This window comes from Chitinophaga tropicalis, assembly GCF_009758205.1.
Lineage (GTDB): Bacteria > Bacteroidota > Bacteroidia > Chitinophagales > Chitinophagaceae > Chitinophaga > Chitinophaga tropicalis.
On the sequence record NZ_WRXN01000016.1, the window covers coordinates 1 to 57,671 of the forward strand.

The following is a 57,671-nucleotide window of genomic DNA, read 5'->3' on the forward strand; positions in this document are numbered from 1 at the left end:
CGGTCTGGCTATCCTGCATATAATAAGGCATGGAAGAACGAGCCACTTCACCACTGATGAATGTGTGAGCCCCTAATTGCATGCGCCCTTCCAGGGCTATGCCCATCAGGCGGTAATCAGGTTGTTTTGTACTGTCGCCCGTATTCTGGTTAAATACCTGCTTCTTGCCGAAGTAGTAAGTGAAGATGAGGTTATTCCCCTCTTTCATGCCTATCCCGGCCCTGAAAAGTGATAAGTATTGTCCCGTACGATTGCTGTTCACGACGTAATTCCTGAAACGGTAATCGACCGCCCCGGTAGCAATAGCAACATAATAGGAAGGATTATATTCTGCCTGTACTCCCTGTATGCTGATATCTTTCGCTGTCAGCTCTGAATAATTCACCAGGGTACGGCCTATACCAAAAGAACGGACTGCGAGCAAGGTTTTGTATCCTTTAGGCAATACCGTATCCGGCAGATTGGATGCTTCAAGCGCTTTTGCCAGCTCCCTGTTATTACGGCTGCGGGCTATCTTTTCCACCAGGTCGGTCCCTTCGCTTCCAAATACAGCCTGTTGTTCCCGGTAGGAGGCATCCATAGCACTCAATTCCTTCTGAAGGGAATCCAGTTGCTTTTCTTTTGCTTTGTACTGATCTTCAAAACTGGCGTTAACGGAATCAACGGCAGATGGTGTTTTTGTTCCAGTCCAATTGCCTTTCCAGCGAAGAAGTGTATTTACATTCAATGCAGAAAGATCCGGTAAGGAATCTGCCACATTGCCTGCAGGCAGCGGGGTTCCATACTGCTTCCTCTCCCGTTCTTCTACCAGCTTCTGTACCTGAGCAGAGGAATTTAACCAGCTCCTTAGTTTATAGACCTCCATGGCTTTGCTGTCCAGCTTTGTTCTGTAAGCATTTAGTCCCGACCGTTGTTTTAAACGGTTTTCATCCCAGCCCTGTAACTTCTCCAGCAACATATTCCTGAAATCACGGTTAGTGTACTGGAGATTGACGCCGGTAATGTTCCTGAACAATGCAGCATTGCCCTGGGTTGTTGAGAAGTTTATACGAAGCGGATACCGGTCTCTGACCATAACATCCATATATACTTGTACCGTATGCTGGTATACATCTTTCTGCTGATAGGGCGTATCTACGGCTGACTGGTAATAGAAATCATACATTACATTACCATGCATCGTTAACAGAGGGTTTCTTTTTCTGACAGATTTAACTAGCGGGGAAGTATAATTGATCGTATCACGCTCAAAAGGTATTAACGCCATTACACCGCTGGTATCTATTGTTACCAGGTAGTACACATCTCCCGACATGTGCCGCATTCCACGGGGGAATATTTGTAACAATCCTTTCCCTGATTCACCCGCAATGTTATTGCTACGGAGAAACTGAGCATAAGAATTTACAATCCCTGCAGACAGGAACAATAGTATAGAGACTAATATCTTCACGTACCCTATGATATTTAGACAGTTATGCGGAATGTAACAATGTATTACAAGCCACCCGGGGTTCAATATTTTAATTTGGAAACCGGTAAAGGTTCAGTTCACATCATTCACATAACATTAAATTAATGGTATAGGCGACTATGGTGGTCAACAATAAATCAAGTGGTTAAAATAGCTTCATTCTTTTACGAACAATGGAATAAAAGTATGAACAATATTTTTCATTTTCATGATTACCTGCAGATTTTTTTAATCATTAAAAATCTACCACTTACACAAAGTCTATATAATACTATAACGTAAAAAGCCGTCTCATTTATTTATGAGACGGCTTTTACTATACAAAGCTATATGCTATGAGATTACTGAAAATCCCACCATACGCGTCCGGTTACGTCATTTGCTTCACCGTAAGCGCCTTCCGCCTTCATTGCAGCAATAGCTGCATTGTAGTTAGGAATGTTATCCTGCGCATTAGTAGGCACAGGCAGAACCCAACGGCGGGGAATGGTATTCTTAACCCCGGAAGTGAAGAATGGCTCCAACGGCAGGATAGTTGAACCTTCTTTAGGATAACCTGTGCGTTTCCAGCTACCCCATGCCTCATGAGGAGCTTTGAACAGGTTTACAAAGTTCTGAACAGCTATCTTCTCCAGTTTCTCTTCCTGGGTACCAGTGTAAGCAATATCAGCAGCAGACAGGTAAGCAGTGATCTCAGCTGGAGCTACTGCTGTATAGTCAAGCACCTGTGCCAGGTTACCCATAGCATCATAAGCCTGGATAGAAGCAGTTACACCCTTGTTATACCAATCAGCAGCATCACCGCTGGTTATACCACGCTCAACCAGTTCTGCCATCATAAAGCATACTTCAGCATAAGTGATGATAGGCTGAGTGTATTTAGCGCCATTCTGAGCGCCGGCAGCCTGATCAAGATCAAACAACCTGGTCTGTACACGGGATACTGTATCAACTGTTACAGTAGAAGCCTTACCACCAATAGTGATATTATATGTCTTAGCTCTGAACAGCTGTGCATAGGCAGCGTTATTTCTCGCATCCTGGCTTGAAGGAGCTCCCACATAGCGGCGGGGATTGTACGTAGTACCGGCAGACAACCCTCCACCAGTTACCAGGCTATCAATTAAAGTTTGCCTGTAAGAGTTTTCCTGGTAGAATATACGGATACGGGGATCGCTGTTCTCATACATGAAATCAACCATGTTTTTTGGAGCAACGAAACCGCTACCGTTATCAGGATTCCAGTTACCGCCACGCGCAAAAGTTGTAGAAGCAGAAATAAATTTCCATTCTTCAGCATTGCTTGTAAACAGTCCTGCAGGGCTTGCAAGTACATCAGTCACAATTTCTGATGTTTTGGCAGGAGTTCTCTTATATTGCCGCATCGCCATTTTCAGACGCAGTGCATTACCGGCTTTTGCCCATTTTGCAGCATCACCGCTGTAGAATATGTCGGAAGTACCATAACTTACCTGGTTTGCAGCATTCGCAGCAAGGGTAGCCACAGCAGCCTTCACTTCAGCATCCCATACACCAAATAATTCAGACTGGGAATCATATTTCGGAGTAAAGGTACCGCCTGTACGTGCGCTTAATGCTTCTGTATAAGGAATGCTACCATTGTTGTCAGACATTCTCCAGGCAGTATATGCCTGCAGGATCTTTGCAATAGCTACTACATTTTGATACTTTGCCTTCTCTGTTTCAGGTAATTCACCCACAACAGCTTGTATCTGCGAAGTATAACGGCCTACATTAACATAGAAGTCCCTGTACAGATAGTTAGAGTTAGTGGGAACAACGAAGATAGCAGGGTAAGTACCGGTAGGATTGGACGACACAAACTGCATCCATCTCATGATGTATGTATAGTTGTCGTAGAACCATTCGAAATCCCTATCTACTATTTTGTATTCGGCAGAAACGATCAGGTCTTTCGGATCTGCACTCGGGCTCACCGAAGGATTCGTATTTAATTCTTCAAAGTTTTTGGTACAGGATGACAGCATTAAAGAGACTGCAGCCACACCTATTCCCAATTTATTTATAATTCTCATGTTTGCTAACAATTTTATGATTTAACTGCATCAATTAGAATCCTACCTGTACTGTAACAGCCATGTTACGAGTATAAGGAGTACCACCATATTCAGAGAAAGCTGAAGTGCTGTTGTTACGCAATGCTTCCGGATTAATACCATTAGGCATGTTGTTGTACAACAGACCTAGATTACGGCCAATCAGGTTAACACGAACGCTGTTCAGTTTAACTCTTTCCAGGATGCTTGCAGGCAGAGAGTAACCTATAGATACCTCACGCAGTGAAACATAGCTCGCATCAAATACAGAGTACTCACGGATACCTGCACCCCAATCGCCCAGCATACCATAATATTGGAATGGAGTAAGCGGAGTTACATTACCAGCGTCGTAAGCCTGTTTGTAAGTCTGACCGCTCAGGTCAACTTCAGCACCGTTTACAACAACTTTGTAACCATCAGCAAATACACCATCAGGAATCATACCGTCATCACGGGTACGACCGGTTGCATCAGTCCAGGTAATACCGCCACTTGCAGCATCACGGCCAGGCAGAGTGTTTGCAGTTGTACCACGACCAGTACCATACTGGTGAGAAGCAGAGAACATATCACCACCTATACGGGCCTGTACCAGGAAGCTCAGGTTCCAGTTCTTGTAAGTGAAGTTGTTGCTGAGACCCAGGTTCAGATCAGGAGTGATATTACCTATGTTAGTATTGTCTTTCTGAACATAAGCAACTCCGAATGAAGCATCCTTATTAAATACTTTCTGACCCTGTGCGTTACGGGTATAACCTCTTGTCGTAGCCAGCTGACCATATGCTTTGCCAGCTACTGCAATCACTCTAACACCCTGGTCTTCGTTCAGCTGGATCTCGCTTACTTCAGGAGTCAGTGAAATGATCTTGTTCGTGTTGTGGCTACCATTCAAAGTAACATCCCAGGTGAAGTTTTTCTTCTGGATTGGAGTACCATTGATGGCAAACTCTATACCAGTGTTCTGCATGTTACCGGCATTGATATAACGCTTTTCAACACCAGATTCAATTGTTGTTGGCAACTGAATGATCTGGTTTTTAATATTGGTTTTATACCAGGCAACATCAAAACCTAAACGGTTATTAAAGAAACGAACGTCACCACCAAATTCTAAGCTGCGGGAAATAGAAGGCTTCAGATCAGGGTTCAACAGAATATCTCCATTGTATATTTCCAGGCGGGGCAGGTTACCGTTAGTATTAGCGCCGGTGAAGAAATTCTGTGTACGATAACCACTGCTGGTCTGATAAGGACTCAGGTCACCACCTACCATTGCATAAGATGCACGCAGTTTACCGAAGCTGATCACCTTAGGCAGTTTGCCTTTCAGGCTTTCTGTGAATTCCCACGCACCGCTGAAGGAAGGATAGAAATAGGAGTTGTTGCTATTTCCAGTCAGATAAGTCAATGCAGTAGACCAGTCATTACGTCCTGTTACGTCCAGGAAGAAAGCATTTTTATATGCCAGGCTGGCCGCAAAGAATACAGAATTGATACGTTTGCGGTCAAGCGGCTGATTGTCGATCTGAGCTATACCAGCACTGTTGGAAATGCTGTACAGACCAGGCAAACGCAGACCACCATTTGTTCTGTTCAGGAACTGATTGCCTATACCACTGTTCCAGGTTTCAGCACCAAGGTTCAGAGAACCTTCCAGGTCTTTTCCTAATTTAGGAGTGATCATAGCTATACCAGTAAAGGTATGCTGCAGTCTGTCCATACCATACTCAGAGTAATATCCTGCACCACCAGAGTAGTTTGGTCCCTGACCAGCTTCTTTACGCTCCTCATAAGCGTTTTCCTTACTAAAGTTACCTTTCAGTACAAATTTCAACCAATCAGTAGCAGTTGCATTCAGGTTTAAATAACCAGTTGTCAGTGATTCCTTACGGGTCCAGGTATTGTATTTCAAAGTGAACCAGTAGTCTGCACCTGAGTATTGACCTGTAGGACGCAGAGATTTGTCATCCGGGTTCTGGAAGTTTTCTGGTCTGCTCCAGTAAGCAGGATCATAGTTACGTGGGAATACATAAACATATTTACGTCCCAGGTTGTAGTTGCTATAATCACCACCCTGACGGTCAGGGTTGTCTGTCGTACTCTGAGAGTAAGTTACACCCGCATCAACAGTCAGGTATTTAGAGATAGCCTGAGTAGCTTTCAGAGAGAAGTTATTTCTTTTAAATTCGTTATTAGGAACAATACCCAGGTTATTCAGGTGAGAGAAAGATGCACGGAAAGTACCTTTCTCGCTACCGCCTTCCATAGCTACGTTTGTATTGTAGTACTGACCGGTACGGTACATATCTTTATAGTTATCAGGTTTAGCTGCGTAAGGCTGAACATCGCCGTTGGGCAGCTCTGCCATCTGACCCTGCATTTTAGGACCAAAACTATAACCACCAGCCCAGTCAATCAGGTCAGGATTGGTAGTAGTACCAATGATACCGTCACGACCTGCGCCATAAGTATTCTGCAATTCAATTGGAGTCTTATATATCTGTTCCAGCTGCACGGTCTGACTAACAGTTACGCCTATACCCTTGCGTACAGTACCTTTTTTAGTCGTGATCAATACAGCACCGTTCAGAGCACGGGAACCATAAAGAGCAGTAGCAGCAGCACCTTTCAGTACAGTTACTGATTCGTAGTCGTCAGGGTTCAGGTTTTTCAGTACGTTACCGAAGTTTACCGCATTATCACTGGTAGCATTTTCAAAGATCACTCCATCTACTACGAAGATCGGCTGGTCTTTGTCATTCAACGATTTAGCACCACGCAGTACGATACGGTTAGCAGCCTGCGGACCTCCGGAAGCACCGGAGATGTCCACACCAGCTACTTTACCCTGTAATGCAGCTACCGGGTTGATAGCGTTTGTTTTGGTGATCTGGTCGCCTTTCAGCTCAGTGATAGCGTAACCCAGTTTACGTTGCTCACGTTTCATACCCAACGCAGTCACCACCACCTCATTCAGATTTTTATTGTCTTCCGCCAATGAGACATTAAGGTCTCCGCTGGCAGGAACTTCCCGGGTCACATAACCCATGTAGGAGATCACAAGCGTTCCGTTAGGATTTACGGAAAGTCTGAATCCTCCCTCAGCGTTAGTCATAGTTCCGTTCGTTGTGCCTTTTTCCTTTACAGTAACACCCGGCAGATACCCACCGTTGCTATCTTTAATGGTTCCGGACACTACCTTTTTATCCTGTGCAAACGCCGAGATGCAACAGCATAAGAAGAGCAATGTGCATACAAGAAATGATCTTCGCATAGCTTTCTTTAAATTTTGATTATTACTAGTTGTTTAGTCCTTGATGAGCATAGGTTTCCCCTGCCGCTCTTTAAGCAGCCATGGGTTTAACTTTGTTGTTGATTTCGTTTACGCAGATGTAAAAAGCAGATTTAGTTAATACCGCTAAGCACAGTCCCTTTTAAGTTTTGATTTTTTTAATTCTACAGTTTCCGTCATCTTCTTCATTCCGCCTGAAGAAATATACAAAGGCATAGGCGTTTTCCTATCAGCACAAAAATTAATAAAAAAAATTTAAAATATAACGTCCCAGGTTGTCTCAGTTATCGTCCGCACATATTAAACTTAATTCCTATTTCTAATAACGCTGCCAAGCTAAAGAAATATTAACAGAAGAACAAGAAACATTTAACAGTTTTTTGTCTTTTCGGTAACAATATGTTCAAAACGAGAAGATTACACAAAGAATTAATAAAATAACATTACACCTCAGGCTTTCAAAACCTTTCTTTTTTTAACGAAACTGTTTCATCCCCTTTCTGATAAGGTAGATATAACATTACTAATGTGAGCATTTCATCGGTCGATTTCATATCGCCGTTAGAGTAGATCAATTGAGGAGGACTGGAAGGATTGGCCGGGTTATCAGCCGTATTATCATAAGTACCTTCAATGGTTATAATAGTTCCTTTCGGTATTTTCAGCAATTTAGGGAACCAGTACACTTCCTGCCATTTAAAATCCCAGTTGGAAATAGACACCAGCCTGATAGTATCTTTTTCCGGCGTTACCCCATACGCTTTGAATATCTTACCCACATAGTGCATATGCGGCCAGACAAAAAGCAGGGACTGGTCTTCCGGTGTAGAAACCTTTACCTTAAAGGTTTTCACCGCACCGGCAGGAATATAAAAATAAGGATCTATCTCTTTCTCCCCTATTCCGCCAGAACCCAGGCTGATAGCCCTGACATGACGTTGCACAGGCTTTTTGGTAAAAAACAACTGTATCCCGCTGATGTTCTCTTCGTCTTTTCCCAATGGCGCATAATGCAGGGTCAGCAATATCACTCCCCGCTTAGGCATCACCCAGCCTATATTCTCAGGATAAGATTCATACGAAGTACCGGGAATCCAGCCGCCATAATAGATCATATGCTTGCGGAACGGAATATACTGGTCATATTTGAAACGGGAGTCTTCTGTAAGATTGATGTAATCATCTGTATTGTAGATATCCAGATCAGGTACCGCATCTATTTCATAGTTGACATGATGTATCACTCTATGATTATTGGTAGTGAATTCTATTCCTTCTACAAACGCAGAATCAGGAAGTTCAAACGGGATCTTATAAACAATGAACCTTTCCATATTATCCCCTTTAATATGAAAAGCCTTATTCATTTTGAGTACCAGGTCAGGCTTGCGCTCATAGGCAGTACCTTCTATCAGGGTTGCTTCTTCTTTCTTCTCTGACTCTTTACCCTTCGGCATGTTATTATCAGCCCATTCAGCTATCATAGCTATCTCTTCATCAGTCAGCTTTCTTTCATTGACAAATTTCGGGGAATGTACATCCGGCTTCCATGGCGGCATATACCGGTTCTGAGTAACTTTTTTAATAAATGCAGCTCTCTTGGCTACATCCTCGTAGGTGACCAGCGGGAAAGGTGCTGCATCTCCTTCCCTGTGGCATGGCGTGCAATTAGTATGTATCAGTGGAGCTATATGCTGATTCCAGGTAACACGCTGAGCTTCTGCCCGGTGTAAACTGGTTGTAAGGAACAGGAAAATAATAACGGCAACTCTGCATTGCATACTCGCACCCATAAAATGATAATGATCAATAATTGCTGATCAGACAGCCAATAGGTTTGGTTGAAGAAACCAGTTCATTTCCGGCAAAAAGATTGTTGATGGCCAGTTCAAGATATTTCCTGGTAGGCCTGGTCCGTTTAGTACCAAGACCAGTCACCCAGTCATCTATCAGCCCCCTGTAATATTCTTTACCATTCTTTCCTATCAGCAACACCTCAGGCGTAACAGTAGCCCTCAGGTACTCCGCTACTCTCTTGTCAGTGTCCATCAATACAGGAAATGAGATACTGTAGTCCTTTACGTAAGCCGCTACTTCATCTTTCAGGAACGTCCTCCCACTGATAATACCATAAAACTGCACATCCTGGTATTTCTCCTTCATAGCCTGCAGTATAGGGGCATAATTCTTACACAGCGGGCATTCCGGAGAAAGGAACACATATACCACGGCCTTTCCCATTGGCTTGAGTGTATAGGCTTTCCCATTCACATCTTTCAGCTTTACAACAGAAGATGTTACCGCACTGGCAATCAATTGGGCATTAAGTGTCTGAGTAAATAAGATCCCTGCCAGCAGGGCACAATAAAATAGTCTCGACATAACGTAAAAGTTTTCTCACAACAATAAATTCAAATGGCCCCTAATATCTCTGTCTGATCTGGTTGATACTTTTTTAGCAGATATTACTGCTTGTTTCTCATAATCCGGGGTGTAATATACAAACTCTACATTTACAAAAAAAACTCCATGCGTATAGAAGGTGACCTGGTTCTAACCAAACCAGGTCACCACCTTTATAATGTCTATTTCTTATCCCACCAGATACGGCCAAACACATCTGAAGCGCCTTCACCAAAATCAGGGTTGGTGGCCATTTCGGCCAGTGCAGCCTGATTATTGGCACGGTTCAGGTTTGTTTCGTCCGCAACATTGATAGCAGCCCTTCTCGGAATTACCTGCACCACACCGCTGGATTTCATTACTTCCAGCGCCAGAGGCGTTGTAGCATTTGGCATACCCAGTCTTTTCAGGATAGCCCATGCCTCATTCGGATTCTTGTAGAAGTTCAGGAAAGCCTGGGAAGCGATCAACGCCTCAGCATTGGCAGCATCAAACTTCACACCGGCGCTGTTCTTATAATCAGCGATCTCAGCATCAGTCACAGCGCTGTAGTCAGGCAGCTTAGCCCTGGAAGCCATCAGATCATAACTTCTGATAGATGCCTCAATACCCTTGTTGTACCAGCCTTCGGCATCACTGCCGGCTATTCCTTTTGCAGCCAGTTCCGCACGCAGGAAACAGATATCAGCATAAGTAAGCAGAGGGAAAGAAGTAAATCCTGCACCTGCTACGTTATTATAGCTGTACTCAGCCTGGAACAAACGATACTGTACCAGAGATACGGTATCCAGGTTCTGTTCATTACCCTCACCGTTAATGATCTTTCTTGTCCTGAACCAGGTAGGATACTGGCTAACAGCATCAGGGCTCGAAAAAGCGCCTACATAGCGGTTAGGATTGTATACTGCATTGGCAGGCAGCGCACCCTGGCTTACAGCAGAGTCAAAATTCTCTTTTGAATAATCATTCTGCTGATAGAACACCCTTAAACGGGGGTCATTATTAGCCAGCATGAAGTCCACGAGCGATTTTGCAGAATGGAAACCAAGAGGGTTCCAGTTACCGCCGGACGTAAAAGTATTACCTGCCACCAGCATCAGGTCATCATCAATACTGTTGAAAAGATTACCTCCTGCCAGCACTTCCGTAGCAATGCTCTGCAGCTTTGCAGGCGCTACCTTGGAAAGACGGGATGCTATTTTCAGTCGCAGGGAATTAGCGCATTTCAGCCATTTGCTGATATCTCCCTTATAGTACAGATCGTTATTACCATAGGAAGCCTGTGAAACAGACGGTGCACTTCCCAGTGTAGTGCTGATCTCCTTCAACTGCTGGTCCCACAAGGTATACAGCTCTTCCTGTGTATCATATTTCGGTGTAACAGTACCTCCGTAACGGGCCTGGAAAGCCTCGGTGTACGGTATGCTGCCATTGATATCCGATACATACCATGCATAATAGATATTCAGCAGCTGCGCTATGGCTTTTTCATACACTCTCTTAGCCTGTTCTTCTTCCGGCATGCTTTCAATCAGGTGTATCACGTTCACCAGGTTGTTACCTACTTTGGTATAGTAGTAACCATAACGATTATTGGCATTACCTGTATTGTCTGTGATGAAGTTGGCCGTATTACCGCCGCTGGCCACAGTCGTTTCTGTGAAACGCATAATAGTGCGGTAAAAATCGAAGAAGTATTCAAAATCTCCATTATGGATATTCACCACCGCATTTACAAACTGACCTTCTGGTGTAACCGTAGCCAGCTTTTCAGGGTCAGTATTAATTTCGGCAAACTTGCTTTTACTGCAGCCCGCCAGTGAACCTAACACTGCCGCGTATACGCTGTACCGTTTAACTTTATTGTATATAGTAGTCATTTTGTTTCTTTTTTCTTCCTGAATAATTGATCTCTTTTTACTTTAGAATGCAGCCTGCAGGTTGAAGCCCATAGTTCTTACGAAAGGCACACCACCATAGTCAGCAGCAGAAGCAGAAGAGTTGTTATACAAACCTTCCGGGTTCAGGCCCATTGGCAGGCTGTTGTGAATGTAAAAGAGGTTTCTTCCTACCAGGTTTACACGGAGGCTGTTCAGTTTCAGTTTTGAGTAAAGAGCAGCAGGTACATTGTAACCTACTGTTACTTCACGCACAGCTATCCATGAGTTATCAAAGATGCCGTTCTCACGGATACCAGCTCCCCATGAACCAAGACGGTAATAGTAATCCCATGCTCTCTTAGGTCTTACCAGTCCCTGCTCATATGCTTCCTGGTAGCTCATACCGCTTACATCAACCGGCGATCCTCCGGCAATAGGCGTCAGAGATATACCTTTGTTGAAAACACCATCAGGAATGATACCATCATTATGGCTTACACCGGAAGCATCAGTAAAGGCAATACCACCGCTTGCCGCATCACGGCCAAACAGCGTGTTTTTCAGCTGCCCCTGTGCATAAGCATAACCATAGGTTGCAGAAGAGTATTTACCACCATATTTAGCGTCTATCAGTATGCTCAGTGTAAAGTTCTTATACCTTACAGCGTTGGTCCAGGAAGACTGGAACTTAGGCTGGATTGTGCCTATATCAACATAACCCAGACCCGCATCGCTCGAACGCAGGAAACGGCCGGCAGAGTTCAGCACTCTTTTACCATTGCTGGCGCTTGTAACAGGATTGCCGCTGCCGTCCTTAGCCTGGTAATGGGTAAATGCATATCTTGTCTGCATTACACCATATTCCTGGCCTTTCCTGGCTATAACCAGTACGTCATAACCCTGCGAATAAGCGTTAGGCAGTTCAATTGCATCCACACCGGGAGCAATATCAATTACCTTGTTCTTGTTACGGGTGAATGAAACGGTAGAGGTCCAGTCAACATTTTTAGACTTCACAGGAACAGTGGTCAGCAAGATCTCTATACCCTGGTTCTGTACGTTACCAGCATTGATCAGGCGACTTGAAACACCACTTTCCTGCGGCATTTTCAACGCTATGATCTGGTTGGTCGTATTTTTTCTGTACCATGCTACATCAATGCCCACCCTGTTATCCAGGAAGCGGATGTCTGCACCTACCTCATAGTTCTTCGTGAACTCATTCTTCAGGTTCGGGTTACCCAATACATCACCGTCAAATCCATAACGTGGTATCTGGGAACCATCATTGGAAATATAGTTGCCAATAAAGGAGTAAGTTCCTTTACCGGTAGTATAAGCTTCTGTACCACCACCGGTACCTGCATAAGATGCTCTCAGTTTACCGAAAGACAGTACGCTTCCGTCCAGGTGGAAAGTCTCAGAGAACAACCAGGAAAGGCTGGCAGAAGGATAGAAGTAATTGCTCACACCGTGACCATCAGAATACATCAGTGTAGAGTTCCAGTCATTACGGCCTGTCAGGTCAAGATATAACTGGTCTTTGAATGCGAAGTTTGCAAAAGCATAAACCGCATCAGTTCTGACACCTTTGATCACTCTGGCAGTAGCCAGCGGATCAAGCACAGAATTGCTCATATAGAACTGGCCCGGAGCTTTCAGACCACCACGTGTTTCTGCTTTGTTATAGTTACCATAACCATAGCGGTACGTTTCACCACCTACTGAGAGGTCCATTTCCAGGTCAGCAGTCAGCTTCCTGTGTCCCGCCAGTATAGCCTGCAGGCGATGCTGCATGTTGGTGGTAGAGGTCAGGTTGTAGTAACCACCTGAAAATCCAAGCCCTGTACCCAGTTCCCTGCGCTCATACTGTTGTGAGTTGCTCTGAAAGTCAGCGTTCAGACGGAGATTCAGCCAGTTGGTCACATCCACTTTCAATCCTATACGACCCTGGAAATTATCCTCATCCTGGGTAGTAGTATATTTGTTCAGACGGAAAAAAGTGCTGGACATATCATAAGGGTCATTACGCAATACACCACCCTCCGGATCAATATACCTGTCCTTCCAGTACTTGGTATTGAAGTTACGTGACATTTTATAAACGGAACTGAACACCAGGTTTTCATTACCACCGTTCACTGCGGGGTTCTCAACATTTGTTTTGCCATAGATAGCGCCTACGTCTACAGAAACTTTATCAGACAGTTTATGTGTAGCCCGCAGGTTAAAGTTATTACGTCTGAAATCATTGCCCGGAGCAATACCCTTTGTCAGGTTATTGGAGAATGACAGACGGAAAGTAGTATTCTGATTACCACCATCAATAGCTACGTTCGTGTTCAGGGAAGAACCAGTACGGTATAAGTCCAGCAGGTTGTTAGGCTGAGGAGAATAGTTGATCCAGTTACCCTGCCAGTCTTTTACACGCTGGCCCTGCATTTTAGCACCATAACTGATGGTTCCCCAGTCATTCTCAGGCAGGTAAGGATCGCCGTTGCTGTCAACAGGAAAATCTTTCGGCTCATCACCTACACCATAAATATTCTGGAAGTCCAGGCTTTTGTAAGCTTTATCATATAACTGGGAGTGAGATACTGTAACACCCAGCCCTTTGCGTGCAAAACCTTTTTTGGTAGTGATGATGATCACGCCATTCTGACCGCGGGAACCGTACAATGCAGTAGCAGCACCACCTTTCAGTACAGAAACACTTTCAAAGTCATCCGGGTTCAGGTTCTTCATCATATTACCGAAGTCCTGCGAGTTACCCCACTGGTCACCACCGGTAATAGCGTTTTCCATGAACACTCCATCTACCACAAAGAGTGGCTGGTTGTTCAGACCCAGTGAGTTATTACCTCTGATCAGGATACGGGCGCTGGACTGTGGTCCGCCGCCACCTGTAGTAATATTCACACCGGCTACTTTGCCCTGCAGTGCATTCACCGGGTTTACCTGGCCGGAAAGAGCTACCTCAGAACCCTTTACCTCCGTCATGGAATAACCCAGCGCCTTGCTTTCCCTCTTCATACCTAAAGCGGTCACCACCACTTCCTGTAATCCTTTCTGATCTTCATCAAGAGATACATTGAGGCTGTTGTTGCCGCCAATAGCCACTTCTTTTTTAAGGTACCCTATAAAGGAAAATACAAGCGTCCCTGCCGGATGAGCATTGATCTTGTAATTCCCGCTCATGTCTGTGACACCTCCATTGGTGGTGCCTTTTTCAGAAACACTGACTCCTGGCAGGGGGTAACCTTTCGAGTCCTTTACTACGCCGGTTATTGTAGCCTTCTGTTGCGCCCAGCCGTACTGGAAACACAGAACAGAAAGAACCGCAAATAAGAAAAGCGAATTCTTCATTTTTGTTTTTTTAATTGATTCTGATTGATTCTTTGGTGTGTTTTTGGTATAAGTCCAGATAAGTGCTCATAAGCCTGCCAACCGGGCATAACTCCTCCGTTTGCCCATTTTGCTGCATGGCATTACTTTCCGCTTGCTTTCTTTTTTTAAGATTTAAAAGATTCCGGGTACAGGCACGCTTCTGCCGGTATTACCAGCATATTTTACACAATGCGTTTCATAAATTAATTCTGAAAATCGTTACGTTTCGTTACGGTGGCTCGTTACAGCACATTAATACACAGTACTGTTATTAATACCTGCAATAGACCTACAGTCAATGCTTTAATTGATGATGAATCTTAATAATTACTTGCCTGCTACACTAAATGCTACTCCTTCTTTGATTTTGGCTGCTACCGATCATGCTCTCTCTTCGTTAAAAATTCTGATCGATCTGATAGCTCTTCACGTATTGTATTTGTCCCTGTCCCTGTTACCGTCCAATAGTGACTTAAACGTTTTAGTTTCTATTCATTAAAAAAAGAAAACTACTGCTTTCTTTACACTCTCATTGTCCTATTGATTATTCATGTTATGGGCCAAACTTAGAGAAACTTTTTCTACCACGCAAATATTTTTTGCAATATTTTAACAAGTGTAAACGTTACGAAAACGCTTATAACATCTTAGTTGTAGCATATTACAGCAAAGGGTTTACACAGATTACACTTCTGTTTGAGACAAACATGATCACACATCAAGATGGGGTACTGCAGGTATAGAAGATTCTCTCTTCCGCAATTCAAGAGGAAGCACTATCTGTTTGGGAGAAGATGATGTATGGTCCAGCTCTTCGATCAGCATATGTATCAGCCTCCTGCCTATTTCTTCCACAGGCTGCGCCACACAGGTGATAGAAGGACTATGCAGACGGAAAATATCATGATCATCAAAACTTACCATGCCCAGGTCCGTACCTATATGCAAACCCAGTGAGCGTATACTCTCAATACCACAAATACCCAGGTAGTTAGTGGCAAAAAATATGGCATCCAGGTCCTTATTGGTCTGCAGATATTGAGTGATCTCCTTCGTAAAACCAGGCCGGTCAAGATCAAAAGGAAGCCGTTTTATCACATTCTTCCCCGCCGGCAATCCATGTTTCTTGAGCGCATCTACAAAACCTTCCAGGCGCTGCTGCATCTGTATCTGTGCAGAAGTAGTGGTAATAATAGCCACTTTTTTATATCCCTGCTCCACCAGGTGGCTCACAGCAGTATAAGCTCCCTGGAAGTTATCTACTACTACATAATGGGAATCCTTTACATTGGGAAAGTAACGGTCCATCAGCACTACCGGCTTGTGTAATGTGGCAATTTCCTTATCCAGGTTGAGTGTAGGAGTAATGATATAACCATCTACCTGGCGGTAGCGAAGCACTTCAAGCAAACCTTTTGCCTTCTCCTCATTATCTTCAGTACTGCCAAAAAGCACCTTATAACCGCATTTATCCGCTTCATCCTCAACTACCTTGGCTACATTGGCAAAGAAGCTGTTGGCAATATCTTCCACTATCAAACCTATTGTTTTGGTCTTTCCTGTACGGAGGCCTCTTGCCAGCTGGTTAGGTTTATATTTCAGTTTGCTGGCTATCTTCAGTATCCTTTTGCTCACCTGCTCACTGATACGCTTTTCCTTAGCCTTGCCATTCAATACAAAAGAAACTGTTGTTGGAGAAACACCTGCCTCTTGGGCAATATCTTTGATGGATATTCCTTTCACGAAATTCAGATTTGGTTCGATATTCGTTAGAAAATTATAATCTTCGGTTCAAACGGCCAAATAATAAAGCGTACAACGGCCTCTTATTTTGACAACCTCATATCAAAAAGCCCATTTTCTATCGTAAGATATGATTATTACTCGCAAATGATATTTTTTTAACCAAAATTTGATAATTTGGCATTTTCAAAGGAAAAGTTCTGTCAGGGGTCGGGAATAAATTAGCTTATTGTTTTCGAGAGTCCAATCCGGGATAAAAGGGAAGTTTAAATTTTAAATTGCATGAAACCCATTCTTATTAAAGTGGGGGCGTTTGCCGACAATCAGATCACTATCATTGAAAGATGTGATCCTTATTTCAATACACCGTTTCATTTTCATCCGGAATGTGAACTGGTTTTTGTGACGGAAAGCAATGGCAAGAGGATCGTAGGCGATAGCATAGAAAGCTTTGATGTCGGCGATATGGTTTTTCTTGGACCACACATTCCACACGTATGGTACAACGACGAAAGTTACCATCAGAACAACGAAGCGTTAAAAGCCAGATCAGTGGTCATCTATTTTCCGAAAGATATTTTCGGGGATAAGTTTTACGGACTGCCTGAAACCAAAGCGCTGACAGACCTGTTTCACCGGGCACAGCGTGGTATGAAGATCATCGGCCCTACTTACGATGCGCTGAAAGATCAGATCCTGTCCCTCCCTAAAAAAGAAGGACTTGACAGGATCATCTCACTCCTGGCCATCCTGAAAATACTGTCTGAAACAAAAGATGTACAATATCTTGCCAGCACAGGATATTCCCACGCTTTCAATGCAAAAGACAACCATAAGATAGACGAGGTGTTCAAGTATGTAATGGGAAACTTCTCCAGGGAAATATCCCTCCAGGACGTAGCCAGCATCACCAACCTCTCTCCACAGTCCTTCTGCCGCTTCTTTAAGAACCGCACAAAGAAATCCTTCGTACAGTTCCTGAATGAAGTCAGAATAGGTCACGCCTGTAAACGGCTTACCGAAGAAGACTGGTCTATTGCAGAAATAGCCTACTCCTGCGGATTTAAAAACCTCTCCAACTTCAACCGCTTCTTTAAAGAGATAGTAGGTAAAACACCGAAAGAATATAAAAATGAACTGAGGCTGAAAGAAGCCTGAGAATAACTGCTCAAAAAACGCTTTCACAAACCGTGGAAGCGTTTTTTATCAACACTTTCTATAACAGATACCCGTTTATCAATCCCATATCAAGTCCACGTCATCTCCACATCAAAAGCATGGTAATCAGTACGTTCCAGGCATGTTCCACCTACTCCCCCTTTCCTGACATTATTTACACAACTCCTGTATACCTTTCTTATATCCGGCTGACCACTGTCAGCCCCCGGAATGAAAAATCTCAAACTGAGCCCCTACTTCCCACACAGATAATTTGGTAATTGATGAAAATGTACTAATTTCCTTGCAGCGTAACACTTATTGAAAGCCCTTATTGCTATAATAATCTTTGGTAATAAACCTTTTATCAACCAAAATCTATTGACTGTAATCCATGTATAGTAATTACACCGATCAAGAATTACTATCGCTGCTTCAAGAAGACAACATGCACGCTTTTAATGTTATTTATGAGCGCTACAGTCATGCCTTATACTTATATATCCTCAGCAAGATAGATACAGCAGAAACTGCGAAAGATGTATTACAGGACCTTTTTACCTCCCTCTGGGAAAGAAGGAACAATATCAGCGTCCACGAATCGCTGAAATCATACCTCTACCAGTCTGCCAGGCATAAGATCATAGATATTTACCGTAAACAAACCACCTACCGCAAATACCTTCAGCAACTGATAGAACATTTTGACGTCCAGCCCGGCGGCATCGCAGAACTGGTAGATAACAAAGCCAGAACACAGGATGTCTTTGAAACCATCAACCGGCTGCCGGAAAGAATGAAAGAGATCTTCATGCTGAGCCGGGTAGAACATCAAACAGTAGAACAGATCGCCTTACGCCTCGGATTATCCCAGCAAACGGTCAAAAACCAGATAACCAAGGCATTGAAAATATTACGAAACCACCATACCAATACAGACCTCATCCTGCTGATATTAGCCACGTCCGGTATGTACCCTTTTTTTACATGCTGATGGTACTAACAACGTAATCGCACGACACATAAAGAACAGCAAGGGACACTAACTATCATAGAGACTAATTTCAAAACCGAAAAGCAGTGGAGCTAGAAAAGATCAGGAAAATACTGGACCGTTATAATGAAGGGCAGTGCACAGCAGAGGAAACTCAGCTTATAGAGCAATGGTTCGAAAACATTCACCTGCAAACAACCAGAACCGGATCAGATATACAAGCTGATCTGGCCCACGTACGCCAGGCACTCAATTCCCGTATCCAGCCAGTAAAGGTGAAAAAACTGCGTACCTGGTATTATACCGCCGCCGCTATGGCCGTGCTGGTAGTAGCAGGTGCCTGGTTCTTCCGCCAGTGGCAACAATCAGCAACAGATAGCTCACAGCCTCATCTCCCGCTGGCCAACGCAACACCACATACAAGCCGCGAAGTGCACAAAGGCTATGTCATCATTAACACCCCCAAAGGCCTCAAAGAACAGGTGAAACTGGAAGATGGCAGTACCATCCTCCTCAACGCCGGCAGCCGCCTGCGCTATCCTGAACACTTTGCCGGCAGCAGGAACATCTACCTGGAAGAAGGGGAAGCCTGGTTTGATGCAGCCCCCCAACCCGGCAACGCCTTTACCGTATACAGCGGTAATGTAAGCACCACCGCCCTGGGCACCACATTCAATATACGCGCTTATACAACTGAACATAAGATCACTGTAGCCCTGCTTACCGGCAAGGTGAAAGTGACCACATCATCTCAGACACCCATTATACTGCAGCCCAGTGAGCAGGCCAGCTTTGACCGCAGGTCCCTGCAACTGGTGAAAAGCACTTTTAAGGAAGAAAACGCCATGGCCTGGAAAAAAGGCAACCTGGCGTTTAAAGACGCCACTTATGATGAAATTCGCACCACGATCGAAAACAGGTACCAGGTTACTGTAGTTAACCAGAGCAGTAAGAAAAACTGGACATACACAGGCAACTTCCGCGAGGAAAGCCTGCAGAATGTCATAGAAACCATCTGCCTGACAGAAGGACTCTCTTACCGCATTGATAAAGACACCGTTTTCCTGAAGAATCAGAATTAATGCTGTAAACAGCCGCCCCAGGGCCCTGTTCCAGCCAATGCTGCTTTGATACATCTTTTAAAGTAAAGGGGCTATATGAGGGGAAAATCATACTTCATTAGAGTATGTATTGCTACCAGCTTCCTGTTATTGCCATCGCTGACAGGAAACAGACCCCTGTGCGCCCAGAATATTCCCCGCTCCTGCCCAGACTGCATCAACATCAACGCCCGGCATAAAAGCCTGGAAAAGATCATGGCGGAAATCGCAGCCATCACCCAACTCAACTTCCATTACGATAAAAACGTCATAGATCTCAACCAGCAGATCTCCCTGCGCTGCAATAACCTGCCCGTAAAAGAAGTATTACAGAAACTCTCCGCCAAAACAGGCCTCAGCTTCCTCCTCAAAGAAGACAAGATCATCGTATGGGCAGAGAATAAAGATACCATACCTGATGACAGCCCCTCAGGCCCCCCCGCCATACGGGAGCTCATGGGCCGCGTTCAGGATATGAAAGGCCGCCCCATTCCAGGCGCTACTATCCTCATCAGGAACAGTCATAAAGGCGTACAGACAGACGATGACGGATATTATCATATCCATGCCAACCCGGGAGATATACTGATCTTCCGCTCCGTCGGCTTCATAAACAGGGAGATCAGTATCCCGGAAGATGATGTCCTGGACGTAACACTTACAGAAAGTATCAAGGGACTGAATGAACTGGTGGTAACCGCCATGGGCATCCCCAAAAGTACCAAAGAGCTCTCCTACTCCACCGGGCAACTGGGTAGCGAAGATATCAGCACCGTCAAAGACGTCAACGTCATCAACAGCCTCTCCGGTAAAATAGCGGGCGTCATGATCAACAGAAGCGCTTCAGGTATAGGTGGCTCAGCAAGGGTCATCCTACGGGGCAATAAATCCACCAGGGAAAACCAGCCGCTCTATATCATTGACGGAGTACCAATGGCCAACTTCACCCCCTCCCAGCCTACAGATATCTGGGGACAGTCATCCGGCATCGTCGGCACCGGCGGCCGGGACGGCGGAGACGGCATCTCCAACATCAACCCTGACGATATAGAAAGCATCAGCATCCTCAAAAGCGCTTCGGCAGCAGCTTTGTACGGCAGCCAGGCAGCCAATGGGGTCATCATGATCACCACCAAAAAAGGGATCACCGGCAGGGGACATATCAACTACTCCTCCGATTTTACTATAGAAACCCCTCTCCTGCTGCCAAAACTCCAATACCGCTACGGACAAACAATGCCGCCCTACAAGGATGATAAAGACGCCCTCCAGCCCGGATCGGCAGATAGCTGGGGCAGCAGAGCACAGGCCGCAGAACATGTAAAACAATTCTTCAGCACCGGTACCACATTCACCAACGCCCTCTCCTTCAGAGGTGGCACAGACAAAGCACAATATTATCTGTCCTATTCCAATACGGCCAATAAAGGCCTGCTGCCTGCCAATAAACTGGACCGCCATACTTTCAACGCACGCATCACCACCAGCCTGGCCAATAATAAACTGACCCTGGACGCCAATATCTTCTTCCTCTGGCAGGATATCCGCAACCGGCCTACTTCAGGACTTTATTATAACGCGCTGACAGGACTATATACATTCCCCCGCGGGCTCGACTTCAACCGCTACAAACAATTCGAATACTTCGATAATACCCGCAACATGTACCTGCAAAACTGGTGGAACATCCGGAACGATCTCGGCTGGACAGGCCAGGACGATCAGCAGAATCCTTATTGGGTACAGTACAGGGACCAGCGCCAGGAAGGCAGGTTCCGCTCCATGGCATCACTGTCAGCCAAATACCGGCTCACCGACTGGCTATGGCTGCAGGCCAGAGGCAACGTCGATAAAAGCAATGACCAGTATGAGCTCATGGCCCATGCCGGCACCCAACAGGTGCTTAGTCCGCCAAACGGACGTTACACGCAGGAAAAAGAAACCAACCTCCAGCTCTACGGAGACATGATGCTAACGGCTGTAAAACAACTCTCTCCCCACTGGCGCCTGCAAAGCATGCTGGGAGTAAGTATCACAGACGTCAAAGCACACGATAAAACACTGATCAGCACTAATCCTACAGCTCCCGCAGGATTGATCTACGCCAATAAATTCTCCGTAAAGAACATCGCCTCCAATGCTCTCGACGCACAGCAAAGCGTAGACAGGAAACAACTGCAGGCATTCTTTGGCAGCGCACAGCTCAACTGGCGCCAGCGCATATTCCTGGACCTCACAGGCCGGAACGACTGGTCCAGCACTTTTGCCTTCACTCCCATCAAAAACAAAGGATACTTCTATTACTCCTCCGGTATCAGCGCCATCTTCAGCGAATGGTTCAAAATGCCTGCGGCTGTAAGCTTCGCAAAAGCACGCATTTCATATGCCAAGGCAGGAAACGATATAGCGCCCTACTCATCACGGCCCGCCAGGTTCCTCCTACAGACAACAGGCGGCGTTACCAGAGTCAACTTCAATACCCGCGCCCCTTATCCGGGCATCTACCTGAAGCCGGAAGACAACCGCTCTCTCGAAGCCGGAACAGAGCTCCGCCTCCTGAAAGATCGTATAGGACTTGACGTTACCTGGTACAAGAACAACAACTACCAGCAGTATATGGAAGTGCGGGCGCCCTCAGGGTCCGGGTATCTTTACTATTACCTCAACCTGGGCAATATTGAAAATAAAGGCCTGGAAATATCATTGAACATAGTACCTGTACAAACCTCACATTGCCGCTGGTCTACAGCGCTGAACGGCACCTTCAACAGGAACAGGGTAGTACAGCTCAGTAATAAAAGCATCCCCGGCGCCGGACCCGATAACTACTACATCCTGACAGACTTTATCTCCAACATGTACGGCTCCTTCATCAAAGAAGGTGGCTCCTGGGGAGATATCTACGCCAACAAAGAACTCTATAAAGACGAAAAAGGACGGTATGTGGTCGATAACCAGGGCAACCTCCTTACCCGCAACGTGTTCAAAAAAGTAGGCAACCCTAATCCAAAGGCCATGTTGAGCTGGAGCAATACCGCCACCTACAGGAACTTTACCCTCTCCCTGCTCATAGATGGAAGATTTGGCGGAAAAGTGATGAGCGTCACCAACTCCGTGCTGGACAGTTATGGCGTAAGCGAAACAAGTGCAGCAGCAAGAGATAAGGGCGGTGTGGGCATCAACGTTGTATACGAAGATGGCACTCCGCTCACCGGCAAATATGATGAACGTAAATACTATTCAACCATCGGAGGAAGAGCCGGTATCGGCGAAATGTATATGTACGATGCTACCAATATCCGACTGCGGGAAATAGCCCTTACCTGCAGGCTCCCGCTTAAAAACAAATGGATCAGCAGGATGCAGATAGGTCTTACCGGCAGGAACGTCTGCTTCTTTAAACTAAACGCGCCCTTCGATCCTGAAGTTTCCATGAGCAGCGGCAACGGGCTGCAGGGCATTGACGTATTCGGCCTTTCCTCCGTCAGAAGTATAGGCGCTAACATTAAATTAGTATTGTAATGAAACCTGTAATGCGCACCATCATTCTCATCTGTATTGTGTTCTCACTCCTGCCGTCCTGTACGCGCAACTTTGAAGACATCAATACCAATCCCTACGATGTTTACGATGATGAACTGCAGGCAGATTTTAAACTCCTCGGCGATCCTCTCGTACAAAGCATGCTGAACATCCTCTCCTCGCACGATGTTTCCGTGGCCCAGCTTCAGCAAAACCTCATGGGCGACGTATACTCCGGGTACATGATGACGCCCAACCCCTTCCAGGACAACCGTAACAATATCACCTACGATCTGCTGGATACCTGGAACGACGATGCCTGGCTCACCGCCTACGGTAATGTAATGCCCAACTGCAAATTTGTAATGGACCGCTCCCGCAACAAATACCCTGACTTCTATGCCTGGGCACAGATCCTGCGGGTACTGGCTATGCACCGGATCAGCGATATCTATGGTCCCATCATTTACACACGTTACGCCATTATCAACACAGACCGCAGCATTGATTACGATTCCCAGCAGAATGCTTACAACGCATTCTTCAATGATCTCGATTCTGCCATCACCACTCTCAGCAAATTTGTACTGACAAATAATACTCAAAGGTTCAAAAACTTCGATCTCTCTTATAAGGGCGACTATACCAAATGGATCAGGCTGGCCAATACCCTCAGACTGCGCCTGGCCATCCGCATCTCCAAAGCTGATCCTGATAAAGCCAGGACCCAGGGAGAAGCAGCGCTTAATCATCCCTATGGCATACTCAGCTCCACCACAGAAGACTTCAATATTGATATCAACCCCGTTACCCATCCGCTGAATGTCATCTGTAACTCCTGGAACGACATCCGCATGGGGGCGCCAATGGAATCCATCCTCTGTGGTTATCATGATCCGAGACTACCTTATTACTTCCTCCCGGTAGATACTAAAGACTCCATTTATCATGGCATCCGCAACGGTATCCAGATACCCGGAAAAGATATGTACACAGGGTTTTCAAAACTCACACCACTCCCTTCACGCATACAGTTACTGACAGCGGCAGAAGCATGGTTCCTCAAAGCAGAAGCCGCACTTTACGGATGGAAAGGCGCCGGCAACGCCGGAGAAAATTATGAGAAAGGCGTCTACACATCCTTCCAGCAATACAACATCACCTCCTCCTATAATAACTATATACAGAACAATACCCTCAAAGCCAAACCCTATAGCGACCCGCAAAACGCTGTTAATAATGTTCCCGCCGGCGATCCTTTCTTAAGCACCATCACCATCCGCTGGGAAGAATCTGCAACACAGGCAGAAAAACTGGAGCGTATCATCACACAGAAATGGATAGCGGTATTTCCCGACGGACAGGAAGCCTGGGCTGAGTTCAGACGTACAGGATATCCAAAACTTTTTCCCATAGTGGTCAACTACAGCGGCGGTAAAATTCCTTCCGCTACTTTTATCCGCAGACTACCTTTCATACAGTTTGAATATGCCACCAATCTTACCGGCGTGACCCGTGCCGTAAGAACTTTAGGTGGAGAAGATAATGGAGGTACAAGATTGTGGTGGGACAAACCATGATTTTTTTTCACTTTGAATGGTACCATTTTAATTTCGGCACGACACCTTTTTATGCGCCTGTAAATGCTTGTTGAGACACACAGGGACAAGTAAGCGTATCACGTAATGAACATGTAATTTTTAAAAGTAATAATCGAATGAACCTGATCAGTACATAACAAAATGTACGGGCAGGCACTATGCTGCCGCTCATCAACCAAAAAAATATCAATCAGATATAGTTAATGGCTTCTGAGAAATGCACGGCTGCATACGCATCCGGAAGCCACTGCTATGCGGTTAAGTTAAGCTATTCTAATCATCCAAAAGGGTATCTATGAAACGTAAACTACGTTTAAACAAAGCATGCATTACCGCAGGTGTAATGCTGGGGCTCATGCTTGCTGAAAGCACGCAATCAGCGGTTGCTGCTTCATCGCCTTTCTTCAGCATCAGGCAACAAAAACAGATCAGGGGGATCGTAAAGGATGCCACCGGCAACCCCATACCAGGCGTAAACGTACTGGTAAAAGGAACTTCTACAGGTACCGTAACCGGCTCTGACGGACGGTACGCTATCAACATTAAATCTTCCTCAGACGTGCTTGTGTTCAGCTTCCTGGGCTATCAGACCAGGGAAGCAGCAGCTGGAGATCAGACCTCTATTGACATCACATTACAGGAAGATGTTTCCAGTATGAAAGAAGTGGTAGTAACGGCATTGGGCATACGTAAAGAAGCCCGCGCCAATGGTTACGCCGTTTCCAAAGTACAGGGCGCCGACATGACCAAAGCCCGTGAGATCAGCGTGGCCAACGCGCTGGAAGGCCGCGTAGCCGGCGTTAACAGCACCCCTCCCTCTACCGGTCCCGGCGGCTCTTCCCGCATCACCATCAGGGGTAACTCCTCCCTGAGTGGTAACAACCAGCCATTGTATGTAGTGAACGGCATCCCGATGAACAACACCAACCTCGGCTCCGCCGGCAAATGGGGCGGTACTGACCTGGGTGACGGGATATCCAGCATCAACCCTGACGATATAGAAGACATGACCATACTGAAAGGCGCAGCAGCATCCGCACTCTACGGACAACGCGGCGTGAACGGCGTAATACTCATTACCACCAAATCCGGTAAAGCCGGACTGATGCAGGTAGAGTGGAACAGTAACGTCACCATAGATAAAGCAAATGACTTCCTGGACTTCCAGGATACCTACGGCCAGGGCCTGAAAGGCTTCCGTCCTACAGACAAACAGTCAGCATTGAACAGCGGCCTGCAAAGCTGGGGAGAAAAAATGGATGGATCCAACGTAGTACTCTTTGACGGTGTGGCACACCCCTACTCAAAACAGGGCAACCACATCAAAGACTTCTACAAAACAGGTTCTACCTTCAGTAATACACTGGCAGTAGCAGGCGGCAGCGACAAGACCACCTACCGCGTAGCCCTCGGCGATCTGCGCAGCCATGGTATATATCCCAACACACAATACATCCGTAACAACGTAAATATTGACCTCAACTATAAACTGTCTGAAAAGTGGAGCGGACAAACAAATGTGATCTATGCAAAAGAGATCACTACCAACCGCTCTAACCTCAGCGATGCTCCCGGTAATGGTAACTATGGTATCGCCTTCCTGCCGGCCAACGTAAAAGCCTCTTACCTGGCTCCCGGCTACGATGAGCAGATGAACGAAACTGTTTACAGCAGTGACCTGTTCAGCACCAACCCCTACTTTGCCGCTTACAGGTTCATGAACAACACGAAGAAAGACCGCGTACTGGCCGTAACAAGCCTGCGCTACAACATCCTTCCATGGCTGTATGTACAGGCGCGCGTAGCGAACGATTATTACGCATTCAACGCTACTTCCATCACGCCCACAGGTACCGCCTACCGCCCTAAAGGAAGCCTGGACCTGGAACGCAACCGCCTGTTCAATGAAATGAACTCAGATGTGCTGATAGGCGTAAATAAAGACCTGAGCAGCAAACTACAGCTAAGCGTAAATGCCGGCGGCAACCTGTTACAGAAAAAAGACAGGGTCAACGACGTGACCGCTTCCAACTTCGCTTTCCCATTTGTATACAACCCATCTACCGCTGCCACCAAGAACGCCACCATACAGGAATTCAACAAAGAAGTACATTCCCTGTACGGTTCAGCAGAACTGGCATGGAACAACACACTCTACCTGACAGTAACTGACCGTAACGACTGGAGCAGCACCTTGCCTAAAGGAAACAACTCCTATAATTATCCTTCCGCCAGCCTCTCCTACGTATTCTCTGAAAACATCAAAACCCACTGGCTCAGCTTCGGTAAAGTAAGAGCAGGCTTTGCTCAGGTAGGTGGCGATGCTGAAGAATACAAAACGGCCCTGTACTACAGTACCCTGGGTAATACCATCAACGGTGTTCCACTTGGAGACATAGATAACAAAATCCCCAACAAAGCACTGAAACCACTCAAAGTAAAAGAGCTGGAAGCAGGCATCGAACTGAAACTACTGAACAACCGCATATTTGCAGACTTCAGCTACTACGATAAAAAAGCTACGAACGACATTGTAACGGCTACCGTATCATCCGGCTCCGGTTACACCAGCGCACTGGTAAACGTAGGTGAACTGCAGAATAGAGGTATCGAGTTACTGGTAGGCGGCAGCCCCGTAAAAACAGGTAAGATCACCTGGACCACCAGCGTAAACCTTGCCCATAACCAGAACAAAGTGATCCAGCTTGCAGAAGGCCAGCAATCTATGCTGGTAGAAGGAGGCGAATCACGCACAGAAGCTGGTTACATCAACCACGTGGTAGGCATGCCTTACTCACAGATCATGGTATACGATTTCAAACGTGATACCAAAGGCAATCTCGTGGTAGACGCTTCCGGACTGCCTCAACGCACAGACGCACTGATAGCAAATGGTACGGGCGTAGCTCCGTGGACCGGCGGATGGAACAACGAAATATCTTATGGTAAATTCCATCTCTCTTTCCTCATAGATTTCAAATCCGGCGGACATATCTACTCCGGCACCAACGCCAACGCCTACAGCTACGGATTGCACAAGGAAACCCTCCCAGGCCGTGAAGACGGTGTCACCGTAAAAGGTGTGAACGAAGCCGGCCAGGAAGTGACCAACACAATAGACGCCCAGACCTACTATACTAAACTGGCCACTATCTCCGCACTGCATGTATATAAAACAGACTTTATCAAATTCAGGTCTTTAAGCCTTACGTACGACTTCTCCAGGAGCGCCCTCCACAACAAGCTGCAGGGTGTCAGCGTATCACTGGTAGGCCGCAACCTTTTCTACATTAAGAAAAGCACGCCTAACATTGACCCTGAGTCCAACTACAGCAATACCAATGCCCAGGGCCTGGAATATGCCGGTCTGCCAACAACCCGTTCTTTCGGTCTGAACCTGAATGTTAAATTCTAAAATCCGCCATCATGAGATCCATTCATAAAAAGATACTGGCAGTATGTATTCCTTCGCTGATGCTGCTGCCTTCATGTACCAAACATTTCGAAGACATAAACACTGACAATAACAAAGCCGGCGAAGAAAGCGGTGTACCAGAATACAACTTCTCCCGCGCCGTGCTGGAATTTACCGGCAACAGCGATTACAGCTACGAGACCTGGCGCGTAAACATCATCTACTGCGCCAATATGATGCAGCAGCTGTCTAACGTCAGCTGGTATGCAGGCGATAAATACATACAGAACGATGGCTGGGCAAGCGCCTATTTTGAACGCGCCTACCCTGATCAGATCAAGTATATCACCGATGTGATCCGCGTTACAAAAGACGATGCTTACCAGTCCAACCTGCACAACATCAGCCGTATTGCACGTGCAATGATCTTCCAGCGCCTTACAGATATCTATGGAGACGTGCCTTATTCAGAGGCAGGCCTGGGCTATAGCGACCGCATCTTCACACCTAAGTACGACGCCCAGAAAGATATCTATATGGATATGCTGAAAGAACTGGAAGAAGCAGCAACAGCCCTGGATGCCAGCAAAGTGGTTCCCGGCCAGGGAGACCTGATCTACAACAAAGGCGGTTCCGTGAACGCAGCTACAGTAACCGCCAACTGGAAAAAGCTGGCTTATTCACTGATGCTGCGCCTGGCCATGCGCATGACCAAAAGAGACGAGGCTACCGCTAAAACATGGGCAGAAAAAGCATTTGCAGGAGGACTGATCTCCTCCAACAGCGAAAACGCCTACGTTCTGCACGATGCCTCCGGCGGCAGGACCACCGTGAACAGGAACAGCAACATCCTTTCGGGCGAGTGGAACGCCATCAACACACCGGGAGAGGCAAGCCTCAGCAAAACCTTCATTGACTTCCTGAAAAACAACAGCGATCCCCGCCTGCAATACATTTCAATAGTCCCCTCAAGCAGCAGCGAAGCGCCGGCAGATCAGATAGGCATGCCCAATGGTTACGACACCAACGGCAGCAACAGCCCTACTGATATCACCAAAGCACCAGGTTACCCGGGAGACCTGAAAAACTATTCAGTGCTTAACAAGAATGTATTGCTCAAGCTGAACGGGCCCACTTTCCTGCTTACCTATTCACAGGTAGAGCTCCTGCTGGCTGAAGCAGCTTTAAGAGGATGGAATGTAGGACCTCTCTCCGCGGCAGACCACTACGCAAAAGGTGTAGAAGCCGCCATGCAGCAGCTGGCTCAGTATGACGGCAGCGCTACTATCACAGCAACAGAGATACAGACCTACCTGGCTGCTCATCCTTTCGATGCAGCTAACGGTTATAACCAGATCAATACTCAATATTGGGCGGCATGCCTGCTGGATTGGTATGAGGCCTGGGCAAACTGGCGCAGAAGCGGCTATCCCACGCTGGTGCCGGTGAATTACCCGGGCAACGCCACCGGCGGACAAATTCCCCGCCGTATGTTATACCCTGCCACCGAGGCGGCAGCCAATCCAACAAATTACCAGGAAGCCATTACAAGACAAGGTACAAATGCATTGACCACCCATGTATGGTGGGACAAGCAGTAAGGTTCGTATAGCCATCTATACCGCTATAAAAAAGCAGCAAATAACAAGCCGGGCCTCTTCAGGTCCGGCTTTTATATTTATCCCCGCCCCCCTCTCTAAAAACACATTTTTTTAGCTTCGCAGGTCAACCTCCCCCTCTCAACAAACTTCACTTCCCTACAAAAAACTTATTTTTTAGCCGGCCGCAGGCCAATCTTTCACTCTCAAAAAATTGGGTTTCGCCTTCGGCGAAACCCAATTTTTTGAGCAGTTCCCTCCGCACTAAACTTCCCCAAAATAAATTTCCCCATTCAAATCCTTTTGATTACTTTTAATATCATTTTGATATCAAAACAACACTATATGGAAAAGATCATCAAACCTGTTTCCGGTTACCTCGCTATCATCCTTGCCCTGATAGCCCTCCCTACCTCCTTCTATTTCTTCATTCAGCTGGGAAGTACAGGATTCCTCCCTTACTTCTGGGCAGCCCTGATCTTCTTTATCGCCTTTATATTCCTGGTAAAAGGCATTATCATCGTAAACCCCAATCAATCAAGGGTACTTACCTTCTTTGGCAGATATATAGGCACAGTAAAAGAGAACGGGCTTATGTGGGTGAACCCATTGTACAAAACAACAGGCCTCTCCCTCCGCGCCCGCAACCATAACGGCCAGCAGCTGAAAGTGAACGATAAAATGGGTAATCCTATTGAAATAGCAGCGGTAATCGTATGGAGAGTAAGTGAAACCTACAAAGCTTCTTTTGAGGTTGACAACTACATGCAGTACGTAAACGTTCAGAGCGAAGCCGCGGTACGCCACCTGGCAGTAAGCTATTCGTATGACAGGATGGAAGATGAAGAAAATGCCGGGGATATCACCCTCCGCGATGGTGGAGATAAAGTGAATGAAATGCTGGAACAGGAACTGAACGACCGGCTGAGACCAGCAGGTATCACCGTACTGGAAGCCCGCATCAGCCACCTGGCATATGCTCCCGAAATAGCCGGCGCTATGCTGCAAAGACAACAGGCCACCGCTATAGTATCTGCCCGCAGAAAAATAGTGGAAGGTGCTGTTGGTATGGTAGAACTGGCCCTTGAAAAACTTTCTGAAAAAGAGATCGTAGTATTGGATGAAGAACGTAAAGCAGCAATGGTATCCAACCTGCTGGTGGTATTATGTGGCGAATCAAAAGTAGCACCAGTGGTAAATACCGGTACATTGCATCAATAACCAGTAAATCAGGCGCATGTCGGACAAGAAAACATTTGTATTGAGGATCGATGCCCAGACTTATGATGCGATTGAAAAATGGGCCGCAGACGAGTTCCGGAGCGTCAACGGGCAAATGGAATGGATCATTCACAAAGCCCTTAAAGATGCCGGCAGAGCAGTGAAGAAAGAGAATAAAGAGAAGCCGGGAAAGAAATAAAAAGAGGGGCTGACTCAGATCTGAGTCAGCCCCTCTTGTATGTATTGAAACCGCTTTGTTACTTTTTCGCTTTCTGCATCGGGTTCCCCCCTGTCGATGCACCACGCACACCTTCCTTCTGGCGGAACATCTCGAAACGGGAAGGAGTTGCTACCCGGGGCCAGCTGTTGTTAGCCTCATCAATATCAGCAGTCTCACGCTGAGGGTCCAGCTTAACCGCCACTACTTCCTTATCCTTAGCAAACACTTTGGTTATATGGAACTCATCCTTACGCCAGATATATGCTGAAATACGGTCTGTCTCCTTTGTACCGTCAGCAAATGTCCATTCTATAATCAGCGGCATTACCAGCCCCCCAACATTGGAGAAAGACACTTCATAGAAGTTCTTTTTACTGTCATACAGCTTCTTCTCCTCGGGCGATAAACCAGCATAAAAACTCTGGTAATCTGCCTTATCTTCCGCTGTTACCTCAAAACGGTTCCATTTGCTGTAGAAGTCCTGCAGGCTGGTATCCTGGTCTACTGCAAAAGGCACTCCCGCTGCCTTGTTGCGCGTACGGGCAATATGCTCCGCATTCCTGTCATACTTGGCTTTAGCTTCTGCTTTGCTCACATTAGGGTCTTTAGTATCCAGGCGGTACCATTTCACGCTGTCAATAGCAATATCAACCGGTTCTATACCATAGAACCATCCGCGCCAGAACCAATCCAGGTCAACTGCAGAGGCATCTTCCATGGTACGGAAGAAATCTGCCGGTGTAGGATGTTTAAATGCCCAGCGGCGCGCATATTCACGGAATGCAAAGTCAAACAGCTCCCTTCCCATAACGGTCTCACGCAGAATATTCAGTGCAGTGGCCGGCTTTGCATAAGCATTAGGCCCAAACTGGATGATATTCTCTGAATTGGTCATGATAGGCTCCAGCTGATCTTTCGGCATTTTCATATAGTCGGTAATCTTATGGGCAGGTCCGCGGTTGGAAGGGAAGTTGTTATCCCATTCCTGTTCTGTCAGGAACTGGCAGAAAGTGTTCAGACCTTCATCCATCCAGCTCCACTGGCGCTCGTCAGAGTTAACTATCATCGGGAAGAAGTTATGCCCTACTTCATGAATGATCACTCCTATCATACCGTTCTTGGTAGCTTCAGAATAGGTGCCGTCTTTTTCAGCGCGGCCATAGTTGAAACAAATCATCGGGTATTCCATACCATTTGCAGCCTCAACAGAGATCGCTACCGGGTAAGGATACGGAATGGTATGCTTGGAATATGTTTTCAGTGTATGCGCCACTACTTTGGTAGAGTAACGGTTGTAAAGCGGATAGGCCTCCGGACCATAGTACGACATGGCCATTACTTTCTTTCCTTCCACATTGGTAGCCAGCGCATCCCATACCAGGCGGCGGGAGGAAACCAGGGCAAAGTCACGCACGTTCTGTGCCTCATACACCCACGTTTTCCTGGCCGTAGCATGCCCTGCAAGCGCTTTTTTCGCTTCATCCAGCGTCACTACTTCCAGCGGCTGTTTGGTGGTCTGCGCCTGCTGCCAGCGCTGAAACTGCGCAGGACTGAGCACTTCCTTATAGTTCTGGCATTCGCCGGTAGCGCCTACCACATGGTCTGCAGGAACATTGAAGCTTACACGGAAGTTGCCGAATGTAAGGGCAAATTCCCCACGGCCGGTAAACTGTTTATTCTGCCATCCCTGAAAATCAGAGTATACTGCTAAACGCGGATACCATTGGGTGATAGTATAGAGGTAGTTCTTATCCTCCGCAAAATACTCATAACCACCACGGCCTCCCTGTACCATACGGTCAGAGATGTTGTACCACCATTCCACTTTAAAACGGAACTTCTGACCCGGCTGTAAGGCTTGCGGCAGGTCTATACGCATCATGGTCTGGTTGATGGTATAAGGCAGCGCTTTCCCATTCTCATCCGTCAGCTTTACTATCTTCACACCAAACTCCCTGTCTGCATTGCCCAGCAGCGCATTCACACTGCGCATGCTCATCTTGTCAGACATAGAGCTTTCATCAAAGCTGTTATTGTCGCTCTTCGGGTCATGTTCATTCTCATCCAGCTGCAGCCAGATGTAGGTGAGCGGGTCCGGCGAGTTATTGTAATAAGTAACTGTCTCTGCCCCTGTCAGCTTCTGCTTTTCATCATCAAGGGTGGCAGTGATGTCATAATCTGCGCGTTGCTGCCAGTATTTAGGACCGGGCGCCCCGGAGGCAGAGCGGTATACGTTGGGGTCCTGTAGCATAGTGCCCAGCTGTTCAAAGCGGTTACCATGATTGGAACCCGGATTCTGCGCCTGTGCTATGGCTGCCATAAAGCTCAGGGCCAGCGCCAGTTGAAAGGATTTTTTTCTCATAAACAAAACTGTATTTCAAAGGTAGCAGCTGGTTGATACTGCCTACTTAACCATCAATTCCTGTAGCCTTTCTGCGGCCATCATAAATGCAATTCCAAAGATAGCAGAGGAAAGGAACATATTCCAGTCCCTCCGTTTAACACCGGTAATATTTACGACAATGCCGGCTAGTAAAAGAACTCCCGTTACCACCAGGACCTGGCCAAACTCAAGTCCCAGGTTAAATGCCAGTAACGGTTTTATAATATTTGTCTGCGTCCCCAGCAGACTTTTCAGGTAACCCGAAAATCCCATTCCATGAATAAGCCCGAAAAACCCGGCAAAAAAATAATTCAGTTGCAACCTGGCGGGTTTTCTATCCTGTTTCCTGACCACATTGGAAAACGCTGTTACAAAAATGGTGACCGGTATCAGAAATTCTATCAGGCTGCTCTTAACATATACAACATCTGTTACGCTCAATGCCAGTGTTATGGAATGCCCTATCGTAAAAGCGGTGACCAGCACCAGTACCTGTTTCCAGTCCTCCAGCAGGTAAATGGCGCATAAAGCCATGATAAACAGGATATGGTCAATGCCATCCCAGGCTACTATATGCTGCCATCCCATCTGAAAATACATCACAAACTCATCCATTACCTGATTTTGTTGCTTATCGTCTCAAAAGCTTAAACTGTTATATTACCTTTTGTTGTTACTTTTGGTAATTATACAAAGGACAACCTAATAATTAAAATTTTTTCGGCAAGTGGGGGTATTATTATTTAAATGGTTCTTTACGGCATGCATGGCATTGCATCCCTTTTATGTCAGCGTCACAGAGATCAGGCATAATAAAGCACAACAGGAACTGGAAGTAAGCTGCAGGATCTTCGCTGACGACCTTGAAAATGCACTGAAAAAACAATACAAAGCTCCGCTGGATATCATCCATCCTGCCAGCAAACAGAAAATGGATAGCCTGATAGCTGCCTACCTGGGCAAACATCTGCTCATCACCATAGACGGTAAACCCGTAAAGCTGCAATACCTGGGCTACAAAATAGAAGAAGAAGCCGCCTGGTGCTTTTTAGCAGCAGAACAGGTGCCTGCCTTTAAACGTGCACATGTCAGAAACGATATTTTATACGATGAACATCCCAACCAGATCAACATGATACATGTCATCGTGAACGAAGTGAGAAAAAGTACTAAACTGGATAATCCCAAAATGGAGGCAGATATAGTGTTTTGATAAGGGTATTTTATATTCAAGAAAAATTCTCAAACTTTTCTTGTTGTTTTAAAAGACTTTACTACATTTGAATAACTAGTTTGTTAACACCCGCCATTCCACAATGTTCGGGTATTTGTATAACCAACCAAAAACAATCATGCTCACTACAGACAATCTTATTATGGCTATAGCCATAGGACTTTTAGTGCTTCCATTCCTGCCAATCTTTAAACTTATAATTGAAGTTTACTGGCCATGGAAAAAGAAAATAAAAATTACCAACCGACATGGTATAGTCGCTGAATTATACACTGACGGGAAAAAGAATGACTATGACAGGGTTATGCATTTTGCAAATACTTTTCTTGAACGCTAACACTGTGGTGTATGACAGATACAACCAAACAATCTCTGTATGACACCATTGCAAGTAATCGGGAAGATATTGCCAGTATCGGCGGAGGGATAATCCTCGTAAAACTTGCTGAAAACCTGCCAGACAGCAACATATATAAATCATGGCTTATTATACTGGCGCCACCATTTACACTATTACTCAAATCGATATTGAGCACAACAGTAAATAATTTCCGCTATTACTTGCGAAAGAGAAAACAGCATAGGACACAGTTATCGGCCATACAAAGAATCGATATGCTGCTGAAAGATGCTTATATCAGCAATGAGAAAAAAGAAGATTTGAAAGAAATCAGACAACAGGTACAATTATCTGCTGTCAAAGAATTGATCATGGAACTAAAAGAGACATTTACTTGGTGGTAATTCTTAATTACCACCAATCCTGTTATCCACAAACTTCACAGGCTTCCTGCTCCCTTCCGGAAACTGCATCTTCATAATATCCCCCTGTGAACAATACTTCACCTGCGGTATCACCCTCAGCTTAGCCTGCAGATAAGACCTTATCTTCCTGTCAATGTCCTCAGATTCCGCCACAGGCCACAAATACAACAATATCTCATCAGTACCTAACTCATTTGAAAACACCTCCACAACAAACTCATTCACTTCCTCCATATCATTCAGCAAATCAAACAAAGCAGGCGGATAAAGAGTAGTGCCTTTATATTTAATCATCTGCTTCCGCCGGCCAATCACTGGCGATAACCGCATTGTATGACGCCCGCAGCTGCAAGGCTCTTCAAAGTAACGGCAAATGTCGCCTGTTTTATAACGCAACAATGGCATGCCTTCCACACCCAGCGTAGTAATGGTCACCTCACCATCCTGCCCCGGCCCCACCGGCTGATTATTATCATCCAGCAATTCCACATATAACAATTCCGGGTGATGATGCCCGCCCGTACCGGCATTACACTCAGTAAACGCAGTCTGCATTTCTGTAGAAGCATATGTTGAATACAGCTGTATATCCCATTGCTCTGTAATCTTCTTCCCCAGCACGTTCAGGGAGAAATCTGCATTACGGATATTCTCCCCTATACACACAGCTTTCTTCACGGAAGATGCATTGATATCTATATCATGTTCTTTTGCAAAGGCGATCAGCTTAACAATGAAGGAAGGCACAGCTACAATAGTAGTAGGCTGTATCCTGCGGATGTTCTCCCATTGCAGGGAAGGAACACCCGGCCCTACACGCAGCACTCCTGCTCCCAGCTTACGTATGCCGTTATAATACGCCATCCCCGCCATAAACTGCCGGTCTAGTGTCAGCATCAGCTGGTAAATATCATTCTCTGTACCATCAGCGCAACAGAATGAAATGTATTCATTATACGCCAGCCTCTCCTGGTCTTTCTGCGTCAACGCCAATATTACAGGGCGCCCCAGCGTACCCGAAGTAGTGGTATATTCAGCTATTTTACTTTTATCCACGCAAAGAAAATCCCAGTTCTGTTCCTGCAGGTGTTCTTTACTGACAGGAGGGATCAGCCAGAGGTCATTCAATGATTTTACGGTAGAAGGCTGAATGCCATGTTGTACAAACCAGTTCCGGTAAAAGGGAGAGAACTCACGCAGGTAACCCAGCAGATGCAGTACTTCCTTTTCCTGGAATTGCCTGATAGTCGCTTTTGATTGCAGTTCTATGTTAGGTATATACATGGCTTCTGTTTTCAGATTTCTATAATCACCGTAGCAACGGCTGTACTTGTAATATGTGACAGGGAAACCAGGATCTGTTTAATTTTCAGCGCTTCATAACGACTGGCAGCAGCGCCTGTCAGCTGTAAGACGGGTTTTCCGGTTTCTGTATGGCTGATCTCTATTTCGTTGAAATTCACACCCCCATTATTCCCCCAGCCGGTACCCAGTGCTTTGAGCAACGCTTCTTTTGCCGCAAAACGTGCGGCATAATGCTGGGCTGGATGTACCTGCTTTTCACAATAGGCAATTTCCTGTGCAGTAAACACCAGGTCACGGAAACCGCTCCCCTTGGCTAGCTTTCCCGCTATCCGTTCTACATCCACGATATCTGTGCCTATTCCGTAGATCATTTCTTTTTGTGTTTACATTTAGCTACCTCAAGTCATTCTACAACCACTGTAACTCACTTTTTCTTTTCCTTACACTTCACTATCTGCTCCTTCACATGCTCCTCCTCTGCTTTCGTAGCAATCACTTTAGTCAACGCAGTTTTATAATACCCTTCAGCACTACTATAACGCTTATGTTTAAACTCATAATCACCCGCCAGCACATAAGCATGATAATATTCAGGATTAGCAGCTGTCATAGCGCGCACATCCACATCCTTCCCATCCAGCACAGCCATCTTCAGATTACGGAATGTCACGAACTTCCTGTAATCGGCCGATTGCAGGAAAGTATCTGCTGCAATGGTCAATGTGCTGTCATATATCTCATGATCTGTTTGCAGCCCTTTCATGGCAAATACACTGTCAAGATTATAAGCTACAAATTCACCTAACTGGTACGGCGCTGCAGATACCCACACCAGCTTCTTCTTAGGCTCAAACACAACAGCATGATGCGCTATCAGCTGGTTGATGGCGCGCTCATTTCCCATACCTATATTCTCCCCATGCAATCCGTAACGGTCACGAAGAATATCCACGGTCTTCTGTACTGTATTAGGGCCTTTCTGCTTTATCAGCTCGCTAAGGCGTTCAAAGCGGTATCCTGAAGCGGTCTCATCCCGCTGCTTTATGTTCTGTGCTGTTTTACCCAGTGTATCTCCCTGGAAGTGATTGGTACAGGTAATGAAGTTCTTCCGCGGATCATAGATATCCATTCTCTCCGGCGTCTTCTCAATAATGGCAGCGCGATTATCTTCTGCAGAACCTACCAGGAAAGATTCAGACACGAACATCTTATGCCGCTTTGCAATGGCCCATGCTTCATCAATATTCCTTGCATACTGCAGTATCTCCCTTGCCACCAGCGATACCGGAGTGGCGGCGCCTGTAGGAATATCACTCTTATCAGCATTGATAGTCACTGTCAGCCCTTTCTCATTCATGCCTGATGCTACACCGGTAAACCCTGCCCAGGTCACCATCATGAATTTATATCCCTTTTCCGGGCGGTAGAAAGCCACTATCTTATCTTCAGAGAACTTATCTCCTACATAGAAATCAAAGTTCCTGCCTATGATCAGGTTACTGTCTGCGGATGCGTCATCCCAGGTCCCGAAGGATGTACAGGCCACCAGCGCCATGTTCTGTAACGCATGACCAATATCATGCGCCGCATGATAGTTCAGAATACGCTCATAATTGGTACCTATAAAATCATATTTCTCTGAAGCGGAAAAAGAAATGCCATATATCTCTTCTTTATTTTCTTCTGCAATATTATCTGCCAGGTTCCTGTTGAAGAACCCTACAAAATAACGCAGGAATTTCAGGTAAGAAGGAGAAGGTATCATTTTCCTGATCTGGTCTGTAAAATGATCTTCCTGGCGTTTTACAAGTTCTGAAGTAAGCTTGCCATATACTACTCCCCTTTCAAACGGTTTCCCTTCCACATACAGCTCATACAAACCACTGTTGCTCTTGCGGAACCAGTTGTTGCCCAGGGTATAGCTGGTAGCGTCCAGCTGCTTGCGCTGCCATTGCAGGGCTTGTTTATCTGCTATTACCGGCGGGTCAATATGCGATACGCTTACCACATAAATGATCAGCGCCACTATCAATGTTACAAAGCCTATCAGGGTGAAGAGTAACGCCCTCCATAGTTTACGCCATCCGCTTCTTTTTTTCCCTTTATTCAATTTTCAATATTTTATGCTGCACTAATTTCATTTACCAGCCTCTCCAGTCCTACCAGTTCCGCACTGGTCAATACTGCCGTCATCGTTACCCCCAAAATTCCATGCAAGTTCAGGTTTTGCCCTGTAAGATACAAATTAGGCAGGCGGGTGGCCGATGGTATCATTGTTTTTAACGGGTCATTAGCATCTTTGGCAATACCATACATGCTTCCTTCCGGCATAGCCAGGTAATCCCTGTAGGTAAGCGGCGTAGCGGCATAATAAGCGAGGATGCAATCCCGTATGCCCGGAAACTGTTTTTCCACCGCATCCAGCAGCCTTTCAGCCTTCTCCGCTTTAAAGGCCTGGTAATCAGCGCTCCTGTCGTCCGGACTGGAGTCTGTATTAAAAGTATCATGCCAGGTCGCTACTTCCTCATAGCGCATATAGGTCATAATGGAAATATTATCCGTAAACTGGCTGTCCTTGCTGCCGGCAGCGCTGAACATGGCATAGGTCTGCGGCCAGTTGTCCGTCGTCTGGTTAATACCTTCCCAGGCATTATCTGTGGCGTGGTGATAGTAGTTGTAGTTCTGGTAACGGAAACAACCCGGCTTCATGACAATGTTAAGCATAAAAGTGCCGGGGGTGTTTTCCAGGCTGCCTATCCTTGCGCGGTAAGCATTCCGGAGAGTGCTGCTCTGCGTGATCTCCATCGTTTTGGCAGGGTGAAGACCGGAAATAAAATACTTCCCCGTTACCGTTTCACCATTTTCCAGCACTATATGATCTGCCTGGCCATTACACTCTACAATACTGCTTACGGCCATATTGCGTATCACAGTACCGCCATTTTCCTTTATCACCTTATTCAGGCTGCGCGCTATCTGCGAACCGCCATCCACACATTTCCAGGAGCCCTCAATATAGCTGTTCTGCACCAGGGCATGCACATAGAACGGCGTTTTATGCGCTACGCCGGCATACAGCAGGTTATTGCCTGCCAGCACGTGCTGCAGGCGTTCATTGTCAGTAATGCTGCGTATAAAGGTGCAGGTATCCAGGCCAATGACCGCTTCCTTTTCGGTATAATGTCCCATGCGGAGGTTAAACAGCGGAAACTTGCTGCACACTTCCTTTATCTTATCGCAATAGGCATGCAGGGCATCCTTTTCTGCAGGAAAATGCACCAGCAGCTGTTCAATGAAGTTGTCATATCCCTGGGCCATTTTATAGGTCACCGCCTCATCCTTGAAATGTATCTGGTCAAATCCGTCTACGTCCAGCTGCTTTAATTTCAGTGAGTCCATAATACCCAGGTAACGAAACACTTTATTCAGCGTCTGCCCCTCTCCCAGGCTGCCTATGTAATGTACGCCTGAATCGATAATTGCCTTGTCCCTTGAAAATGTCTGAAGACAGCCGCCTATCTGCCTGTTCTTCTCATAAATACATACCTTATACCCGTTCTTACTCAAAATAGCGCCGCAAACCAGGCTTCCCAGTCCGCTGCCGATAATAATTACGTCATACTGTCGCATGTAGGGGGGATAACTTTTTTGATAATAAAAATTACATTGGATGTGTACCGTGTATTGTCTATCTGCTCCATCACAGCCCCATTGGCATGAACAATGTTCCTGATGCGGGATGACGAGAAGAAAGATAATGGTTTGTCTTTCGTTTTATTAAATCCTATCAGTCTGGTTGAAAAAAATTCTGTGAGCCGCGTACCTTCATGACGTTTAACAAGATCACTGTCACCATCACGGACAATGATCACTCCCTGCGGACCAAGCTGCCTGATACAGTCAGACAGTACTTTCTCCTGCTCTTCCGGCTGCAGGTAATGCAGCACATCGCTGATCACGTAAGCATCATATTTTCCGAACTCATAGCTGGTAATATCTGCCCATTCAAAGTTAACATGTTCATTACGCAGGTAGCAATGCTGCGCGGTAATTACCTTGTTTTCATCATAGTCAATACCGGTTATCTGTCTTCCGTTGGAAAGCCAGTGCAGCATATAACTCATAAAGCCATAACCACAGCCAATATCAAGGATACGCCCTTTCTGTGGCAGCAGCTGGTGAAACACAGCGTAATTATCTTCCAGCTTCGTTTTTATACGCATGTACCATTCCAGGACAGGGCCTTTGTAAATGTAGTTGTATATCATCTGCTCCCTGAACCAGGCAGGTGTTTCAATGGAAGCACGCAGCTTTTCATACTCCGCTTTAAAGTAACGGCTTATCTGTTTGGTGCGGACAGAATAGTTCTCTCCCCAGCTGGTATCGCCTGCTTTGATGCGGGGAAGATATTGAACGGTGATAGTACCGTCTTTCAGCAGAAAATCATTCTTGCTCATGGTATAGCCTGTACCATGGAGTATAACAGGCAGGATATCCAACCCCAGTTCTTCTGCAATATAAAAAGCGCCTTTATGAAAACGTTTAATGCTGTTGTCGGGTGATCGGGTCCCCTCCGGGTAAACCACTATAGAATATCCCTGCTCCACCCTGCTGCGCAGCTTCTCAATACTGCCCTCTGCACCTTCCACTACAGGATAATAATCTCCCAGCCTCACCACAGCACCGAATACGGGCGAGTTCCACACCCATTCACTGGTAAGCAGTATCACCTTCGGATGCAGCATCGTGGAAACAAGTATGTCAAGGAAAGACTGATGATTACTGATAATAACTGCCGGCGTCTTCAACTGCTCATTCAACGGGTTGATGATCTTCTTTCTTACATTGCCCATAATGTAGATCAGTGACCTGGTATAGGCAGAAAGCAACCTGTGATAGATCACCTTTCCTTTCTCTTTATTGAACGGATTAAGGCGGATCAGCAACCAGCCCAGACCTGTCAGCAGTAAACATCCGGCCGTAAAATAAGCGAAGGCAAACACAGACTTAACCCAGCCATGCAACGTCCATGGCGCACGGCCCTTGCAGGTACGGTTCACGATCAGCCAGTTGAACAGGAAAGGTATCATGACCTGCGATATCAGCACCACACAACTGATGCCGATAATAGAGATCAGCGCAATAGAACGCAGGGAAGGATGCTTCGCAAAGATCATAACCCCAAGCCCCAGTATAGTGGTAATGGCTGACAGGAAAATGGAAGAACGGAAGGAAGATAAGTTATCCTTTCTTCCCGTCTTATATTCCTGCAATAGCCCATCCATGGTAAAGATGCTGTAATCATCCCCCAGGCCGAATATAAATGTGCTGAGAATAATGTTTACAATATTGAATTTAATACCAAACAATCCCATAATACCCAGTATCCATACCCAGCTGATCAGCATGGGAATGAAAGTGATAAGCGCCAGCTCTATACGGCCATAAGAAAGCAGCAGCGCCAGGAACACCAGTACAGAGGTCATCCAGGCAATACTGTTAAACTCGTTCTGCATTACTTCCACCAGGCGGTTGGCCACATACTGTTTATCAAGTACTGTTGTATTGGTCTGCTCTTTTAATGCTTTATAAACAGCCGCTTTCTGATGCGGGTCTACTTTCAGTAACGTGATCACTGAAACACGGCCATTCTTCTCCGTGATAAAGTCGCCCAGGTTACCGCTACGCATGGTTTTCAGGGCGGCTTCCGGCACAGGTGTGAATGCCTTGTTCAGCCACTGATCAAACGCACCAAAAGCCGTTGCTTTATATCCCACAACAGGCCCATGCTGCTGCAGGTAAGAGATCAGTTGCTGCTTCTTTTCCGGTGTCCAGTAGTTATTCCATCTTTCTATACGTTCCCGCTGCTCTTTCTTCGACAACAGCAATGTATGAACACCGGCAAATTTCTTCACGATACCCTGCTGCTGCAGCTGTTGTACCGCTGGTAGTAACAGCTCATTGTTACGCAACGCAGCGTCAAGATCAGCGCCTTCTGTAACAACATATACCGACTGTGCCGTAAGGGCATTTACCTTATTGAATTTCGCTTCTGCTTCCTTCAGCTCAGGGCGCATGAAGTTCATACGCATCATATCGCTTTCAAAGCCTGCTTTCCCTGCTGTAAAGAAGAAGATAACTGTCAGTACTATGATGACTAAGACCAGGTATTTATTCTTCTCAGGTTTGTACCCCGCTAATTTATCCAGCCAGTTATGCCGCTGTACAGAAGGCACTTCCGGCTGTTTACCCAATACTATCCAGTGAGGAAGGAAGATCAGCGAAAACAACGCGGCCCCTATCAGGCTCATGGCGGCAAAGATTCCCATGTCATTCAGTATGGGAGATTCCACGAACTGCAGGCAGAGAAAACCTCCTACAGTAGTGAAACTACCTATCGTCATCGGAGAAGCCAGATCGTTTATCACTTCCCTGATATCAGGCAGGTGACGATAGTGATTAAACACATGCAGGGAATAGTTCACCGCAATGCCCAGTACCACAGCTCCTGCTCCTAATGCAATAACAGATATCTGGCCTTTTATAAGATAAACCGCGGCCAGAGAGAATAATGCTCCAAATATCACAGGCAGCATCACCAGCAACGGAGCACGTTTCTTACGGAAGAACAACACTATGATCACTATCAGCAACGCAACAGTAATCCCCTGCGTCAGCATTGTATCCTGCCTCAGCTGCTGTGCGTTACCGGCTGATACGGCTGTAGCGCCAAAGAAAGAGGCTTCCACCACAGGATGATACTTTTGTACAGCATCTATCTGCTGCTGCAACTCCTTCAAAAAAGTGGCATTCTTACCCGTTGCACTGGGTGGAAAAGCAGGTGTGATGAACAGCAGCAGATGGCGATGATCTTTACTCATCACATAACCATCGTACAACTCAAACTGTTCATCATACTGCAGGTGCTGTAATTTCTTAATCCCCAGCCATGACATCCCTACGGGGTCTGCGGATATCACCTTCTTTACTACAAGTCCCGCGGGAGAAATAAGGGTATTATAATTACTTTCGAGCGATTGCTGTAGCCTTTCCGGCGTGATCAGTGAATCAATGCTCCTGTAATCTTTCTCTTCCAGGAATACCGGCAAATGGTCCTGTATCACCTGCATCAGGTCCAGCACAGCAGCATCTTCCACCTGCGCCTGGAACTGCTTTATATAAGGCTTCAGCCGTTCTCCTGCCAGCGTGGTCAGCTCTCCCGCAAAAGCGGTAAGACTGTCCGGCTGCGCTTCCCCTGTAGTATCTTTCTGGGAAACGGTGATCACCAGCTTATCTGCAAATCTCGAATCATTAAAGACCTGCTGTAATTTATCCAGTGTTTTATCCTGCGGCAGGATACGGGTAATATCCTCTTCCAGGCGGATACGGGACGCAAAAAAAACGGACACAAGGAAACTGGCAATGGTGCATACCCACAGCAAGGCCTTATGCCGGTCAAAGAAATTATATATGCCTACAAAGAATTTTCCCATAAGATGGTTACATTACACAGACCGCTGTTTAGCCGGATCATTCCTGAAAATAGCCAGCAGGATATAAACCACCAGCCATGTTAAGGCACCGCATATCACAGCCAGGGTGATCCCCCCTGAAAAATACTGGAACAGGTTCTGTTTGATAGTTGCGAGTGACAGATCACTGCTGAACGTCAGTAATATGCTTCCCTCCCTCACCCATATCCTGCCGGTCACAAAACTGGCAAAGACAACAAAAGGGATCAGCGGGGGAATGCTGATGTGGCAGGACAATAATACCAGCGCCTTATTCAGCCGGAAAAGCGTAGCCAGCGCCAGGGCAGTGATGATCTGGAATCCCCAGATAGGCACTATCCCCATAAATACGCCAAAGCCTATGGAAGCCGCCTTTTTTGCATTAGATTCCTCCTTGTTCAGAATATGCTCAAACCAGATCACACGCCAGCTCTCCGGCTTAAATATCCAGCGGATAAAGTCACGGGGCTTGATATACAGGAATGCTATCAGCACCAGTACCGTATTCAGCACACTGATACGGGAAAAATCCCTCATGGGCCTGAAATGAGATACCCGCTCTTCTGCGGGCGGGTAATATACTTTAACAGGCGTCCAGTCTACTTTTATTCCCTTCCACGAACTGCGCACCAGCACTTCTATCTCAAATTCATATTTAGGACAGTAAAACCGCATATCCTTCATAGCATAGATAGGATACAGGCGATAGCCGGATTGCGTGTCGGGTCCCTTCAGTCCTGTTTCCACCCAGAACCAGAAGTTGGAGAACCTGTTGGCAAAAGTGTTTTTGCCGGGCATATTCTCCTGCTGCAGGTTACGTGCGCCTATGATGATAGCTTTTCTTTCTGTATACAGTTTCTCCAGCATACCCGGCAGGTCGGACGCAAAATGTTGCCCGTCTGCATCCATGGTTATCACATAATCATACCCTTGTTGCAGGGCATATTTAAAGCCACGGCGCAGGGCAATGCCCTTCCCCCTGTTGAGTGCGTATTCAACCCGCTGTACCTGCGGAAAAGTGTCCAGGATGGCAGCTGTGTCATCTGTACTGCCATCGTTCACTACTATTACATGGGAGGTATAGGATAGCACATCCTGCAATACAGCGGCCAGTGTGGCTGCATTATTGTAGGTTGGCACCAGCACCGCCGCCCTCAGGCTGGCAAACTGGTCTTCATATGTTGCAGTATCGGTCATTCTCTGTTATGCGTGTACAAATGTTCCCTGGAATTTCATGAAGGTAAGCGCCTCAAACTTCAGAGCAGCGGTCACCTTGATCTCGCCCTCCTGCTCTTTATATTGCAGCGATATCTCCGTTTGCGGATTTGCATTCGGATCTATCATGTTGAGGAATTTCATATTGCCTGCCTTTTTCAGCAATACCTTATGCTGTAACGACCTCTCCAGCAATTCCTGGACAGATTGCATCATACATACGCCGGGCACTACCGGTTTCCCGGGAAAATGGCCTTCAAATACAGGATGTGAAGCATTCCATAAGATACCGTAAGTAGCAGCGTCTGCCTGCTGCTGTTCCTGCTCAATTGTGAAAAGTTTTCCTGCTAACATTATTTCTGTACGCGTTGTAATGAAATATTAAATTTAAAACCCTGGTGACTGATCAGCACACTGTCAGGTACTCCTGCCGTATAGCTGCCCAGCCACACCTTTACTACCGGCTTGCGGCGGGAGGCTTTCTCAATGCGCTCCAGGCGTGTACAGGCCGTATCAGTAATATAGTAGTTGTTTCCTTTTGCAGTAGGCACCGCCGTATACAGGTAATTACCTGTACGCAGCACCTTTGCTGTTGATAATTCCGGGCGAAGCAACACCAGTTCAAAATCGCCCCTCAATGTCTTTACTACCGCCTTTTTATCCATCCTGGGCAGCATGTAATGCTTCACAAAACCGCCATCCGCCTGAAATTCAAAATCAAAGAACTTGAACCCCATCTCATTGGCAAAGACCACCCGCAAACTACTGTCCGGCATCTGTTTAAAGAACAGCAATCCACTCAGATGATGCTTCAGTACATCTACCTGCGTACTGTATAAAGCATTGGCAAACTGCGGACGGAACTGCCTGATACAATTCACATCTCCGGTAGCCGGCTGCAGTCCCCTGTATGCAGAAGAGCAGCCTGACAACAACCCTATCGCCAGCAAACTATTTAACAGCAAAGACCGCATCCGGAATATTTACGTTCAGTTGTTTGTGCTGAAAGCTGATGCTGGTATCATCACCACCGGCTTCATACATTTCTATCTTCGACACAGAATAATCTTTCTTGTCCACCAGCAGGTGAATAGATTTGAAATACTGTGCCAGCGCTTTATTCACAGGCGTCATTTCCAGCAGGTAGAACTGCGTGTTCTCCAATATGTGCGTGTTAAAGTCTGCATTATTCACCACATTTCCCTGCACACAATCTACCGTGATCCTGTTGATCTGTTCAAACAGCTTGTTACCCTTTGCAGATACACGGCTCTCCTTCCTTCCATCCTTCGTCTTAATATCCTTCCCGTTCATCACCAGCAGGTAATAGGAAGGCTGCTGGTATTCCATACGCACCTTGTTCTCTTTCTTAAACCAGAACTTTCCTTTTGACACGATCTTGTCTGACAGCATGCTCAGGTTCTTCTCCTGCACAAAATCACTCTGTATGGATTGAGTAGCCTGGGAAGCCTTTGCAAACTGCTGTTTAAAGGCCGTTACATCCGCTACCGGCTTAAAACCACTCTGCGCCATCACCTGTATGGCGCATACAATAAAACCCATAAATAAAGCCCATCTACGCATAAGCGGGTATGTTTAATAACTTGTCAATTCTTTCTATACGATACCCCTCCTCTCTCAGGTAAGTGATCAGCTCAGGCAAAGCCTGCAGGGTCACTTCCATAGAATCGTGCAGCAGCAATACCGCCCCTGGTTGTACAGCCGGTTTAATACGCTGCAGCAGCTCTTCCCTGCTCCTGGCCACAGTATCCAGCGATCGGATGTTCCATCCCACCGCCGTATAATTCCCTCTCTGTACAGCCCTCCGCAGGTTAGGATTGGTCACCCCGTAAGGAGGACGGAACAGACGGGGCCTCTTCCCCATTGCCTTTTCTACTGCATCATCCACCTGCCGCAGCTCTGCCAGCATTTTACCTGCTCCGAACATATCGAACCAGAAATGATGGGAGAAGCTGTGATTGCCTATTACATGCCCTTCCGCTTCCATCCGCCGCAAAAGCTGCTCCTGTCCTGCAATATGCCTGCCAATACAGAAAAAGGCCGCAGGGGCCTGCTCCTTCTGCAATATATCCAGTATGGCCGGCGTATGCTGTGTCAACGGCCCGTCATCAAACGTGATCGCTATCACTTTCTCCGCTGTCTCCGCCTTGCATACCACCGGCATATAAAACCCGGAGGCCACATTACAGGCGCCCCATACCAGCGCAGCTACATATGGCAAAGGCAACAGCACAAACACCCACCATGGCAAAGGCCACAGGAAACTGTTCACCAGCAGGGCTGCTGCCAGCAGAACAAACAGGGCAATATTGGCTGTGCGGTGCGTCAGCATGCAGATAAGAGGATCAGCGAATGATGCGTTTGTTTATGATGATTATAGATCAGTATCTTTTGTTGTTTTCCCTTCACATTCCCCTTAAACATCGCACTGGCCGGAACTGCCTGTTCCGCCAGTATCCTGCAGGCCATCCACATGGCAAATGCAGATGCTGTCGGGTATTCCCCGCATAAATGTTTAAAACAGGCTACCGGTATTTCCGGCAGCAGGTTATTCTCCACATGCTCATACCACTCATCTCCTGCCACATCTCCGTTACGCCCGGTAATGATCAGGCTTATTTCTTCCCTGTTACAGCTGTGCGCTGCCAGGAAAGCCTCAATATCAGCCATTATTTCCGCTTTCCCCGCCGGCCGGTATAAAGTGGTCAGCCCGGAAAGCTTAGCCTTTGTATGGGCTCCTTTCTCCGTTCCCAGTACAAAGCTGGCAGCCCCTTCACCGGCTACGGTGCCGTGAGTGTTGCTGCGCAACAGGCTGTCCTGTGTTACCGGTTCTTTTTTATACAGGTCAAAGCGGGAGAGTATCTTAAAACTATGGTCCGTCAGCTCGTCCATAGCGCCGGCCAGTATACTGCCGGTACGGCCCTCTCTCAGTATCATTATGCTGTCCAGCAGGGCGTTCTCAAAAGAAAAGCCCTTATGAACAAAAGTATTGTTATAACCATGGCAACCCAGCATAAGCGCTATCTGCCCCGCCACCGTGTTGTGGGTGGACTGTATAAATGCCGTAGGCGTCAGCAGTTCTTCCTGCTGATTGATCATCTTTGTCAGGAAAACACCGGTATCGTCCAGGCAGCCGTAGGCTGTACCGGTAATAATAGCTTCCGGCTTTTCTATGCCTGCTTCCTGCAGACTGAGCTTTGCAGACGCCACTCCCATTTTGATAACACGCCCCATTCGGCGTATCAGCTTCACATCTATCCACTGTTTATAGTCAGGGTCCCAGTTCTTCAGCCGGGCCCCCTGCCAGGGAATGACAGCTGCCGGGAACGGCCCCTCTGTCGCAGTAGCCTGCGGCGATACACAACCTGTTCCCTGTATATAGATGTTCATGGTCTAAATCTTTGAAAATACAAGACTGGAACAATTGCCGCCAAAGCCAAAGGAATTGGACATTACATGCTGCAGTTGATTGCCGGTCGAAAATTTAACAACAGGAGAAAAAGGTAATTCCTTTATCTGCTTCGAAAAGTTTGCATTGGGATAGATGATCCCTTCCTTTACAGCCATGGCAGAGAATACCGCTTCAATACCTCCGCTGGCTCCCAGCGTATGCCCTGTAAAAGATTTGGTACTGCTCAGTGGCGGGAAAGCAGGTGCAAAAAGGCGTGCAATGGCCGTGCCTTCTGCAATGTCGTTATTCTGCGTGCCCGTACCATGCAGGTTAATATAATCTATATCTGCCGGCGTCAGCCCGCTCATCTCCAACGCGCCCTGCATAGCCAGGAAATTGCCTATACCGTCTGGCGATGATGCCGTCTGGTGATAGGCGTCATTTGCATTGGCATACCCGCTTAAACGGCACCAGGCCGGATGAGTGGCAGGCAGCTCAGCCGCCAGGGCCTCGCTGATCAGCACTACATAACCGGCGCCCTCACCCAGGTTCAGACCTGTACGGGTGTCGTCAAAAGGACGGCAGGCCGCCTGGTCCAGTATCATCAGTGTATTGAATCCATTCAGGGTAAAACGGGTCAGCGCATCTGTTCCTCCGGCTATCACCACATCCACCATATTGTTGTTTATAAGGCGGGAACCATACATCAGCGCATTGGCGGCTGAAGAACAGGCAGTACTGATAGTGGAAATATGATGACGGATGCCCATAGCATCAGCCACCAGCTCTGTTACAGCGCCACATTCGTGATGCACCACCTGCCGCAGATGCCCGTTACTCTCATTCTCCAGGTAGTCTGCAAAGAAGTCTTCCGTCTTGTCCATCCCACCTACCGTGTTGGCAGACACAAAACCCACACGGTACTGGCTGATGTCTCCCAGGCCTGTGCTGTTCCATGCCTCCTGCGCAGCTATCCGGCTCAGTAAAGCCGTTCTGCTTATATATTCAGGCATTCCGGCCATGGCAGCCAGCGTTTTGTTATCCGCCTTTACCTCCGCTACAGGAAATGTTGAACGGTGTACAGAACGCAGGTGCTGCATTTGCGCCATACCGGACTCCATGCGCCTGAATGCCTCCAGGCACTCCGCCACATTATTCCCTATACCGCAAATAACGCCGCCACCGGCAATCCATGCCCCACTGCCCATTATTGCTTGTTTTGATGCGCGGTAATAAATTCAGCGATGGTACGTACGGAGTAAAAGATCTCCGGCCCCTGCTCAGGATTGGCAATACGGATACCGTAATGCTGCTGCAGCAGTACTATTATTTCCAGCGCATCGATAGAATCCAGCCCCAGCCCGTCTTTAAACAAAGGCTGATCATCCCCTATATCCTCAGGTTTTACTTCCTGCAGATTCAATTGCTCTACTATCTGGGCTTTCAGCGCCGCCATCAAATTTTCCATGACTAATTATTACTGTATATTTTTAAATAGTTGCAGGTGCCAGGCTGTCTGCACTGAGTACAGCCATGCCTTTATCAGTTCTCTCTACTTTATGCAGGACCACTTCATATTGCGGGCCCATTACCTCCACCCATCCGCAAAGACAGGCGCTGACAGCCCGCTCATTGAACAGCTGCTCCAGGTATCCGGCCATCAGAGAAGTATCAAAAGTATCCGAGGTAAAGAACACATTCTCGCCTTTAAAGCCGTGCCGGATACTGATCTCTCCCATCACAATATTGGATAGTGTGTATACAAATAACGCGGGACTGGCAATATCCTTCACCGTATCATAATACCGCAGGTCCGTATCCAGGCTGGCGCTCCTGTTGGCCAGCACCAGGCCTGTCCTTTCCGGCAAATGACCCTTGAACGGGGCTTCACGAAGCAGCACTTCCGCCGCCAGCCAGCCCAGCTTCGACAGGTTATCCATCTTATGAAACTTGGGATACTGACCGGATACCCTGTCGTACACTGCCCGCAGAAATTCCGGCAATTCCGTCTCCTGCGGCACTTCTGATAGCAATGTACCATTGTGATACACCCGGTTGTTCCGGATCACACAAGTTCCTGTAATATATACCTCACCGTTGTCCAAACTACTGGTCCTGTTTTATTTTTTCCGTTAATTCAATTGTACGCGCCAGCCGCTTCAGTGCCGTATCATGGTTCTTCACAAAAGGATTGCTATAATCCCATACATAACCGGCCAGCACAGAGCATATCTGGTTCTTCACCTCCGGCTGTGGCTCTTTCGAGAAGAAGATCTTGTCCAGCGTTCCCTCATACCAGGCCATCACATAAGAGCGGAAGGTATTCACCCCCTGCATGGTAGGCGCCATATATTCCGCCTCCCAGTCAACCGATTCTCCTTTCAGCTTGCGTATCACCAGTTTAGCTGCGGTCTGCGCAGAAACGCAGGCCAAAGTTACGCCAGATGAGAAAATAGGGTCCAGAAATTCTGTTACATTGCCCGTCAGCACAAAACCTTCGCCATAGAACTTGTCTGTCGTGGCAGACCAGGACTCCAGTATACGCGGCTCAAATACCAGCTCCACATCACGGAAACGCTCCCGGGTATTAGGCTCGGCTTCCAGCATGGCACGGTACTGCTGTTCCGGTGTACCGGGATATGAATTGAAGAAAGATGGATCGCTTACAAAACCTACAGAGGTCACCCCTGAAGAGAACGGAATGATCCATATCCACGTACCGGGCTGATGAACAACGGCCGTAATACGGTTTGGCTCGTCCGCCATAGAACGGCGAACATCCTTCGTATGTGCAAACAGCGCCTTGCGGGGCTGCAGGTTAGATGCTTTTTCAAGGTTGAAAAGACGGGGAATAACCCTGCCGTAACCACTGCCGTCTACAATAAAACGGGCTTCTATCTGCGATTTGTTACCATTCACATCTTCCACAGTAGTAACAGAATCACTCCCGTTAAAGCGGATGTCTGTCACTGTAGTTTCATATGCAACAGGTACTCCCATCGCCTCCACAGTATCTGCCAGGGTCTTATCAAAATCTGCACGGGTCACCTGCCAGGTCCAGGTCCAGCCCGGGGTATGCTGCTCCTTAAAGGTAAAGTCGCACACCTCATCGCCTTTAACGAACTTGGCGCCATACTTCTCCTGGAAGCCTTTTGCTTTAATAGCCTCAATAAAACCGGCTTCTTCCAGGGCTTCCATACTGCGCGGCAGCAGACTCTCTCCTATCACAAAGCGCGGAAACTTCAGCTTCTCCACTATTTTGACAGAATAACCTGCCTGATGGATAATAGATGCGGCCACTGTTCCGGAAGGGCCAGCTCCAATAACCAGTACATCTACCTTTTCTGTATTCATGTCGGGTGTATGAGAATTAGATAATAAGTTTGTTTAACGCTTTTTACATTTAAGTAAAGTATAGCTAAGCCCCATCTGGTTATTCTCCTCAATAATCTGTAAACCTGCGTCTTCTATACATTTAAAGAAATCGTCCGTGTGGTACATGATGTGTTGTTACCGCCTTTTACATTTAAGTAAAGTATAACTTAATCCCATCTGGTTATTCTCCTCAATAATCTGTAAACCTGCGTCCTCTATACATTTAAAGAAATCATCTGTGTGGTACATGATGTGTTGTTACCGCCTTTTACATTTAAGTAAAGTATAACTTAATCCCATCTGGTTATTCTCCTCAATAATCTGTAAACCTGCGTCCTCTATACATTTAAAGAAATCATCTGTGTGGTACATGATGTGTTGTTACCGCCTTTTACATTTAAGTAAAGTATAACTTAATCCCATCTGGTTATTCTCCTCAATAATCTGTAAACCTGCGTCCTCTATACATTTAAAGAAATCGTCTGTGTGGTACATCTGGCTATTGCCATTTGCCATGGCAGTAAAATAAAGAGATGTCTGTTGCAGGCAGAAAGCGGCTGATTTATAAGGCTGCCTGTTCCAGAACGGCTCCAGTATAAAAATGGTTCCTCTCTCTGTAAGAGCGTCACCACAACGCTTCAATATCGAAACTATCTGTTCTTCAGAAAAACAATCCAGGAACTGGCTCATCCAGATAGCATCAAAGCCCGAAGGGAAAGGCAGGCTTTCATCCAGGATATTGGCTTCATGGAACGATACACGATCTGCCACACCTGCTTCTTTCGCTCTTTGCTGCGCAATAGCTATTTCTCCCGGCAGGTCAAACATGGTCACCTGTACATCTTTATCATATGCAGTACATGCCAGCGTCCATTTACCTGTATTACCACCTATATCCAGCAGTTTACGGGGCTTATTCTCAAATACGACAGGCAAAGCCTGTGGGAATGCCAGATCGGAGTAATAGTGATCAAAATCAAACCAGCTCTTACCTATTTCCGGTGGCAGAAGGGGTAAGCCAGGATAAATGGTATCCCAGGGGCCCAGTTCTTTCAGTCCTGCAGGCCTTCCTTCACGCAGGCTCTCCTGCAAATGGTTCATCCCCAGGTAACAGATGTCCTGTGAGAAGTCCATGTTAATACGGGTCAGCTTATCATGCAGGATAAAATAACCTGTCTTTGTCAGGGAGTATCTTTTGTCATTCACTATCAGCAGCTCAATACCAAGACCGGCTTCCAGCAATACGCGCACAGCATAACGGCTAAGCGAGACTTTCTCCAGTATTTCCTCGATAGTAACGCCTTTCGGGCCGCTGTCGCTCACCACCTGCAATATCCCCATATCACGCAGGGCCCGGGTGGCCTGAAATGCTATTGGTGCAAATGCCAGTCTTAACGCAGCTTCCTGCGCCTGTAATGCTGTTTTTGTCTCTTTGGTAAAAAGCTCCATTCTGAAATTAAGGTTAGATTATTTTGAAAAAACCATTGCAGCATTGCATCCGCCAAAGCCAGATACTGTTTTAAGGAAATGCTGCATGGCAAACTGTTTCAACTGGTTGCTCACCTGTACCGGCTCACTCACGCCCAGGGTCTCAAAACCCAGTGTTGGTATCACCAGCTGCTGCTGCAGGGCATGCATGCCTATAATAGTCTCTATCAGGCCGGCAGCGCCCAGGGTATGACCATAGTAGCCCTTCAGGCTGTTCACCGGTCTTTCCAGCAGACCAGCCACCTGCAGGGCCTTAGATTCCATTTCGTCATTGTACAGCGTAGCCGTGCCATGTGCAGAAACAAAACCAATATCTGCGCTGCTCAGTCCAGTACCGGAAAGCGCCCTTTGCATGGCCTCTCCCAGTTCTGCACCGGTACGCGACGGACCGGAAATATGATTGGCGTCATTGCTTACTGCTCCCGCTCCTACGCGAATGGCATGCTCAGGTACATACTCCTCTTTACAGGTGAGTATCACCGTACCCGCACCTTCTCCCAGCGTCACACCTTTCCTCTCTGCATCGAACGGGCGGCATGGCTCACTGCTCACAGCCTGGAACGACTGAAAGCCGGACAGGACAAACTGAGTCACCACATCTGCTCCCGTTACCACTGCATGATCATAGCGACCGGAAAGTATCAGCCTTTTCGCTGTCAGGATAGCCAGCAGGCCTGATATACAGGCATTGCTCACCACAATGGGGTCTGCTGAATACCCGAAATATGCAGCTACTTTCTTTGCGGTATGGAACAGCTCCATTTCCTGTAAAGGAGCATTGGCAGGATCTGCCTGCTGTTCCAGCAGCTCAATGTTGCCTTTGGTGGTAGATACAATGAAGGCGGTACGCCCGTCATTGATATTGATAGGGGTTCTGTCCAGTGCATTCTGCACAGAAAGGACCAGCAGTTGTTCAAATTTTGTATAGTTTTCCAGGCTGTCCTCATTCCAGTATGATTCCAGCTGGCCTTCCGCAAACATAGCAGCATAAAAGGGCGCAGGCCACAATGCCTTATTGTTATGCTGGCGTATACCGCTCTGTCCCTTGCTTACATTGGAAAAGTTCTCCTCTGTTGTTCTTCCCAGCGGAGAAATGATATTGTCTGCCACCACATACACAGGCTTCATCATTTCACATTATTTGAAGGGAACAGAAGTCCCTGCTGTTCTTTCCATTCCTGGAAGAAAGCAGGTATTGTCAGTTGCAGGGATGACGTTTCAATATCCAGGAACACCTGTACGGAGCTCCCGTCTGCTACAAGTTCTCCTGTAGCGGCATTATACAACTTGTACTCAAACTTAATTTTGGCGGCTGGTGTGTTGATGTAGGTGGTTTCAACAATAACGCGGTCGCCATACCTGAGAGAGCGTTTATAATTGCATTGCACATTCACTACGGGAACAGAATATCCACGTTTATAAATATCGAGGTAACGAAGTCCGTATTTTTCACCGAATGCTTCTCTTCCATCTTCAAAATACCGTACATAATGGCCGTGCCACACTATCCCAAGCGGATCTGCTTCATTGAATTTCACCAATATGTCTGCTCTTTCGGTCAATACAGGATTCATGCTCATTAATTTAGGACCGGTATCAGTTGTAGGTTCCGGTGGCAGCAGTCATTGCTGTCCTCACTACTGGCTCTTCAACAGCTTTCTTTTTCCAGTCATTGTACTTTCCTTTGTCAATGCTGTTCAGCACTTTGAAGATGGTATAAGCCCAGTAGTTACGGAAGCCAAAGCCCTGTGCCTTGCCGGTTATTCTTTCAGTAAGTAATACTTTTTTAGTGGCCAGGTCCAGCAATGTTACATAAACATAGGCTTCTTTATTGGCCTTGCTCATGCCGTCCATGATGAATACCAGTCCTATGCCTTTTTTGCCGGAGAGTTTATATGCGCTTACATGTTTGCCTATATCTGCAGGTGTAAGGCCTTTTTCCACATCAGCAATATTATCTGTCTTGATCTTATCAGCGCTGATAGCGTCGTTCACTTTCTTGATCGCTTCCAGGTCGTTTGTAACAGTGCTTCTTCTGAAGGCCTCTGCAATGTCGTACTTTTTTGTTTCAGTGATGATCACACTGTTGATGGGCTCGAACTTATCCTGGATCTCTGCAGCAGTGGCAGCTTCTCCCTGGATCTTTGTAAGAGAGAAATCAACACCCAGGTATATCAGGGGTGTTTCTTCCTTCTGGAAAAATTCCCTGAGGCTCTGCGCCTGGCTCTTTACAGCGGTCAGGGTTACAAGCATAGCAGTACAGCCCGTCAGAAGGAATTTGTTTACAGCATTCATAAAGATGGTTTTTAGGGGTTTATGAAAATTTTGAGTTCACATTGGGCCATTATCTTCCCGTTAAGCGTTACTTTGCCGGCTACCATGGTAGCATTGAACACCTGGCTCAGTATCTCGGTGGTGGTTTCTATAAAAGCGCCGGCGGGGGGGAATTCAAACACTTCAAAGTCTTTTACGGCGCCTATGAAGCCTATGGGTACGGGGGTATTTTCCTGTTGTGCAATATAGCCAACCCTTGCAGCGGCAGTTTGCGCCATGTTCTCCAGCAACCCTGGGGCTTTCAGCACACCATCTTCCACAAAAAGATTATCGGCCGCAATCTGCAGGCCGGTACGGGTAATATTATCTTTCACTTCCAGTATTCCCCCAATCATCACTATCGGTGTACGTTGAGGAATATACGCTGTAACGCTGTCTGTGTGGATGAACATATATCAATCAGTTTTCGGTAGTTCCCAGAAATCGTAATAATTAAACCATTGTTCAGGATATTTCTTCACCATTTCTTCCAGTTCCATTACAAAATCCTGAACGGCAAGTTCCACACCTTGCCGGCGCCGGCCATGATATTCCCTGGGCTGGGTAGCATAGAGGTGATAATGAGTGCTGGTTTCCTTAAAAGCGAACACCAATGACACCGGTACCCTGAAGGTAGCTGCCAGCAGAAAAGGGCCTGCCGGAAAGCTTGCCTGTTGCCCGAGAAAATTGGCCTGTACTGTTTTATTACCCTTAAGGAACCTGTCTGCGTGCATACACACCAGTTCCTGGTTACTCAGGGCTTCATTGATAGCGTAAATGTGCGATAAATCGTCCTTAATTACAATAATATTCACATTCCTTTCTCCTGTAACGGACGACAGGTATTTCTTGATCCGCTCATGCTCACCATCAAACATGACAATATTGATACGGGTTTCCAGCCGCCGGAACAAATGCCCCGCCACTTCCCAGTTTCCCAGGTGGGCGCTCAGCATAATACCTCCCCTGCCGGCCGCTGTGATCTCCCTCAGGTATTTCTCCCCCTCAAATTCAAAGGTGAATTTATTACCTATCCCGGACATGACCACTACCTTATCGATCAATACCTGCCCGAAAACATAATAATTGCGGTAAACACTCAGTAAAGAACGCCACCAGCCATATCCGATCTTTGTATGAAAATAGTTAAATATGGGGCGGGAAGAACTGTAGGAAAATATAAAATAGTATGCGGCAACAAACCTCAGTAACACATAAGCAGGCAATACCCCTCCATAACGTAAGGTTGCGATAAATATACTATACCCCAGCTTATTCCCTTTGGATTTCCCCTCCCAGGAAGACATTATACCAGTTGCTTTTGTTTGATCCTGGTTGCCACATATTCATAGAAATCCTGGAATGTGGAGATTCCCTGGAAATCTTCCGGGTTTACTTTAAAACCGAAATTATTCTCTATCACTACTACCAGATCTATATAGTCAAGACTATCCAGGTCCAGGGTAGCTTTCAGGTTGGCATCAGGCGTGATCTTTTCCGGGTCCGCTTCAAATTCTTCTACCAGGAACGCATTTGTGATCTGTATGATTTCTTTCTTATCCATAATTTAAATAAACCTCT

At 46.6% G+C, this 57,671-nt stretch carries 44 protein-coding genes; 12 read left to right on the forward strand and 32 right to left on the reverse strand.

The annotated features are described in order from the left end of the window. The 8 genes from GO493_RS26100 to GO493_RS26135 form a co-directional block, all read right to left on the reverse strand. Positions 1-1,453, reverse strand: a 1,453-nt coding sequence (locus GO493_RS26100) for a type 2 periplasmic-binding domain-containing protein (RefSeq protein ID WP_157309184.1), incomplete at its 3' end; no start/stop codon positions are given. Positions 1,454-1,815: 362 nt separating this feature from the next. Further along, entirely contained in the window at positions 1,816-3,531 is a 1,716-nt protein-coding gene (locus GO493_RS26105; RefSeq protein WP_157309185.1) for a SusD/RagB family nutrient-binding outer membrane lipoprotein, read from the reverse strand. A gap of 34 nt (positions 3,532-3,565) precedes the next feature. Beyond that, positions 3,566-6,829, reverse strand: coding sequence for a SusC/RagA family TonB-linked outer membrane protein (locus tag GO493_RS26110; RefSeq protein WP_157309186.1), 3,264 nt, complete (start codon positions 6,827-6,829; stop codon positions 3,566-3,568). A 476-nt stretch (positions 6,830-7,305) separates the two neighbouring features. Next, a complete protein-coding gene (locus GO493_RS26115) occupies positions 7,306-8,628 on the reverse strand; it encodes a c-type cytochrome (RefSeq protein WP_232539100.1) in 1,323 nt (440 codons plus the stop codon). Between the two features lie 25 nt (positions 8,629-8,653). After that, complete coding sequence (locus GO493_RS26120) at positions 8,654-9,229, reverse strand: redoxin domain-containing protein (protein ID WP_157309187.1); 576 nt, start codon at positions 9,227-9,229, stop codon at positions 8,654-8,656. 203 nt (positions 9,230-9,432) lie between these two features. After that, positions 9,433-11,130, reverse strand: a complete 1,698-nt coding sequence (locus GO493_RS26125; protein ID WP_157309188.1) for a SusD/RagB family nutrient-binding outer membrane lipoprotein — start codon at positions 11,128-11,130, stop codon at positions 9,433-9,435. A gap of 42 nt (positions 11,131-11,172) precedes the next feature. Further along, a complete protein-coding gene (locus GO493_RS26130) occupies positions 11,173-14,496 on the reverse strand; it encodes a SusC/RagA family TonB-linked outer membrane protein (protein ID WP_157309189.1) in 3,324 nt (1,107 codons plus the stop codon). A gap of 732 nt (positions 14,497-15,228) precedes the next feature. Beyond that, the gene (locus GO493_RS26135; RefSeq protein WP_157309190.1) at positions 15,229-16,260 is read right to left on the reverse strand and encodes a LacI family DNA-binding transcriptional regulator; all 1,032 of its coding nucleotides are present in this window, start codon (positions 16,258-16,260) and stop codon (positions 15,229-15,231) included. Between the two features lie 282 nt (positions 16,261-16,542). Between GO493_RS26135 and GO493_RS26140 the strand changes: the two genes are divergently transcribed. The 9 genes from GO493_RS26140 (at position 16,543) to GO493_RS26180 (ending at position 31,068) form a co-directional block, all read left to right on the forward strand. Then, positions 16,543-17,418 carry an AraC family transcriptional regulator gene (locus GO493_RS26140; protein ID WP_157309191.1) on the forward strand — a complete coding sequence of 292 codons (876 nt, stop codon included), beginning with the start codon at positions 16,543-16,545 and terminating at the stop codon, positions 17,416-17,418. 448 nt (positions 17,419-17,866) lie between these two features. Beyond that, on the forward strand, positions 17,867-18,412 hold the full coding sequence (locus GO493_RS26145) for an RNA polymerase sigma factor (RefSeq protein WP_157309192.1): 546 nt from the start codon (positions 17,867-17,869) through the stop codon (positions 18,410-18,412). 86 nt (positions 18,413-18,498) lie between these two features. Then, positions 18,499-19,494, forward strand: coding sequence for a FecR family protein (locus GO493_RS26150; RefSeq protein ID WP_157309193.1), 996 nt, complete (start codon positions 18,499-18,501; stop codon positions 19,492-19,494). A 75-nt stretch (positions 19,495-19,569) separates the two neighbouring features. Beyond that, positions 19,570-23,034 carry a SusC/RagA family TonB-linked outer membrane protein gene (locus GO493_RS26155; RefSeq protein ID WP_157309194.1) on the forward strand — a complete coding sequence of 1,155 codons (3,465 nt, stop codon included), beginning with the start codon at positions 19,570-19,572 and terminating at the stop codon, positions 23,032-23,034. Continuing rightward, positions 23,034-24,614 carry a SusD/RagB family nutrient-binding outer membrane lipoprotein gene (locus GO493_RS26160; protein WP_157309195.1) on the forward strand — a complete coding sequence of 527 codons (1,581 nt, stop codon included), beginning with the start codon at positions 23,034-23,036 and terminating at the stop codon, positions 24,612-24,614. The genes GO493_RS26155 and GO493_RS26160 overlap by 1 nt, the downstream gene beginning before the upstream one ends. Before the next feature lie 316 nt (positions 24,615-24,930). Beyond that, complete coding sequence (locus GO493_RS26165) at positions 24,931-28,050, forward strand: SusC/RagA family TonB-linked outer membrane protein (RefSeq protein ID WP_157309196.1); 3,120 nt, start codon at positions 24,931-24,933, stop codon at positions 28,048-28,050. A gap of 11 nt (positions 28,051-28,061) precedes the next feature. Continuing rightward, entirely contained in the window at positions 28,062-29,651 is a 1,590-nt protein-coding gene (locus GO493_RS26170; RefSeq protein ID WP_157309197.1) for a SusD/RagB family nutrient-binding outer membrane lipoprotein, read from the forward strand. A 342-nt stretch (positions 29,652-29,993) separates the two neighbouring features. Beyond that, entirely contained in the window at positions 29,994-30,869 is an 876-nt protein-coding gene (locus GO493_RS26175; protein ID WP_157309198.1) for an SPFH domain-containing protein, read from the forward strand. Positions 30,870-30,885: 16 nt separating this feature from the next. After that, on the forward strand, positions 30,886-31,068 hold the full coding sequence (locus GO493_RS26180; RefSeq protein ID WP_157309199.1) for a hypothetical protein: 183 nt from the start codon (positions 30,886-30,888) through the stop codon (positions 31,066-31,068). Positions 31,069-31,126: 58 nt separating this feature from the next. Here the strand turns inward: GO493_RS26180 and GO493_RS26185 are convergent, their stop codons facing one another. Together GO493_RS26185 and GO493_RS26190 are read right to left on the reverse strand one after the other, a co-directional pair. After that, positions 31,127-33,451 (reverse strand): M1 family metallopeptidase, encoded by a 2,325-nt coding sequence (locus tag GO493_RS26185; RefSeq protein WP_157309200.1) that lies wholly within the window; start codon positions 33,449-33,451, stop codon positions 31,127-31,129. A 42-nt stretch (positions 33,452-33,493) separates the two neighbouring features. Further along, positions 33,494-34,087 carry a HupE/UreJ family protein gene (locus GO493_RS26190; protein WP_157309201.1) on the reverse strand — a complete coding sequence of 198 codons (594 nt, stop codon included), beginning with the start codon at positions 34,085-34,087 and terminating at the stop codon, positions 33,494-33,496. A 151-nt stretch (positions 34,088-34,238) separates the two neighbouring features. Between GO493_RS26190 and GO493_RS26195 the strand changes: the two genes are divergently transcribed. The 3 genes from GO493_RS26195 (at position 34,239) to GO493_RS26205 (ending at position 35,450) form a co-directional block, all read left to right on the forward strand. Then, the gene (locus tag GO493_RS26195; protein WP_157309202.1) at positions 34,239-34,685 is read left to right on the forward strand and encodes a DUF6702 family protein; all 447 of its coding nucleotides are present in this window, start codon (positions 34,239-34,241) and stop codon (positions 34,683-34,685) included. A 139-nt stretch (positions 34,686-34,824) separates the two neighbouring features. Next, complete coding sequence (locus GO493_RS26200; protein WP_157309203.1) at positions 34,825-35,043, forward strand: hypothetical protein; 219 nt, start codon at positions 34,825-34,827, stop codon at positions 35,041-35,043. A gap of 11 nt (positions 35,044-35,054) precedes the next feature. Beyond that, positions 35,055-35,450, forward strand: a complete 396-nt coding sequence (locus GO493_RS26205) for a hypothetical protein (protein WP_157309204.1) — start codon at positions 35,055-35,057, stop codon at positions 35,448-35,450. A 3-nt stretch (positions 35,451-35,453) separates the two neighbouring features. On the opposite strand, the gene GO493_RS26210 is transcribed toward GO493_RS26205, so the two are convergent. From GO493_RS26210 to GO493_RS26315, 22 genes are all read right to left on the reverse strand, one after another. Next, entirely contained in the window at positions 35,454-36,755 is a 1,302-nt protein-coding gene (locus tag GO493_RS26210; RefSeq protein ID WP_157309205.1) for a phenylacetate--CoA ligase family protein, read from the reverse strand. Between the two features lie 11 nt (positions 36,756-36,766). Further along, on the reverse strand, positions 36,767-37,147 hold the full coding sequence (acpS, locus tag GO493_RS26215; protein WP_157309206.1) for a holo-ACP synthase: 381 nt from the start codon (positions 37,145-37,147) through the stop codon (positions 36,767-36,769). Between the two features lie 53 nt (positions 37,148-37,200). Then, a complete protein-coding gene (locus GO493_RS26220) occupies positions 37,201-38,886 on the reverse strand; it encodes a C45 family autoproteolytic acyltransferase/hydolase (protein WP_157309207.1) in 1,686 nt (561 codons plus the stop codon). Positions 38,887-38,897: 11 nt separating this feature from the next. After that, positions 38,898-40,406: a phytoene desaturase family protein gene (locus GO493_RS26225; protein ID WP_157309208.1), complete on the reverse strand. Its 1,509-nt coding sequence runs from the start codon at positions 40,404-40,406 to the stop codon at positions 38,898-38,900. Next, positions 40,388-44,269: a trifunctional MMPL family transporter/lysophospholipid acyltransferase/class I SAM-dependent methyltransferase gene (locus tag GO493_RS26230; protein ID WP_157309209.1), complete on the reverse strand. Its 3,882-nt coding sequence runs from the start codon at positions 44,267-44,269 to the stop codon at positions 40,388-40,390. Before GO493_RS26230 ends, GO493_RS26225 begins: the two co-directional genes overlap by 19 nt. Before the next feature lie 12 nt (positions 44,270-44,281). Beyond that, positions 44,282-45,484 carry a DUF2062 domain-containing protein gene (locus GO493_RS26235; protein ID WP_157309210.1) on the reverse strand — a complete coding sequence of 401 codons (1,203 nt, stop codon included), beginning with the start codon at positions 45,482-45,484 and terminating at the stop codon, positions 44,282-44,284. Positions 45,485-45,490: 6 nt separating this feature from the next. Further along, the gene (locus GO493_RS26240; RefSeq protein WP_157309211.1) at positions 45,491-45,856 is read right to left on the reverse strand and encodes a 3-hydroxyacyl-ACP dehydratase; all 366 of its coding nucleotides are present in this window, start codon (positions 45,854-45,856) and stop codon (positions 45,491-45,493) included. Then, the gene (locus GO493_RS26245) at positions 45,856-46,476 is read right to left on the reverse strand and encodes a hypothetical protein (RefSeq protein WP_157309212.1); all 621 of its coding nucleotides are present in this window, start codon (positions 46,474-46,476) and stop codon (positions 45,856-45,858) included. Before GO493_RS26245 ends, GO493_RS26240 begins: the two co-directional genes overlap by 1 nt. Next, positions 46,454-47,086: a LolA family protein gene (locus tag GO493_RS26250; protein WP_157309213.1), complete on the reverse strand. Its 633-nt coding sequence runs from the start codon at positions 47,084-47,086 to the stop codon at positions 46,454-46,456. The genes GO493_RS26245 and GO493_RS26250 overlap by 23 nt, the downstream gene beginning before the upstream one ends. After that, a complete protein-coding gene (locus GO493_RS26255; RefSeq protein WP_157309214.1) occupies positions 47,079-47,855 on the reverse strand; it encodes a polysaccharide deacetylase family protein in 777 nt (258 codons plus the stop codon). Before GO493_RS26255 ends, GO493_RS26250 begins: the two co-directional genes overlap by 8 nt. Continuing rightward, positions 47,849-48,913: a beta-ketoacyl synthase N-terminal-like domain-containing protein gene (locus tag GO493_RS26260; protein WP_157309215.1), complete on the reverse strand. Its 1,065-nt coding sequence runs from the start codon at positions 48,911-48,913 to the stop codon at positions 47,849-47,851. Before GO493_RS26260 ends, GO493_RS26255 begins: the two co-directional genes overlap by 7 nt. Before the next feature lie 3 nt (positions 48,914-48,916). Further along, complete coding sequence (locus tag GO493_RS26265) at positions 48,917-50,122, reverse strand: beta-ketoacyl-[acyl-carrier-protein] synthase family protein (RefSeq protein ID WP_157309216.1); 1,206 nt, start codon at positions 50,120-50,122, stop codon at positions 48,917-48,919. Beyond that, positions 50,122-50,382: a phosphopantetheine-binding protein gene (locus GO493_RS26270; RefSeq protein ID WP_157309217.1), complete on the reverse strand. Its 261-nt coding sequence runs from the start codon at positions 50,380-50,382 to the stop codon at positions 50,122-50,124. The genes GO493_RS26265 and GO493_RS26270 overlap by 1 nt, the downstream gene beginning before the upstream one ends. 22 nt (positions 50,383-50,404) lie before the next feature. Then, on the reverse strand, positions 50,405-51,019 hold the full coding sequence (locus GO493_RS26275) for a beta-ketoacyl synthase N-terminal-like domain-containing protein (RefSeq protein ID WP_157309218.1): 615 nt from the start codon (positions 51,017-51,019) through the stop codon (positions 50,405-50,407). A 1-nt stretch (position 51,020) separates the two neighbouring features. Next, a complete protein-coding gene (locus tag GO493_RS26280; RefSeq protein WP_157309219.1) occupies positions 51,021-52,268 on the reverse strand; it encodes an NAD(P)/FAD-dependent oxidoreductase in 1,248 nt (415 codons plus the stop codon). Positions 52,269-52,670: 402 nt separating this feature from the next. After that, the gene (locus GO493_RS26285; protein ID WP_157309220.1) at positions 52,671-53,738 is read right to left on the reverse strand and encodes a methyltransferase; all 1,068 of its coding nucleotides are present in this window, start codon (positions 53,736-53,738) and stop codon (positions 52,671-52,673) included. Between the two features lie 18 nt (positions 53,739-53,756). Further along, positions 53,757-54,908, reverse strand: coding sequence for a beta-ketoacyl synthase N-terminal-like domain-containing protein (locus GO493_RS26290; protein ID WP_232539102.1), 1,152 nt, complete (start codon positions 54,906-54,908; stop codon positions 53,757-53,759). Further along, the gene (locus tag GO493_RS26295) at positions 54,905-55,351 is read right to left on the reverse strand and encodes an acyl-CoA thioesterase (protein WP_157309221.1); all 447 of its coding nucleotides are present in this window, start codon (positions 55,349-55,351) and stop codon (positions 54,905-54,907) included. Before GO493_RS26295 ends, GO493_RS26290 begins: the two co-directional genes overlap by 4 nt. 22 nt (positions 55,352-55,373) lie before the next feature. Continuing rightward, positions 55,374-56,072, reverse strand: a complete 699-nt coding sequence (locus GO493_RS26300; RefSeq protein ID WP_157309222.1) for a hypothetical protein — start codon at positions 56,070-56,072, stop codon at positions 55,374-55,376. 11 nt (positions 56,073-56,083) lie between these two features. After that, entirely contained in the window at positions 56,084-56,503 is a 420-nt protein-coding gene (locus GO493_RS26305; RefSeq protein WP_157309223.1) for a 3-hydroxyacyl-ACP dehydratase, read from the reverse strand. Positions 56,504-56,506: 3 nt separating this feature from the next. Further along, a complete protein-coding gene (locus GO493_RS26310; protein ID WP_157309224.1) occupies positions 56,507-57,397 on the reverse strand; it encodes an LpxL/LpxP family acyltransferase in 891 nt (296 codons plus the stop codon). Continuing rightward, a complete protein-coding gene (locus GO493_RS26315; RefSeq protein ID WP_157309225.1) occupies positions 57,397-57,654 on the reverse strand; it encodes an acyl carrier protein in 258 nt (85 codons plus the stop codon). Before GO493_RS26315 ends, GO493_RS26310 begins: the two co-directional genes overlap by 1 nt. Positions 57,655-57,671 lie beyond the last annotated feature (17 nt).

Excerpts from the sequence above, each read along its gene's own strand:
- GO493_RS26255 (WP_157309214.1), bottom strand. The coding sequence starts at position 47,855 with ATGCTGACGCACCGCACAGCCAATATTGCCCTGTTTGTTCTGCTGGCA.
- GO493_RS26130 (WP_157309189.1), bottom strand. The coding sequence starts at position 14,496 with ATGAAGAATTCGCTTTTCTTATTTGCGGTTCTTTCTGTTCTGTGTTTC.
- GO493_RS26285 (WP_157309220.1), bottom strand. The coding sequence starts at position 53,738 with ATGGAGCTTTTTACCAAAGAGACAAAAACAGCATTACAGGCGCAGGAA.
- GO493_RS26155 (WP_157309194.1), top strand. The coding sequence starts at position 19,570 with ATGAGGGGAAAATCATACTTCATTAGAGTATGTATTGCTACCAGCTTC.
- GO493_RS26295 (WP_157309221.1), bottom strand. The coding sequence starts at position 55,351 with ATGAATCCTGTATTGACCGAAAGAGCAGACATATTGGTGAAATTCAAT.
- GO493_RS26225 (WP_157309208.1), bottom strand. The coding sequence starts at position 40,406 with ATGCGACAGTATGACGTAATTATTATCGGCAGCGGACTGGGAAGCCTG.
- GO493_RS26185 (WP_157309200.1), bottom strand. The coding sequence starts at position 33,451 with ATGAGAAAAAAATCCTTTCAACTGGCGCTGGCCCTGAGCTTTATGGCA.
- GO493_RS26205 (WP_157309204.1), top strand. The coding sequence starts at position 35,055 with ATGACAGATACAACCAAACAATCTCTGTATGACACCATTGCAAGTAAT.
- acpS (WP_157309206.1), bottom strand. The coding sequence starts at position 37,147 with ATGATCTACGGAATAGGCACAGATATCGTGGATGTAGAACGGATAGCG.
- GO493_RS26120 (WP_157309187.1), bottom strand. The coding sequence starts at position 9,229 with ATGTCGAGACTATTTTATTGTGCCCTGCTGGCAGGGATCTTATTTACT.
- GO493_RS26245 (WP_157309212.1), bottom strand. The coding sequence starts at position 46,476 with ATGCGGTCTTTGCTGTTAAATAGTTTGCTGGCGATAGGGTTGTTGTCA.
- GO493_RS26110 (WP_157309186.1), bottom strand. The coding sequence starts at position 6,829 with ATGCGAAGATCATTTCTTGTATGCACATTGCTCTTCTTATGCTGTTGC.
- GO493_RS26160 (WP_157309195.1), top strand. The coding sequence starts at position 23,034 with ATGAAACCTGTAATGCGCACCATCATTCTCATCTGTATTGTGTTCTCA.
- GO493_RS26270 (WP_157309217.1), bottom strand. The coding sequence starts at position 50,382 with ATGGAAAATTTGATGGCGGCGCTGAAAGCCCAGATAGTAGAGCAATTG.
- GO493_RS26145 (WP_157309192.1), top strand. The coding sequence starts at position 17,867 with ATGCACGCTTTTAATGTTATTTATGAGCGCTACAGTCATGCCTTATAC.
- GO493_RS26250 (WP_157309213.1), bottom strand. The coding sequence starts at position 47,086 with ATGCGTAGATGGGCTTTATTTATGGGTTTTATTGTATGCGCCATACAG.
- GO493_RS26125 (WP_157309188.1), bottom strand. The coding sequence starts at position 11,130 with ATGACTACTATATACAATAAAGTTAAACGGTACAGCGTATACGCGGCA.
- GO493_RS26165 (WP_157309196.1), top strand. The coding sequence starts at position 24,931 with ATGAAACGTAAACTACGTTTAAACAAAGCATGCATTACCGCAGGTGTA.
- GO493_RS26115 (WP_232539100.1), bottom strand. The coding sequence starts at position 8,628 with ATGCAATGCAGAGTTGCCGTTATTATTTTCCTGTTCCTTACAACCAGT.
- GO493_RS26310 (WP_157309224.1), bottom strand. The coding sequence starts at position 57,397 with ATGTCTTCCTGGGAGGGGAAATCCAAAGGGAATAAGCTGGGGTATAGT.
- GO493_RS26240 (WP_157309211.1), bottom strand. The coding sequence starts at position 45,856 with ATGTTAGCAGGAAAACTTTTCACAATTGAGCAGGAACAGCAGCAGGCA.
- GO493_RS26265 (WP_157309216.1), bottom strand. The coding sequence starts at position 50,122 with ATGGGCAGTGGGGCATGGATTGCCGGTGGCGGCGTTATTTGCGGTATA.
- GO493_RS26315 (WP_157309225.1), bottom strand. The coding sequence starts at position 57,654 with ATGGATAAGAAAGAAATCATACAGATCACAAATGCGTTCCTGGTAGAA.
- GO493_RS26230 (WP_157309209.1), bottom strand. The coding sequence starts at position 44,269 with ATGGGAAAATTCTTTGTAGGCATATATAATTTCTTTGACCGGCATAAG.
- GO493_RS26200 (WP_157309203.1), top strand. The coding sequence starts at position 34,825 with ATGCTCACTACAGACAATCTTATTATGGCTATAGCCATAGGACTTTTA.
- GO493_RS26190 (WP_157309201.1), bottom strand. The coding sequence starts at position 34,087 with ATGGATGAGTTTGTGATGTATTTTCAGATGGGATGGCAGCATATAGTA.
- GO493_RS26170 (WP_157309197.1), top strand. The coding sequence starts at position 28,062 with ATGAGATCCATTCATAAAAAGATACTGGCAGTATGTATTCCTTCGCTG.
- GO493_RS26180 (WP_157309199.1), top strand. The coding sequence starts at position 30,886 with ATGTCGGACAAGAAAACATTTGTATTGAGGATCGATGCCCAGACTTAT.
- GO493_RS26210 (WP_157309205.1), bottom strand. The coding sequence starts at position 36,755 with ATGTATATACCTAACATAGAACTGCAATCAAAAGCGACTATCAGGCAA.
- GO493_RS26305 (WP_157309223.1), bottom strand. The coding sequence starts at position 56,503 with ATGTTCATCCACACAGACAGCGTTACAGCGTATATTCCTCAACGTACA.
- GO493_RS26260 (WP_157309215.1), bottom strand. The coding sequence starts at position 48,913 with ATGAACATCTATATACAGGGAACAGGTTGTGTATCGCCGCAGGCTACT.
- GO493_RS26290 (WP_232539102.1), bottom strand. The coding sequence starts at position 54,908 with ATGATGAAGCCTGTGTATGTGGTGGCAGACAATATCATTTCTCCGCTG.
- GO493_RS26235 (WP_157309210.1), bottom strand. The coding sequence starts at position 45,484 with ATGACCGATACTGCAACATATGAAGACCAGTTTGCCAGCCTGAGGGCG.
- GO493_RS26195 (WP_157309202.1), top strand. The coding sequence starts at position 34,239 with ATGGCATTGCATCCCTTTTATGTCAGCGTCACAGAGATCAGGCATAAT.
- GO493_RS26300 (WP_157309222.1), bottom strand. The coding sequence starts at position 56,072 with ATGAATGCTGTAAACAAATTCCTTCTGACGGGCTGTACTGCTATGCTT.
- GO493_RS26175 (WP_157309198.1), top strand. The coding sequence starts at position 29,994 with ATGGAAAAGATCATCAAACCTGTTTCCGGTTACCTCGCTATCATCCTT.
- GO493_RS26280 (WP_157309219.1), bottom strand. The coding sequence starts at position 52,268 with ATGAATACAGAAAAGGTAGATGTACTGGTTATTGGAGCTGGCCCTTCC.
- GO493_RS26140 (WP_157309191.1), top strand. The coding sequence starts at position 16,543 with ATGAAACCCATTCTTATTAAAGTGGGGGCGTTTGCCGACAATCAGATC.
- GO493_RS26105 (WP_157309185.1), bottom strand. The coding sequence starts at position 3,531 with ATGAGAATTATAAATAAATTGGGAATAGGTGTGGCTGCAGTCTCTTTA.